58 protein-coding genes and 1 pseudogene (1 of these 59 running past the window's edge) are annotated in these 57,671 nt (G+C 38.2%); 50 read left to right on the forward strand and 9 right to left on the reverse strand.

Translation table 11 applies throughout. The annotated features are described in order from the left end of the window. Window positions 1-229: 229 nt before the first annotated feature. The 12 genes and pseudogenes from AC3WJG_RS22095 to AC3WJG_RS22150 all read left to right on the forward strand — a co-directional run bounded on the left by AC3WJG_RS22095 (window position 230) and on the right by AC3WJG_RS22150 (window position 13,052). Window positions 230-1,573, forward strand: coding sequence for a hypothetical protein (locus AC3WJG_RS22095; protein ID WP_033579419.1), 1,344 nt, complete (start codon window positions 230-232; stop codon window positions 1,571-1,573). 106 nt (window positions 1,574-1,679) lie between these two features. Next, window positions 1,680-2,642, forward strand: a complete 963-nt coding sequence (locus tag AC3WJG_RS22100; protein WP_028409082.1) for a class F sortase — start codon at window positions 1,680-1,682, stop codon at window positions 2,640-2,642. Between the two features lie 113 nt (window positions 2,643-2,755). Next, window positions 2,756-3,127: pseudogene (locus tag AC3WJG_RS22105) on the forward strand (AbgT family transporter); the annotation flags it as partial. Window positions 3,128-3,392: 265 nt separating this feature from the next. Further along, entirely contained in the window at window positions 3,393-4,619 is a 1,227-nt protein-coding gene (locus AC3WJG_RS22110; protein ID WP_492588591.1) for an ammonium transporter, read from the forward strand. 14 nt (window positions 4,620-4,633) lie between these two features. After that, window positions 4,634-4,996, forward strand: a complete 363-nt coding sequence (locus AC3WJG_RS22115; protein ID WP_028409080.1) for a P-II family nitrogen regulator — start codon at window positions 4,634-4,636, stop codon at window positions 4,994-4,996. Between the two features lie 476 nt (window positions 4,997-5,472). Continuing rightward, the gene (locus AC3WJG_RS22120) at window positions 5,473-6,648 is read left to right on the forward strand and encodes a branched-chain amino acid ABC transporter substrate-binding protein (protein WP_028409079.1); all 1,176 of its coding nucleotides are present in this window, start codon (window positions 5,473-5,475) and stop codon (window positions 6,646-6,648) included. Window positions 6,649-6,729: 81 nt separating this feature from the next. Further along, window positions 6,730-7,716, forward strand: coding sequence for a branched-chain amino acid ABC transporter permease (locus AC3WJG_RS22125; RefSeq protein ID WP_026106630.1), 987 nt, complete (start codon window positions 6,730-6,732; stop codon window positions 7,714-7,716). Window positions 7,717-7,725: 9 nt separating this feature from the next. Further along, window positions 7,726-9,015 (forward strand): branched-chain amino acid ABC transporter permease, encoded by a 1,290-nt coding sequence (locus tag AC3WJG_RS22130; protein ID WP_337134540.1) that lies wholly within the window; start codon window positions 7,726-7,728, stop codon window positions 9,013-9,015. Window positions 9,016-9,027: 12 nt separating this feature from the next. Then, window positions 9,028-9,825, forward strand: a complete 798-nt coding sequence (locus AC3WJG_RS22135; RefSeq protein ID WP_060746891.1) for an ABC transporter ATP-binding protein — start codon at window positions 9,028-9,030, stop codon at window positions 9,823-9,825. Then, a complete protein-coding gene (locus AC3WJG_RS22140; RefSeq protein WP_098248181.1) occupies window positions 9,822-10,529 on the forward strand; it encodes an ABC transporter ATP-binding protein in 708 nt (235 codons plus the stop codon). The genes AC3WJG_RS22135 and AC3WJG_RS22140 overlap by 4 nt, the downstream gene beginning before the upstream one ends. Window positions 10,530-10,828: 299 nt before the next feature. Continuing rightward, complete coding sequence (locus AC3WJG_RS22145; RefSeq protein ID WP_028409075.1) at window positions 10,829-11,737, forward strand: hypothetical protein; 909 nt, start codon at window positions 10,829-10,831, stop codon at window positions 11,735-11,737. 217 nt (window positions 11,738-11,954) lie between these two features. After that, window positions 11,955-13,052 carry an acyltransferase gene (locus AC3WJG_RS22150; RefSeq protein ID WP_221841307.1) on the forward strand — a complete coding sequence of 366 codons (1,098 nt, stop codon included), beginning with the start codon at window positions 11,955-11,957 and terminating at the stop codon, window positions 13,050-13,052. Between the two features lie 29 nt (window positions 13,053-13,081). Here AC3WJG_RS22150 and AC3WJG_RS22155 read toward each other — a convergent pair whose 3' ends face one another. Then, window positions 13,082-13,369, reverse strand: coding sequence for a hypothetical protein (locus AC3WJG_RS22155; RefSeq protein WP_028409073.1), 288 nt, complete (start codon window positions 13,367-13,369; stop codon window positions 13,082-13,084). Between the two features lie 221 nt (window positions 13,370-13,590). Here AC3WJG_RS22155 and AC3WJG_RS22160 point away from each other — a divergent pair, with 221 nt between their 5' ends. The 3 genes from AC3WJG_RS22160 (at window position 13,591) to AC3WJG_RS22170 (ending at window position 15,246) form a co-directional block, all read left to right on the forward strand. Beyond that, entirely contained in the window at window positions 13,591-14,079 is a 489-nt protein-coding gene (locus AC3WJG_RS22160) for a GyrI-like domain-containing protein (RefSeq protein ID WP_013057602.1), read from the forward strand. A 93-nt stretch (window positions 14,080-14,172) separates the two neighbouring features. Beyond that, window positions 14,173-14,463, forward strand: coding sequence for a hypothetical protein (locus tag AC3WJG_RS22165; protein ID WP_013057601.1), 291 nt, complete (start codon window positions 14,173-14,175; stop codon window positions 14,461-14,463). A gap of 324 nt (window positions 14,464-14,787) precedes the next feature. Continuing rightward, the gene (locus AC3WJG_RS22170; protein WP_492588594.1) at window positions 14,788-15,246 is read left to right on the forward strand and encodes a hypothetical protein; all 459 of its coding nucleotides are present in this window, start codon (window positions 14,788-14,790) and stop codon (window positions 15,244-15,246) included. 41 nt (window positions 15,247-15,287) lie between these two features. Here AC3WJG_RS22170 and AC3WJG_RS22175 read toward each other — a convergent pair whose 3' ends face one another. Further along, on the reverse strand, window positions 15,288-16,508 hold the full coding sequence (locus AC3WJG_RS22175; protein WP_337134537.1) for a DUF418 domain-containing protein: 1,221 nt from the start codon (window positions 16,506-16,508) through the stop codon (window positions 15,288-15,290). Window positions 16,509-16,673: 165 nt separating this feature from the next. Here AC3WJG_RS22175 and AC3WJG_RS22180 point away from each other — a divergent pair, with 165 nt between their 5' ends. From AC3WJG_RS22180 to odhB, 6 genes are all read left to right on the forward strand, one after another. Beyond that, a complete protein-coding gene (locus AC3WJG_RS22180) occupies window positions 16,674-17,570 on the forward strand; it encodes an NAD-dependent epimerase/dehydratase family protein (protein WP_028409069.1) in 897 nt (298 codons plus the stop codon). 122 nt (window positions 17,571-17,692) lie between these two features. Further along, the gene (locus tag AC3WJG_RS22185; RefSeq protein ID WP_337134536.1) at window positions 17,693-18,139 is read left to right on the forward strand and encodes an OsmC family protein; all 447 of its coding nucleotides are present in this window, start codon (window positions 17,693-17,695) and stop codon (window positions 18,137-18,139) included. Window positions 18,140-18,277: 138 nt separating this feature from the next. Next, entirely contained in the window at window positions 18,278-19,822 is a 1,545-nt protein-coding gene (locus AC3WJG_RS22190) for an MDR family MFS transporter (RefSeq protein WP_043981557.1), read from the forward strand. A gap of 66 nt (window positions 19,823-19,888) precedes the next feature. Then, window positions 19,889-20,476, forward strand: a complete 588-nt coding sequence (locus tag AC3WJG_RS22195; protein WP_060746885.1) for a PadR family transcriptional regulator — start codon at window positions 19,889-19,891, stop codon at window positions 20,474-20,476. Window positions 20,477-20,839: 363 nt separating this feature from the next. Further along, window positions 20,840-23,701, forward strand: coding sequence for a 2-oxoglutarate dehydrogenase E1 component (sucA, locus tag AC3WJG_RS22200; RefSeq protein WP_060746884.1), 2,862 nt, complete (start codon window positions 20,840-20,842; stop codon window positions 23,699-23,701). Window positions 23,702-23,717: 16 nt separating this feature from the next. After that, window positions 23,718-25,013 carry a 2-oxoglutarate dehydrogenase complex dihydrolipoyllysine-residue succinyltransferase gene (gene odhB, locus AC3WJG_RS22205; protein ID WP_060746883.1) on the forward strand — a complete coding sequence of 432 codons (1,296 nt, stop codon included), beginning with the start codon at window positions 23,718-23,720 and terminating at the stop codon, window positions 25,011-25,013. Between the two features lie 41 nt (window positions 25,014-25,054). On the opposite strand, the gene AC3WJG_RS22210 is transcribed toward odhB, so the two are convergent. Then, complete coding sequence (locus AC3WJG_RS22210; RefSeq protein ID WP_060746882.1) at window positions 25,055-25,663, reverse strand: TetR/AcrR family transcriptional regulator; 609 nt, start codon at window positions 25,661-25,663, stop codon at window positions 25,055-25,057. Between the two features lie 198 nt (window positions 25,664-25,861). Here AC3WJG_RS22210 and AC3WJG_RS22215 point away from each other — a divergent pair, with 198 nt between their 5' ends. The 7 genes from AC3WJG_RS22215 to AC3WJG_RS22245 all read left to right on the forward strand — a co-directional run bounded on the left by AC3WJG_RS22215 (window position 25,862) and on the right by AC3WJG_RS22245 (window position 33,678). Beyond that, window positions 25,862-27,037: a YhgE/Pip domain-containing protein gene (locus AC3WJG_RS22215; RefSeq protein ID WP_337134535.1), complete on the forward strand. Its 1,176-nt coding sequence runs from the start codon at window positions 25,862-25,864 to the stop codon at window positions 27,035-27,037. A 35-nt stretch (window positions 27,038-27,072) separates the two neighbouring features. Further along, the gene (locus tag AC3WJG_RS22220) at window positions 27,073-28,587 is read left to right on the forward strand and encodes an FAD-dependent monooxygenase (protein WP_337134534.1); all 1,515 of its coding nucleotides are present in this window, start codon (window positions 27,073-27,075) and stop codon (window positions 28,585-28,587) included. A gap of 130 nt (window positions 28,588-28,717) precedes the next feature. Continuing rightward, the gene (locus AC3WJG_RS22225) at window positions 28,718-29,410 is read left to right on the forward strand and encodes a response regulator transcription factor (RefSeq protein WP_028409061.1); all 693 of its coding nucleotides are present in this window, start codon (window positions 28,718-28,720) and stop codon (window positions 29,408-29,410) included. Then, window positions 29,407-30,876, forward strand: coding sequence for a sensor histidine kinase (locus AC3WJG_RS22230; RefSeq protein ID WP_098334443.1), 1,470 nt, complete (start codon window positions 29,407-29,409; stop codon window positions 30,874-30,876). Before AC3WJG_RS22225 ends, AC3WJG_RS22230 begins: the two co-directional genes overlap by 4 nt. A gap of 25 nt (window positions 30,877-30,901) precedes the next feature. Next, complete coding sequence (locus AC3WJG_RS22235) at window positions 30,902-31,969, forward strand: TolB family protein (RefSeq protein WP_060746878.1); 1,068 nt, start codon at window positions 30,902-30,904, stop codon at window positions 31,967-31,969. A gap of 160 nt (window positions 31,970-32,129) precedes the next feature. Next, the gene (locus AC3WJG_RS22240; RefSeq protein WP_337134532.1) at window positions 32,130-32,891 is read left to right on the forward strand and encodes a M15 family metallopeptidase; all 762 of its coding nucleotides are present in this window, start codon (window positions 32,130-32,132) and stop codon (window positions 32,889-32,891) included. A gap of 115 nt (window positions 32,892-33,006) precedes the next feature. Further along, window positions 33,007-33,678: a DUF421 domain-containing protein gene (locus tag AC3WJG_RS22245; RefSeq protein ID WP_013057585.1), complete on the forward strand. Its 672-nt coding sequence runs from the start codon at window positions 33,007-33,009 to the stop codon at window positions 33,676-33,678. A gap of 28 nt (window positions 33,679-33,706) precedes the next feature. Here the strand turns inward: AC3WJG_RS22245 and AC3WJG_RS22250 are convergent, their stop codons facing one another. The 3 genes from AC3WJG_RS22250 to corA all read right to left on the reverse strand — a co-directional run bounded on the left by AC3WJG_RS22250 (window position 33,707) and on the right by corA (window position 37,209). Further along, window positions 33,707-34,441: a polysaccharide deacetylase family protein gene (locus AC3WJG_RS22250; RefSeq protein ID WP_051421103.1), complete on the reverse strand. Its 735-nt coding sequence runs from the start codon at window positions 34,439-34,441 to the stop codon at window positions 33,707-33,709. 83 nt (window positions 34,442-34,524) lie between these two features. After that, window positions 34,525-35,802, reverse strand: a complete 1,278-nt coding sequence (locus AC3WJG_RS22255) for a polyamine aminopropyltransferase (protein WP_098334446.1) — start codon at window positions 35,800-35,802, stop codon at window positions 34,525-34,527. Window positions 35,803-36,246: 444 nt separating this feature from the next. Then, window positions 36,247-37,209, reverse strand: a complete 963-nt coding sequence (corA, locus tag AC3WJG_RS22260) for a magnesium/cobalt transporter CorA (RefSeq protein WP_098248195.1) — start codon at window positions 37,207-37,209, stop codon at window positions 36,247-36,249. Window positions 37,210-37,339: 130 nt separating this feature from the next. On the opposite strand from corA, the gene AC3WJG_RS22265 reads away from it, so the two are divergent. From AC3WJG_RS22265 to AC3WJG_RS22335, 15 genes are all read left to right on the forward strand, one after another. Then, on the forward strand, window positions 37,340-38,215 hold the full coding sequence (locus AC3WJG_RS22265; RefSeq protein ID WP_060746874.1) for an STAS domain-containing protein: 876 nt from the start codon (window positions 37,340-37,342) through the stop codon (window positions 38,213-38,215). 220 nt (window positions 38,216-38,435) lie between these two features. Further along, window positions 38,436-39,506 (forward strand): FMNH2-dependent alkanesulfonate monooxygenase, encoded by a 1,071-nt coding sequence (gene ssuD, locus AC3WJG_RS22270; protein ID WP_025751278.1) that lies wholly within the window; start codon window positions 38,436-38,438, stop codon window positions 39,504-39,506. Window positions 39,507-39,627: 121 nt separating this feature from the next. After that, window positions 39,628-40,401 carry an alpha/beta hydrolase gene (locus tag AC3WJG_RS22275; RefSeq protein WP_028409054.1) on the forward strand — a complete coding sequence of 258 codons (774 nt, stop codon included), beginning with the start codon at window positions 39,628-39,630 and terminating at the stop codon, window positions 40,399-40,401. 79 nt (window positions 40,402-40,480) lie between these two features. Then, a complete protein-coding gene (locus tag AC3WJG_RS22280; RefSeq protein WP_013057578.1) occupies window positions 40,481-40,681 on the forward strand; it encodes a DUF6501 family protein in 201 nt (66 codons plus the stop codon). A gap of 278 nt (window positions 40,682-40,959) precedes the next feature. Continuing rightward, window positions 40,960-41,199 carry a YiaA/YiaB family inner membrane protein gene (locus AC3WJG_RS22285; RefSeq protein ID WP_013057577.1) on the forward strand — a complete coding sequence of 80 codons (240 nt, stop codon included), beginning with the start codon at window positions 40,960-40,962 and terminating at the stop codon, window positions 41,197-41,199. Window positions 41,200-41,324: 125 nt separating this feature from the next. Continuing rightward, window positions 41,325-41,846, forward strand: a complete 522-nt coding sequence (locus AC3WJG_RS22290; protein WP_060746873.1) for a hypothetical protein — start codon at window positions 41,325-41,327, stop codon at window positions 41,844-41,846. A 109-nt stretch (window positions 41,847-41,955) separates the two neighbouring features. Then, on the forward strand, window positions 41,956-42,174 hold the full coding sequence (locus tag AC3WJG_RS22295) for a spore germination protein (RefSeq protein WP_013083687.1): 219 nt from the start codon (window positions 41,956-41,958) through the stop codon (window positions 42,172-42,174). Between the two features lie 8 nt (window positions 42,175-42,182). After that, entirely contained in the window at window positions 42,183-42,416 is a 234-nt protein-coding gene (locus tag AC3WJG_RS22300) for a hypothetical protein (RefSeq protein ID WP_050690561.1), read from the forward strand. A gap of 155 nt (window positions 42,417-42,571) precedes the next feature. Beyond that, window positions 42,572-42,913 (forward strand): DUF1033 family protein, encoded by a 342-nt coding sequence (locus AC3WJG_RS22305; protein ID WP_013057574.1) that lies wholly within the window; start codon window positions 42,572-42,574, stop codon window positions 42,911-42,913. A gap of 70 nt (window positions 42,914-42,983) precedes the next feature. Further along, window positions 42,984-43,541, forward strand: coding sequence for an RNA polymerase sigma factor SigY (gene sigY, locus AC3WJG_RS22310; RefSeq protein ID WP_223260193.1), 558 nt, complete (start codon window positions 42,984-42,986; stop codon window positions 43,539-43,541). Continuing rightward, entirely contained in the window at window positions 43,538-43,858 is a 321-nt protein-coding gene (locus AC3WJG_RS22315; protein WP_221841299.1) for a YxlC family protein, read from the forward strand. Before sigY ends, AC3WJG_RS22315 begins: the two co-directional genes overlap by 4 nt. Beyond that, window positions 43,858-44,058, forward strand: coding sequence for a hypothetical protein (locus AC3WJG_RS22320; protein ID WP_013057570.1), 201 nt, complete (start codon window positions 43,858-43,860; stop codon window positions 44,056-44,058). Before AC3WJG_RS22315 ends, AC3WJG_RS22320 begins: the two co-directional genes overlap by 1 nt. Next, entirely contained in the window at window positions 44,059-44,250 is a 192-nt protein-coding gene (locus AC3WJG_RS22325) for a PLD nuclease N-terminal domain-containing protein (RefSeq protein WP_028409036.1), read from the forward strand. A 12-nt stretch (window positions 44,251-44,262) separates the two neighbouring features. Next, window positions 44,263-45,150 carry an ABC transporter ATP-binding protein gene (locus AC3WJG_RS22330; protein WP_028409035.1) on the forward strand — a complete coding sequence of 296 codons (888 nt, stop codon included), beginning with the start codon at window positions 44,263-44,265 and terminating at the stop codon, window positions 45,148-45,150. Further along, window positions 45,147-45,923, forward strand: a complete 777-nt coding sequence (locus AC3WJG_RS22335) for an ABC transporter permease (protein WP_098332876.1) — start codon at window positions 45,147-45,149, stop codon at window positions 45,921-45,923. Before AC3WJG_RS22330 ends, AC3WJG_RS22335 begins: the two co-directional genes overlap by 4 nt. A gap of 27 nt (window positions 45,924-45,950) precedes the next feature. On the opposite strand, the gene AC3WJG_RS22340 is transcribed toward AC3WJG_RS22335, so the two are convergent. Both AC3WJG_RS22340 and AC3WJG_RS22345 read right to left on the reverse strand, forming a co-directional pair. Continuing rightward, window positions 45,951-46,754 (reverse strand): lipid II flippase Amj family protein, encoded by an 804-nt coding sequence (locus AC3WJG_RS22340; RefSeq protein ID WP_060746869.1) that lies wholly within the window; start codon window positions 46,752-46,754, stop codon window positions 45,951-45,953. Window positions 46,755-46,862: 108 nt separating this feature from the next. Next, a complete protein-coding gene (locus AC3WJG_RS22345) occupies window positions 46,863-47,009 on the reverse strand; it encodes a YuzK family famiily protein (RefSeq protein WP_014459567.1) in 147 nt (48 codons plus the stop codon). Between the two features lie 252 nt (window positions 47,010-47,261). Between AC3WJG_RS22345 and AC3WJG_RS22350 the strand changes: the two genes are divergently transcribed. Both AC3WJG_RS22350 and AC3WJG_RS22355 read left to right on the forward strand, forming a co-directional pair. Then, window positions 47,262-47,909, forward strand: a complete 648-nt coding sequence (locus tag AC3WJG_RS22350; RefSeq protein WP_337134531.1) for a VC0807 family protein — start codon at window positions 47,262-47,264, stop codon at window positions 47,907-47,909. Between the two features lie 133 nt (window positions 47,910-48,042). Next, window positions 48,043-48,315 carry a hypothetical protein gene (locus tag AC3WJG_RS22355; RefSeq protein WP_252123408.1) on the forward strand — a complete coding sequence of 91 codons (273 nt, stop codon included), beginning with the start codon at window positions 48,043-48,045 and terminating at the stop codon, window positions 48,313-48,315. 59 nt (window positions 48,316-48,374) lie between these two features. Here AC3WJG_RS22355 and AC3WJG_RS22360 read toward each other — a convergent pair whose 3' ends face one another. Further along, window positions 48,375-50,075 carry an L-lactate permease gene (locus AC3WJG_RS22360; RefSeq protein WP_492588598.1) on the reverse strand — a complete coding sequence of 567 codons (1,701 nt, stop codon included), beginning with the start codon at window positions 50,073-50,075 and terminating at the stop codon, window positions 48,375-48,377. A 381-nt stretch (window positions 50,076-50,456) separates the two neighbouring features. Here AC3WJG_RS22360 and AC3WJG_RS22365 point away from each other — a divergent pair, with 381 nt between their 5' ends. From AC3WJG_RS22365 to AC3WJG_RS22385, 5 genes are all read left to right on the forward strand, one after another. Beyond that, on the forward strand, window positions 50,457-51,782 hold the full coding sequence (locus AC3WJG_RS22365) for an FAD-binding oxidoreductase (RefSeq protein ID WP_337134530.1): 1,326 nt from the start codon (window positions 50,457-50,459) through the stop codon (window positions 51,780-51,782). Beyond that, window positions 51,783-53,144 (forward strand): (Fe-S)-binding protein, encoded by a 1,362-nt coding sequence (locus AC3WJG_RS22370; RefSeq protein WP_028409029.1) that lies wholly within the window; start codon window positions 51,783-51,785, stop codon window positions 53,142-53,144. After that, window positions 53,128-54,579: an FAD-linked oxidase C-terminal domain-containing protein gene (locus AC3WJG_RS22375; protein WP_337134529.1), complete on the forward strand. Its 1,452-nt coding sequence runs from the start codon at window positions 53,128-53,130 to the stop codon at window positions 54,577-54,579. Before AC3WJG_RS22370 ends, AC3WJG_RS22375 begins: the two co-directional genes overlap by 17 nt. Window positions 54,580-54,750: 171 nt before the next feature. After that, a complete protein-coding gene (locus tag AC3WJG_RS22380) occupies window positions 54,751-56,928 on the forward strand; it encodes a malate synthase G (protein WP_098579437.1) in 2,178 nt (725 codons plus the stop codon). A 107-nt stretch (window positions 56,929-57,035) separates the two neighbouring features. After that, window positions 57,036-57,671, forward strand: the 5' portion of a protein-coding gene (locus AC3WJG_RS22385) for a fumarylacetoacetate hydrolase family protein (RefSeq protein ID WP_337134528.1). Its footprint extends 141 nt past the window's final position; 636 of the gene's 777 nt are visible here — the first part of the coding sequence; the start codon lies at window positions 57,036-57,038; its stop codon lies off the right edge, out of view.

Consider the following 57,671-nt stretch of genomic DNA (forward strand, 5'->3'; position numbering starts at 1 on the left):
CTTCACGAAGATGACATTTAAAAAAATTTTAAAAAAGAGTGATCCAACATCACTCAGCAATCGTTTAGTAAATAGAAAGAGAATACTTCCTAAAAAGGATCATTAAATGTGAGGGAACATGAAAGGTTAATCTATAGAATATTCAAAATGTTCAATCTATTTAATGGTTTAAGATGTAGTAAGAATGAAAAAAGTGGCGTACATCAACTAAAAATGAGGAGAGTGGAAAATGATGAAATTAAGTAAAAAATTAATGATCCCTGTACTAGGAGCTTCACTATTGATGCCGACTATTGCAAACGCAGAGGAAGCACAACCAACGGCAGTAACAAAAGCTGCAGATTTACGAGCGAACTTAGACTACTTATTATCTGAACACTTTACGCTTGCCGTTGCAGCTATGACAACAGCCTATGACGGTTCTAAAGACGCTGACGCTGCGTTTAAAGCATTGGATCAAAATGCCGTTGACATGGAGCCTGCTATTGCGTCTGTCTATGGTGATAAAGGAGCAGCTGAATTTGAACGAATTTTCAGAGAACACAACAATTACACAGATGATTTTGTAAAAGCAACAAAAGAAAATGATAAAGAAGCCATGGCTGAAGTAGATAAAGAAGTAAATCAATTCGTAAATGAATTTGCTAAGTTCTTAAGCACTGCTACGGAAGGCAAACTACCCGAAGATGCAGCAAAAGAAGCGCTTCGCGTACATGAAGACCAAGTAAAAGAAACATTTGAAGATTATGTAGCAGGTGACTATGAAGCGGCCGCTAAAACATACCGCGAAGGCTATCAGCAAATGTTTGCCATTAGTAAAGCGTTATCAAATGCAATCGTAACGCAAATGCCCGATAAATTCGACAATACCAAAGTAGATACACCAGCAGCAGATTTACGTTCTTCATTAAACAGCTTAGCAGCAGAACATTTTGCTTTAGCAACAATGGGAATGGAAAAAGGGTTTAACGGTTCAAAAGATTACGACTATGTTAGCTGGTTAGAAAATGCTAACACAGCAGATTTTAAAGCTGCAATCGGTTCAGTATATGGCGATGAAGGGGCTGCGCAATTTGAAAAAATTTGGCAAGGAGATCACATCAATGCCCAAGCTGAACTAGTAAGTGCACAAGTAAAAGGCGATGAAGCAGGAGAAAAAGCTGCTAAAGACAAGCTCCATAAATTCGCGCAAGAATTTGGTACATTCTTAGGAACAGCAACAGATGGAAACCTTCCAACTGCAGACGCACAGGCAGCTATAAAAGCACATGAAGATACGGTTATTAAAACATTTGAGCAATATGCATCCGGCGACTACGCTGGAAGTTATGATACGTACCGTGAAGGGTATAAATTAATGTTTGGTGTCGGTCAAGCTTTAGGTGAAGCGATTGTAAAACAAAATCCCGATAAATTTGCTGAGACAGCTATGCCAACAGATATGCCGAAAACAGGTATGGGCGGGGCGTCTGAATCAACGATGAACCCACTAACAGCGATCTATATTGCACTAGGTTCGTTAGCTGTATTAACAGCTGGAGTTATTTTACGCAAGAAACCAGTAAGCAAATAATATTTTTTCTCCTTTTCCTTATGAATTACAAGTCAAGAGTCCTAAAAAAAGAAGAGAGGTTGTTCTCTCTTCTTTTTTATAAACAGCTGTGAAACGAGGTGACGATGTGAAAAAAGCGATTGTTCTCGCCTACTGTATATTAAGTTTAGTCCTGCTTGTTAGCGGCGGACTATACTTTAAAGAACAAATGGTAGAAGCAAAAGAAATGAAGCAACAGAATGCAGCTAAGCAAAAAGAAAAAGAAACACAATCAAAGGATTTAAAAAGCCGGGTAACGCTTGAAGAAGAATTTGCTGTATTAAAAAAGCATAAAACAGAAGCCAAACAGTTAAACAAAGAATTCAAAGGAATCCTTCCTGCAAAAGTGTCCATTCCAGCTATTCATGTGGAGACTTCAATTGAACAAGTAGGGTTATTAGACAGCGGTGAAATGGCAGCGCCATCTACAGAAAATGGAGTTGCTTGGTTTGAACCAGGAGCAAAACCTGGCGTAAAAGGAAATGCTGTATTAGCAGGACACGTAGACAGTAAAACTGGTCCTGCCGTCTTTTACAATCTCAAAAACTTAAAAAAAGACGATGAAATTACCATAAGAGATGCACAGGGGACCACGCTTACCTTTGTTGTTAAACGTACAAAAAGCTATCCGCGAGATAAAGCACCTTTAAACGAAATTTTTGGGTACAGCAACAAACGTAATTTAAATTTAATTACGTGTACAGGCACGTTTGACCGTGCGGAAGGAACCCATCAAGAGAGGTTAGTTGTCTATACAGAACTAAAAGCTGACCAAGCAAAAGAATTGGAGCGTGAAGCAACTGCACCAAAACCTCCTACACATGTAAAGATGAGCGGTAATTTACTTACGTGGTACGCGGTACGAGAAGGCAATATTATCGGTTACCGAATTTACAAAAAGAATCCAGGCGGAACATTTGTCCATATTGGCAGCGTTTCGGAATTTGAGCGAAAAAGCTTTGCCGACTCCGACGCATCTCAGTCTCGTTATTATGTAACAGCTGTTAACGAGTCAGGAAAAGAGTCTGCTCCATCTAGTATAGCGAAATAACAAAAAGCTCTCTTCACACGGAGAGCTTTTTGTTATTTTTGATGGTCGATTAAAAAGATATCTTCTGGCTTTCTATTTATCTAAATGCTATTAGTTTTAATAGATAAATAAAAATTCCTTTTGTGGTTGGTTTTGTATTTTTAACTGTTGTTCTAAGCCTTCTTATTTTTAGCGGCTCCGCTCAATGGGCACTAGAAGCACCTATTTTTATTCCATTGTTCATGCTGTTAGGATACAATCCTGGATTTATTCAAGCAGCTTACCGAATAGCAGATTCGTCTACGAATGTAATCACTCCTTTAAATCCATATATGATTGTCATTTTAGCCTTTATGAAAGAATACGAGCCGAAAGCAGGACTTGGAACCATCATTTCACTTATGCTTCCTTATACTTTAGCCTTCTTAGGAATTTGGATTATAATGTTAATTGTTTTTGCTGTATTCGGTATTCCTCTAGGACCAGGTGTATATATGTATTTGTAAAGAAAAATCCTCTTCTACTCCAAGAAGAGGATTTTTTATGTTAGAAATTCTAACAATCATAAATGATATTGCAGCTTATGTGTACATAGAAGAATAAATAACAAAAAGAAAAGAGTCTAAAAAACAAAAGTTTTCTGAATAAATTTGCAAAAAGTAGTTGCTAAATACATATAAATCAAATATGATAGTAAACATAACAAGATATGTTATATAATCTAACATTAAATTTAGGGGTTATTTATTCGTACTTAAGGGGGAAATCATCATGCAAATGGGCGATTCAGTATTTATGTTTTTTTCGGCATTATTGGTTTGGATTATGACACCAGCTATTGCATTGTTTTACGGGGGCATGGTTCGAAGTAAAAACATGTTAAGTACCGCGATGTATAGCGTAGGTTCCTTAGCTGTTATATCCGTTCTTTGGATAGTAGCAGGCTATTCGTTAGCTTTTTCGACCGGTGGCAATGCTTTTATTGGTAACTTGGACTGGGTAGGATTAAAAGGAGTCGGATTCACTCCAAACGGGGACTACAGTGCTACGATCCCGCATAATATGTTTATGATGTTTCAACTGACATTTGCTGTACTAACAGTAGCTATTATCTCTGGGGCTTTTGCAGAGCGCATGAAGTTTTCAGCATTTATCTTATTTGCTATCCTATGGTCATTATTTGTATATGCACCAGTTGCACACTGGGTTTGGGGAGTTGGCGGATGGCTTCGTGAACTAGGAGCTATTGACTTTGCCGGAGGAAACGTCGTTCACATTTCGTCAGGTGTAGCAGGATTAATTCTAGCTCTTGTTGTTGGAAAACGAAAAAATGCCGATGCCGCAGCACCTCACAATTTACCGTTAACTCTTTTAGGCGGAATGCTGATTTGGTTCGGGTGGTTTGGTTTTAACGTTGGAAGTTCTTTAACTATTAACAGCGTTGCAATGACGGCTTTTATTAACACGAATACAGCGGCAGCAACAGGAATTATCGGCTGGCTTGTAGTAGAGTGGATTATCAATAAAAAACCTACGCTGCTTGGAGCCGTTTCGGGAGCGATTGCTGGACTTGTAGCTATTACACCAGCTTGTGGATTCGTTACACCGTTTGCCTCTATTGTAATAGGTTTTATCGGCGGTGCAGTTTGTTTCTGGGGTATCTTCTCACTTAAAAAGAAAATCGGTTACGACGATGCGTTAGATGCATTTGGTCTTCACGGTATTGGGGGAACGTGGGGAGGTATTGCAACAGGTTTATTTGCCACAACTTCTGTAAATGACGCTGGTGCGAATGGTTTATTCTACGGAGATCCAAGTCTACTTTGGAAACAGCTGGTTGCTATCGTAGCAACATACCTATTTGTCGGTATTGCTACCTTCATTATCATTAAAGTGGTTGGATTAATCGTATCTCTGCGTGCGACACAAGAAGAAGAAACGCTTGGGCTTGATATTACGCTGCACGGTGAAAGAGCGTATCACGAATCGAATATGTAAAAGGGGTGGACACAGTGAGTGATGTTTTAACAAAAATTGAAATTATTACACGCCCTTCAAAGTTTGAAGAGCTTAAGCAAGAACTGGCGAAAATCGGCGTTAGCGGTATTACAGTTACGGATGCACTGGGGTGCGGGTTGCAAAAAGGCATTACGGAGCTTTATAGAGGCGTTAAAAAACAAGACAATATGCACGCACGAATTAAAGTAGAAATTGTAGTGTGCGAAGTTCCGGTAGCTGACGTTGTTGATAAAGCAAGAAAAGTACTAAATACAGGTCAGCCTGGAGATGGGAAAATATTTATCTATGAATTAAAAAATGCGATTAAGATCCGAACGGGGGAAGAGGGATCACAGGCATTACGAAATAATAGTTAAACTTAGGGAGAAAGAGAAAACAAAGGGTATATAAAAGGTGCATACTATGCACCTTTTTTTAGATTGAATAGTTACACGGCATGTTTCCTTACGGTGACATGCTTTTTTGTTATATATATAGCCAAAAAGTATATCCCAAAAAATAAGTGAATATAATTAAAATTATTTTTATAAAATTAAGAAAATTATAAAAATATGTGTCATTATTACTGACAAGTTTGGTGAAATACTGCTGTTTATCCTTTTATAATAGTAAAAAATAACTATATTTTTACTATTTTTAGTTTCTCTTTATATATGAGAGCGAATCTATTATGAAAGGATGTGAAAAAAGATGTACATAAACAGCAAGCTGTTTCACCGTTTTCAGAAATGACATTTGTTGCAAAGATAAAAAGCGTTCTAGACGCGAACAAAGGGAGGGAAAATCGTTATAAAAGACTAGCCGCTATTAAGCGTTTTATAACGATTACTACATGCTAAGTAAAAAAATGTTATCTATTTTAGCAACAACGGTCTTATCGGTAGGGTTTGTAGCTGGCTGTGGGAGCAACAGTACATCGGGAGAAGATAAAGGCAGCAATGTTATTAAAATTGCTACGCAAAGCCCTTTGTCAGGAGGTAGTGCGACATTAGGTGAAGCAATCAAACTGGGAGCTCAGTTAGCTCTTGATGAAGAAAAAGACACGTTTAAAAAATTAGGATATAAACTTCAGCTTGTACCTTATGACGACCAAGGCGACCCGAAAAAAGGCGTAGCGAACGCTCAGTTAATCGGATCCGATAAAGCCGTCTATGGAGTGATAGGACATTTAAACTCAGGGGTTACCATTCCTTCATCTGAAACGTATGAGAAATATTCAATTCCAATGATTTCTCCTGCAAGTACAGCAACGGACGTAACAGACCGAAAGTTAAAAACGGTTAACCGCATTGTAGCGCGCGATGACTTCCAAGGGCCTGCAGGAGCTGAATATGCTGTTAAAGAGTTGAAAGCAAAAAATATTTTTGTCATTCAAGATAAAACAGCTTACGGACAGGGGCTTGCAGGCGCTTTTAAAACAGCAGCTGAAAAAGAAGGAGCAAAAATTGTTGGATTTGAAGGAATTACGGTTGGAGAAAAAGATTTTAACGGTGTGTTAAATCAAGTCTCTAAAGAAAAGCCGGATCTCGTTTATTTTGGTGGTCTTTATGCAGAAGGCGGACTTTTAATTAAACAAGCTCGTGACAAAGGAATTACCGCTAAGTTTATGGGAGGGGATGGCTTAGACTCATCAACTTTAGTTGATATTGCCGGAGATGCTGTAAAAGATACGTATCTTACGTCAGTAGCAGGCGATGCTTCCAAGACGCAATTCGCTAAAGATTATGAGAAGAAATTCAATAAAAAAGTAGAATCATATTCTGTATACGGGTATGATTCCATGAAAGTTATGCTTCAAGGTATTCAAAAAGCAATTGAAGACAATGATAAAAAGCTTCCTTCTCATGAAGCAGTACGTGACGCCGTACGCGGTATTACAGAATATAAAGGAGAACTTACGCAGGTAGGATTTGATGAGAAAGGAGACAATAAATACGCTAAAATCTTTATCTATAAGTTTGACGCTCCTTCATACCCAGCTAAATTAGAAGGAGAAATCTCACAGTAAACCTTAGAAAAGAAAGGTATGGATGTTCCGTACCTTTCTTTTCTTAAAATCGATTTTATAGGACGAAAGGGACGAGGTTATATGTTTGCTCATATTATACAAACGCTGCCGCAAGTGTTAATTGACGGACTAACATTAGGAGCTGTATATGCAATTATTGCCCTAGGTTATACGATGGTATATGGCATTTTAGAACTCATCAATTTTGCACACGGCGAAATTTTTATGTCAGGTGCCTTTATCGGAACCGCTATCTTAATAGGGTTAACAGGCGTAGGTTGGATTGCAGCTTTTCCGGCTGTTGTGACGTTAATTTTAGTTCTTCTTATTACGAGTGTTGCAACTGGGTTTCTTGGTATGGGAATTGAAAGAGTGGCTTACCGTCCTCTGCGCAAGTCTTCTAAACTGATCACACTTATTACAGCTATCGGAATGTCATTTCTATTACAGGACTTTGTGCGCTTCATTACGGAACTTAAGAATGGTAACTATATTGTTAATACCCCAGCTTTATTTTCAGGCAAAGTATCGGTTAGCGCCTCTTCTCTTTCATCATCATTTGATGATGCTACATTTAAAGTAACGTTTATCGTAGTGTTAATTGTTGCTCTTTGCTTAATGATCGGACTTGAAATTTTTGTCAATCGGACCAAATGGGGAATGGCAATGAGGGCTGTAGCCCAAGATCCCGATACAGCTTCACTCATGTCCATTAATGTAAACAAAGTTATTTCTCTTACTTTCTTTATTGGTTCGGCTCTAGGAGGCGCAACCGGTGTGTTATTTGCGCTTCATTACGGAACAATCGATCCTTACATTGGGTTCATATTAGGATTAAAGGCTTTTACAGCAGCTGTTTTAGGGGGAATAGGCAATATACGAGGCGCAATGTTTGGAGGGCTAATGCTTGGCATCCTTGAAATGTTTGCAGCTGCGAATTTATCAACAATCACCGGCAATATTTTAGGAGCAGAGTATAAAGATGTATTTGCATTTGCCATTTTGATTTTGGTGTTAATTTTTAAACCAGAAGGCTTATTTGGAAAAGCCGTTACAGAAAAAGTGTAGGTGATGAAGATGAAAAAATTAATGAGTAGGCTTGAAGGAAACAACAAGGCGCAAATTATTCTATTTTTTATATATGTAATTGCAACAAGCGGTAGTTTAATGCTTGCCCAGAAGTCCGTTGTCGCATTTTTACTTCTTTTATTTTCATTATTACTTCTGTATTTTATGTCTCTTTCTACTAAATTAAAATGGCTAATAGCAGGGGGCATTTTAATTGTGCTGCTTCCTTTTTCAGCTAGCCAAGGCCCTGCTTATGAATCCTATATGGAAGTATCTACGCTAGTAGGCATCTATATTGCTATGGCACTTGGGTTGAACATCGTAGTGGGATTAGCCGGATTATTGGATTTGGGATTTGTTGCTTTCTTTGCAGTTGGGGCTTACACGTATGGAATTTTCGCGACCAATCAAGCTGCTAATTTTATGCCTTTTGGTACGTATCCATTATCAGGAGAAAGCTTTTGGTTTTTTATTATTGCGGGATGCCTAATAGCCGCTTTATTTGGAGTTCTGCTTGGTATACCTGTGCTGCGCGTAAAAGGAGACTACCTTGCTATCGTTACGCTTGGATTTGGGGAAATTATTCGAATTGTATTTAACAATTTGGATAAACCAATCAATATTACAAACGGGGCAATGGGGCTGTCCTCCGTGACGCCGCCTTCTATTTTTGGGATTAACTTAGTATATCCAAGTCAGTTCTATTATGTAGTATTAGTCATCTTAGCTGCAGTTATTTTTATTGTACGGCGATTTGAATATTCTAAAGTAGGACGATCGTGGAAAGCGGTTCGTGAAAATGAAATTGCAGCTCAGGCGATGGGAATTCACCTTGTCAGAACAAAGCTGCTTGCGTTTGCTATCGGTGCCTCTTTTTCAGGCATGATGGGAGTGGTCTTTGCCGCTAAGCAAACCTTTGTTGATCCAACCAGCTTTACGCTGTTAGAATCTATCACGATTTTAGTTATGGTTATTTTAGGAGGAATGGGGAGCGTTCCAGGTGTCATACTTGGAGCGGCGGTTGTAACCATTCTTAATCTTCAAGTATTAACGGAGCTCACCGATTGGTTTAATCAACTGAGTTTAAACGGGGTTATCTCTATACCGGATGCACTTTCGCCAGCTAAAATGCAGCGATTTATTTTTGGCGGACTTCTTATTCTATTTGCTCTATACAGGTCTCAGGGGTTGCTTCCTGCTAAACAGCCTACGTTCGATTTGAAAGAGCTGAAAGAAGAAGCTGAAAAAGAAGAAATACAGTCCGTGATTTCAACGGCTGAGAAAAACGTCAATCTATAGAGGTGAAAGAAATTGTCTATTTTAGAAGTGAAAAATGTAACCAAGACCTTTGGCGGTTTAGTTGCCAATCAAGACGTAACAATGGATATTCAAAAAAATTCAATAACGGCTGTAATAGGACCAAACGGCGCTGGGAAGACTACATTTTTTAATATGGTGACAGGTGTTTATCAGCCAACCTCAGGTGATATTATGTTAAATGGTCAATCTATAACAGGGCTAAAACCTCACAGCGTATCAAAACAAGGGATTTCTCGGACATTTCAAAACATCAGGTTATTTAGTAATATAACGGTGTTAGAAAATGTGTTAGTTGGGATGCACAACCATTTGAAAGCAACCACTTTTGAAACGCTGTTGAATTTACCTCGAGCAAAAAGAGCGGAAAAAGCAGCTAAAAAAGAAGCGTATAAGCTGTTAGAATACGTTGGGCTAGAAGCTTTATATAACGAAGTAGCCACTAACTTATCATACGGAGCGCAGCGCCGACTCGAAATTGCCAGAGCGTTAGCTACTAGACCCTCACTGTTATTATTAGACGAACCGGCTGCTGGTATGAATCCGCGTGAAACAAAAGAGCTGACGGATCTTATTCACACGATACGAAAAGACCGGGAAATAACCATTTTATTAATTGAGCATGACATGAAGCTCGTCATGGAAATTTCTGATCATATTATTGTATTAGATCATGGAATAAAAATTGCAGAAGGAAACGCTGAACATATTCGTACACACCCGAAAGTGATCGAAGCCTATTTAGGAAAAGGAGCGGCAGAGGAGATAGAAAGAAAGGAGAAAAGCACATGACTCTATTAAAGTTAACTGAAATTGATACCTTTTATGGAGGAATTCAAGCACTTAAAGGAATAACGATTGATGTAGAAGAAGGAGAAATTGTGACTCTTATCGGAAGCAATGGAGCCGGAAAATCTACCACATTAAAGTCCATTAGCGGTCAAGCTCCTGTCAAAGCAGGTAGTATCATGTATAAAGGCACCCACATCACGAAATTCCCTCCTCACCAAACGGCCCGTTTAGGAATAGCTCATGTACCAGAGGGAAGAAAGATCTTTCCTAAGATGACGGTAAAAGAAAATTTAACTATCGGAGCATTTTCACTTTCTAATAAAAAAGTAATAGAAGAAAACATGACTAGAGTACTCACCTATTTTCCAAGATTAAAAGAAAGATTGACTCAAAAAGGAGGAACGATGAGTGGCGGTGAACAGCAAATGCTAGCTATCGGGCGGGCACTTATGATGAACCCTTCTATGCTTATGCTAGATGAACCTTCTATGGGGCTTGCTCCTATCATTGTAGAACAAATATTTGAAATCATTATGGAATTAAATAAAAGCGGAATGACCATTTTACTCGTTGAACAAAACGCTTATCAAGCGCTGCAAATAGCGCACCGAGGCTATGTGATTCAAACGGGCGAAATTATTCTGCAAGGGAAAGGGACGGAATTAATTCATAATGAAAAAATAAAAGAAGCTTATTTAGCTTAAAAAACAAACCGCATCGCGTTTTAACGCTGCGGTTTGTTTTTGTTCACAACGGATGATTTGGATAAAGCAAGTAAGCATTGCTATTATCTGGTTTAGTTTCTTAATTAAGTAGGGAACGTTTAAAATAAGATTATTGAATAAGTGAGTAATTAGGCAACTCCCTAGATGAAAGAAATGATTCAATTTAAAGCTTTTTTATAAAAAACAAAAAAAGTTGAAACTTTTTTCATTAAAAAACGTTTATAAAGTAATAGAAAAAAATGGGTACGGTTATTTACACTCAAAAAGGAAGTGAGAGCGTGGCGACGCTGAAAACTAATTATTTGACTGACTTATGCTTAATCTATAGAGAAAGTCAATTTTATGTACTGCAAATACCTAGTTTCTACAAAAAAATGGCTAGCAAATACTTTCAGTTTCAGCCTCAAGAAAAAATTATCGCGTATTTACACAGCTCTTTTATAGCAGGCCTAGATAAAAGGGGAATTTGCTTTACAAATAAGGGGATTTACTGGAAAAGCAGAGGGATGAAAAAAGGAAAAATATTATGGGAAGAGTTCGCTAACATTCAATCCATTACCATTCGAAAAGAAGAAATGATTTGTTTTAATGACGTGGAGAAATTTCAAGTCAATCAAAACGATTACTCAGCTAGAAAGCTAGTATCTCTATTAAAAAAAATCAAGAAATTTATTCGCACCCATTCCCATGAATATATGTGTCAAGACTATATATATCCGTGTGTATCCTCAAAAGAATTAACTTCTATTTGTTCATCTTTTCAAATTCATCAAACCCCTGATCCAAAAGATGTGTTGTCGGTAGAAGGACAGCTATGTGAAGAAGTTGAAAAAGAGATGCGAAACAGGCTCTATTTACCTGCTAAAGAAAAAATTGTAGCTCATTTAAATACATATCCTCTTCAAAAAACCGAGGGGATTACCGTTTGTTCTAAAGGAATTTATTTCTCAAAATCTTTTAAAACAGTTTACTACCCTTGGCACTTATTTCGCCACGTGAGTATTTCAGTGGAAACCGAGGAATTAAAAATTGCTAAAAAACATTCGTTATCTCTCAACTCAGCTGCCGTATCAAGCGGGGAAGTAATGCTGTTTCTCAAACAAATTAAACAGCATGTGCAGGCTTTGCATGAAAAAGAAGTCGATATTAAACAAGATAATAAGTTTGCATGGAAAATGTTAATTTAAAAAACAGGTTACGCGTAATCTGTTTTTTTATTTTGTAGTTCTTTAGAATTATTTATTTGGAATATTGAAAGACATCATACAAGTAAACAAGACTAGAATATTGGAAGTTAAGAAATTTTTTCCATGACTATAAGGTTAATTTTACCAAAATCTCTTTTCTATTTGGATAATTATGCTAAAATAGAGCTCGAGTTTATTTTAAGGAGCTGACAACAAGATGGAACGTAATTATTCAATTGATTTTATTAAGTTTTTTGCTACAGTGTTTGTGGTTTGTATTCATGTTAATCCATCACATGACGATTTCTTTTTAGGGAACCAGGAAAATGTGCTAGATGTCATTGTTGACACATTTGCACGATTCGCGGTTCCTTTTTTCTTTATTGTATCAGGTTATTTGTTTATGAATAAAATTCAAAAGCATCCAAAGCCTTCTGCATACTTAAAAAAATACACGTGGAATATTTCCAAGCTTTATGCATGTTGGTTCATCTTTTATTTATTGTTTGGTGTAGTTCTGCGCTTATTTCAAAACCACGGAACATTAGCAGAACGAAAAGGTGCAGTAGCTGATTATTTAACATCATCCATCACATTCAAAGATATTTTTTATTATGGAAGTGACACAAGCGGATTTCAGCTTTGGTACTTGATTGCATTAATTTGGGCTGTTGTCATCGTTTTCTTATTTCAACGATGGAAAAAGATTGGCTTATTAATGTTTATCAGCACCGTATTATATGTAACTGGGTTATTTGGGCAGTCTTATTCTTTATTTTTTCCACTTTCTTTTCAAACGAGAGATGCCCTGTTCTTTGGTTTGTTCTATACAGTATTAGGAGCTATGTTTGCCCTTTATGGCAAGAAAATTCTGTCAGTATTAAACGTAAGGCCAATGATTTATTTAGCCAGCTTTTTTGTGTTTTCAGCGTTAGAGATCGTCGAGCGCTACTGGTTGGTTAATATCCAGCACAGCAAGCCCGGAGACTATTTTATTTCCACAATTTTTTTATCGGCATCATTGTTTTTATTCGTATTGAGCAGTCCAAGTCTTGGCAAAAACTCATTCTTTTCAAAGGTTGGGAAAAATTCAGTTGGCATTTATGTAGTGCATATATGTATATTAAATGAGACCTATCGATTGCTTCGTTCTATAGATTCTTCTTTCTTTACAAATAGTGTCGTTGCCTACGTACTTATCGTTCCAGTAGTTTTTTGGTGCTCGTACTATTTATATAGAGGGATTCAATGGACAAAGGGAAAATTACATGTGAAGCCGCACAAACATTCATTTACAAAGCTACAGCATAAATAAAAAGAGCTGGCTAACTAAGCCGGCTCTTTTTATGATGCAATAGCGTACAAAAGCTGCTTTTGCAGTTGAGGGGATAAAGAAATATTTTGATACAATTCGTAAATATGATGTTCGTTCCGGTGGTAACAAATCCAATCCTTGTATGTTCCTTTTAAGAAGATGCGAAAAAACACGATTCGCTTATTCGTGCCGCCTGTTTTTAATTCAATTTTCAAATCATCTGTTTCTAATGTATACTGTACTGTAGAAGAGGAAAGAGCAAGTTTAGTTGTTTTTTTACTTGTTTTAATGAATTCGGCAAGTTCAATGATCTTCATTTTTTTACCTCACTCTATTGTAAATTAGGGGTATCTTATACGTATGATGTGTACAAGGAAAATAGAATCGTTTTTTTATAGCTTAGAAGAATGATCTTCAGCCCCTTCGTTAAGGGATTTGCATAAAAGGTTGACGTTTTCTTTGAATACAAATAAAATGCATATTAAGAAGTATTTCCCTCATTGTAACTACAGAAAAAGAAGAATTAAGGGGGCTCAATATGTTGACTGACTTAGTTGTAAGTCAAAAAGTAGTCAAGGTAAATGAATTTACTGTTGTAGGAGTGCCTATTCGAACAGATGAACCTGTGGAAGAAACGGGCACAGGTCTTATTCCTGAGCACTGGCAGACTTTTTATAAACAACAGTTAGCTAATAAAATCGCCAATAAAGTAAATGGCAATACATTTGCTCTTTATACAGAATTTGAATACAATCAAAAAATGGATTTTACATTTGCTCTCGGATATGAAGTTTTACCCGGCGGCGAACTGAAAGATGATATGAGAGAGTTCATCATCCCAGAAGGTGAATACATGGTGTTTACAACAGCTGTTGGGCCAGCTAGACAGGTAGTCGTAGAGGCTTGGGCTTATATTCGCGAGTGGGCTAAAAAAAATCATCGTGCCTATAAAATAGATTTTGAATTATATGATGAACGCTGTATTGATCCTGAATACAGTCAAGTCGATATTTATGTTTCAATTTAATAGCTAGTTTTGCTAAGTAGTTAAGATGCAGAGAAGCGTTTTTTGCTGCGTTCTTACTTTTGACGATAGGAATACAAAAGGGGTTTAGCGAGAGTGATCAGCAACGATTTATTACAAGCTTTAAAAGACGGATATAAACAGAGAATTAAATGGGTACTTATAAGTCAAATGGCACTGTTCATCACCGTAGCAGTCATACTTGTATCAAATTTTGTCACTAAATTTTCGTTTAACCAATTAAGCTTTATTTTTGTTTTGGTTAGTATAAGTTCGCTGTTATCAGGGGTAGAGCACGTATTGTTAAAACGTGAGAAGTGGCAATGGATTTTTGATTTTATTTTAGCTGCTTTTTTTATTGGTTTATCTATTTTTTTACACCGTTAAAGCGCCTGATTCAGCGCTTTTTTATTTTGGGCAGCTCCGCACGCAATGTTCGGACCTTTCTAGTATAAACAAAACAAAAATACGTATTTATGACGAAAATAGTCAGAAAATTTAGTAAAAAAGTCTTGTATCTTGTCTTTATTTCGATTATGATAAGTTTACACCCTTCGTATTCACTTCTTTGGATGTCAGTACCTCTATTTTTACACTACAGAAAAGAGGTGAAGCCATTTCTTCAGTTTTCCTGCTAGCCTGCATACTAACCCTTTTAGCTATTTTATTTAGTAGCAACTACCCTCAAAATTAAAGGAGAGATCCGCGCTTATGTCAAAAGCTCCTATAAAAAACGATATTGAACTTCAACTATCTGAAACGCATTTTTTCCAACTGCTTGATTTAATTTATTTAGGTAACTGGATGGTCACAGCATGTTCTGGAGTGGAAGATGAGCATGCACAAGAATATACGGATGTAGAAAAACAAATGTTTTCTCATGCAGAGCCTTTCCTTGAAAAAGGACCTTTTCACATGCTAAATAATGAGGTTATGTTTACAGAAGAACATGAAGATTCTCTTCAAGATATTATTGGAGAATACGATAACGAAGTGTTTTGGGAAGCGCTAGCCTATCGCATGGCTAAACGAGATGTGATAGAACAAATAGGGCCCATTAAAGAAATAAAAAATGAAGTTTTTATGCAAATTTTTCATCGAGAAATGGAGTATATACGAGAGTTTGAGACAAATGGAATTAAACGAATAACCATACCGCCTTTGCAGTAAAGGAGACAAATCGGCTTTCAAACTTGAAGGCCGATTTGCTGTTAAGCTGAAGCTTTTCTATTCCGTCTGAGAGGCGGGAAAGATCGGTATGTAAAGCTCCGCCATAACCATTCACACGGACCGTAATAGAAATAATAAAGCCACCACTTGTTACAAAAAAGCTGGAGTGTATATATAATGAGACAAATAATCGTGCTTTCTGTTAAGGTAAGAGTTCCGTATAAACCAAAGGATCGAACCATCCACAGGCAAATTAAAGTTTGGCTAAGGTAAGTTGTTAATGCCATTGTTCCACTATACTTAAAAAGACCCAGCATCGAAGCGTAAGGAGAAAATTGCAGGAATAACAGTAAGGTGGTAAGATAAAAAAAACATAGAAAAATGCCGCTCAAACTTGTAAAAAGGTGAATGGCCGCCTGCTGATAGAGTCCATATTTTAAAATTTCTAGTTTTAAGATAGCAAGAATCATAGTTAAAGTAAAACCCGTTGCGCCTGTTATTGACTGAATTTTCTTAACAAAAGAACGGTTTTGTTCGATATTATGTACTAATCCTTTTTTAGCGGTATATAAGCCAAATAAAAACATAGAAAATACGGGAAAGATAGAAAACGGTAGATTTAATAGCATAGGTACCACTTCAACCTTCAAACGATAAAACATCCAAGATAAATAGTCTGCTTGCCTGTAGGTGGATAAATATTGGACTAAGGCATGTTCATGTAAAACTTTATACTCCCGCTGAGCCTCCTGCAAGACGTGGGCTGGAGTGAAAAACTGGATGCAAGCCAAAAGATAAAAAAAGCATAGCAAGCCTATTGCCCACAGCAAAATTGTTTTGGTTTTTCGATTATAAAAAAACAACATTAAAAAACCGCCAATAGCATACACATGCAAAATGTCTCCATACCAGAAACAGACAAGATGAAAAAGCCCGATTAATAACAAAGAAGCCATTCTTCTGGACCATAAAGCAGCGGCAAAGTAATGCTTTTCTTCAGCTCTATGCAAAAAGATTCCGCATCCAAGTCCAAATAAAAAAGAAAAAATCGTAAAAAACTTTCCTTGAACAAACAGCAGCAGGAATAAATCAATATAAGCATCGATTCCTTTATATTCATAAGGAATATCGTACAGCTGAAAAATAAATATCGGCGAAGCAAAAGCAGGGATATTTACTAAGAAAATGCCTAGCAAAGCAATGCCCCGAATAATATCAAGAACAACAAGGCGTTCGTTAAGGGGAAGTGGAAAAGGCTTCATCACTGGCGCTCCTTTTTGTTAGATATGTACATCTTAACACGACAGTGGCGAAAAAATAGGTGGGAATATAAAAAAATAAGCGGAAAGATTCATAGCTTTATGAACAAAAAAGTTGGATAATAATGGTATGGTTATCCATATCAAATACGAAAGGTGGAGAAAAGGATGAAAACAGCACTTGTGTTAGGTGGAACTCGTTTTTTTGGGAAAAATTTAGTCCAGACATTGCTCTCTAAAGGAGTTAAGGTTACGTTAGCAACGCGAGGTAAAACACCAGATGATTTCGGCAACCGAGTTGAACGGATTCTTCTTGATCGTGTAGAAAAAGATTCTGTAATCGAAACAACACGAGGAAGAAAATGGGATGTTATCTTCGATCAAATATGCTATTCTTCACACGGCGCAGCTGTGGCTGTTGAAGCTTTTCGTCATAGTACGAGTCACTATGTACTCACCTCGACTCTTTCAGTATACGGTTCTTTAGAAAAAACGTGTTATGAAGAAGATTTTGATCCATACAAGTATCCTATTTCATATACACGTCGTGAAAATATTTCCTACCAAGAAGGAAAACGCCAAGCTGAAGCGGTATTTTTTCAAAAAGCACCGTTTTCGGTAACGGCTGTCCGTTTTCCAATTGTAATGGGAAAAGATGATTATACGGATCGCTTACGTTTTCACGTAGAAAAAATTATGCATGAAGAAGAAATTGGTGTACCGGCTATTGAAGCAGAAATGAACTTCATTTCACAGGAAGAAGCCGGTGAATTTTTAGTCTGGTGTGCAGAACAGAAGCTAAAAGGACCGATTAACGCTTGTTCAAATGGTACTATTTCACTCAAAAATTTATTTTCATATATTGAACAAGCAGCGAATAAAACCGCAAAAACAACCTCTCGTTTAACAGATGAAAATAGTTCTCCTTACGGAGTAGATCATTCTTGGACGATGAGCAATGAAAAGGCTAGCTTTTGGGGATATTCATTTACAAACCTGCAGGACTGGCTGCCATCATTAATCAAAGCTTTCGTTGAAAGCGAAAAGAAAGTACCTTTAAGTTAAGAAAAAACAAAGACTGCGCCGTTTAGCAGTCTTTTTGCTGTGACAAGCAGAACATTTTTATTTTATACATAAAAAGGGTACGCTAGGTACACATCATTATATAGAAGAAAGAAGGATAAACTATGGCAAAACATCACTTTCATTTGCAAGCAAATTGGCCAGGAGGCCGAAATGAAGTAGGTACAATTGAATCAGGACAATTAAAAACAAACATTTCTATTCCACCAGAAATGGACGGGCCAGGGGTGGGAACAAATCCAGATGAAATGCTGCTAGGAGCAGCAGCCACTTGCTACATCATCACGCTTGCAGCGATGTTCGAAAGAAGTGGAATTCGTCAGGAGGGTTTAACGATGGAATCAGAAGCTATTGTGGACGTGACGAATGGTGTATTCACATACGAAAAAATTATTCATAAACCTCATGTTATCATCACATCTGAATTTGCGGCTCAAGAAGAAAAAATCAATCGACTTATAAAAAAAGCAGAAACATCCTGTATGATTTCAAGAGCCATTCAAGGAAATGTTGAGATCGACTTAGAACCTCAGCTCACAGTAAAAGCGTAATGGACCCATTACGCTTTTCTTATGTTTATTTCTACAAAAAGCACATTTAAGATTGTAAAATACTCAAATTTGAATATAATAATTTAAGTAGCTATCATTTTTGTTCATCAAAAAGATGACGCGAAAGGAGGAACTGAAATGGTTTCATCAGAAAAAAATATTCGTTTTATCGTAGCAGGATTGCTGCTCGGTATTTTTATGTCAGCCATGGATAATACCATCGTAGCGACTGCTATGGGGAAAATCATTTCTGATCTAGGCGGGTTAGATAAGTTTGTTTGGGTGACGTCTGCCTATATGGTTGCCGTGATGGCGGGTATGCCGATATTTGGTAAACTATCCGATATGTACGGCCGTAAACGGTTTTTTATTTTTGGATTGACGGTATTTTTACTTGGCTCTGCATTGTGTGGCCTAGCGCAAAGCATTGTGCAGCTAAGTATTTACCGGGCGATTCAAGGAATTGGAGGAGGAGCGCTTCTTCCGATTGCTTTTACCATTGTATTTGATATTTTCCCTCCCGAGAAACGCGGGAAAATGACAGGATTATTAGGTGCCGTTTTTGGCTCAGCAAGCGTTTTTGGTCCGCTTCTTGGTGCATACATTACGGAATACATCAGCTGGCACTGGGTATTTTATGTGAACGTGCCGATTGGACTTTTATCGTTATTTTTTATTGTGCGCTTTTATAAAGAATCAAAAAGTCATAAAAAACAAAAAATTGACTGGGCTGGTGCAGCCACTCTTGTAATTTCAGTAGTTAGTTTAATGTTTGCTCTTGAACTTGGAGGGAAAGAGTACGATTGGTCTTCTCCGCAAATTTTATCTCTTTTTGCTATCTTTGCTGTGGCGCTATCACTCTTCTTTTTTGTGGAAAAACGCGCGCAAGAGCCGATTATTTCATTTTGGATGTTCAAGCGCCGTTTATTTGCAACATCACAAATTCTCGCTTTCTTATACGGAGCAACATTTATTATTTTAACGGTATTTATTCCTATTTTCGTTCAAGCTGTCTATGGAGGTTCTGCTACAAATGCAGGTTTAATTTTAACTCCGATGATGTTAGGCTCGGTAGCAGGAAGTGCTATCGGCGGGATTTTTCTAACAAAAACAAGCTTTCGAAACTTAATGATTATGTCCGTTTTTTCATTTGCAGTGGGAATGTTTTTATTAGGAACAATGGAACCTGATACACCTCGTTGGATGCTGACGGTATTCATGATTTTGACTGGGTTTGGCGTAGGATTTAGCTTTTCTCTTTTACCAACTTCGTCAACGCATAAGCTGGATCCACAGTTTAGAGGTTCTGCCAACTCAACGAACTCATTTGCGCGTTCTTTAGGAATGACGCTGGGAGTTACGATTTTTGGAACGATTCAAAGCAATACATTTACAAATGAGCTGCAGCGCAATTTTCAAGGTATGGGGAATGGATCACAAGGAGCATTTTCTCAAATAGGAGATCCGAGTGCAGTTTTTCAATCAAGTGCCCGAAACAGCATTCCGCCTCAAATATTAGATAAGATTGTTGATGCTATGTCTACATCGATCACGTATGCATTTATGCTTGCTCTTATTCCAATTGCAGTAGCTATCATTACTGTCTTTTTAATGGGAAATGAACGAGTGGAAGTTCCCCCTAAAAAGCGGGTAGAAGCAAAGGAACCTGCAGCTCAAAAATAGAAAAAGCGCGAAGATGTTCGTGCTTTTTTTACTAAATAAGATGCATGTCAAGAGGTGAAAGATGTTATGAGTGTTAAATTAGTCATACTGGGCTTATTAATGGAAGGAAATAAGCACCCTTATGAAATTCAGCAAACCATTAATGAAAGACAAATGAAGCACTATATTAAACTTGCAAGCGGTTCTTTATATTACGCTTTTGATACGCTCGAAAAAGATAAGTTGGTGAAAGTAGTCGATGTGATTCGAGAGACGAACAGACCTGAAAAGACCGTTTATTCTATCACGGATGCAGGAAAAGAAGAATTCGAGCGCCTTTATTTTGAACAGCTGTTAAAAAAAGAGCATATGCATAGACCAGTTTATGCTGCGCTTTCATTTACTTCTTACGTCGATCAAGAAAAAGTGGCTTCTGCTCTAGAAAAAAAGATTGAGGAAACGGCAGCTTATTTAGAAAAAATGCAAAATTTGTACCAAGTTAAAAAGGTGGATCATTCCATTGCAAATCTGTCGATCATTATGCGCACGATTATGCATTTGAAAGTAGAACTAACTTGGTTCACTCATTTACTCGAAGCGGCGAAAAGCAGCAAGCTTACAGAAGTAGATGATGGTTATTTTGAAGACGTTGAAAAAATCGTAGATGAGTTTTAAAAAAGAAGCAAAACGCTGCTTCTTTTTTTTAATAGTCATAAAATATATTTCAAGCAATTTAATTTTGCCAAAAGCTAGGTCAATAACAATTAATTAACACTTGATTCGACCTTTAATCAGCTTTACTTATAAAACGCTTTCAAAAAGTAGTAAGACTATTAAAAAAGTAAAAAAAATTAAAGAAATATAGCGATTTCATTTTGATTGACGAGTAAAAGAGTGGTAAAATATAAGCAGATATCAGATACACACGCAGTGAGATTTATCACTCGTTGTAAAGATGTCAGACGATAAGGTAATCGACATTCAAAATGGAAAGATTGTTGAGTACGACAATTATTATAACTCGTTGGGGGTTTTATCATGGGTAACGAAACGTCGAATAGAGGGGAGCCTTGGCAAGGATTTTTGGGTCCGAACTATGGCTATGTATTAGAACAGTATGAGTTATATGAAGAGCAGTCAGATCTAGTAGATCCAGAGTTAAAAGAATTATTTGATTATTGGGGTGCTCCTCCATTAAACGAAAGTGAGCAGGTTCAGCAAGCTGAATACGCACAGGCTGCACCTTCAGCTAACACATCTAAAATTGCATCGGCTATTAAGCTAGCGGAAAACATCCGTGCTTATGGTCATCTATACGCATCAATTAAGCCTCTTGAAAGCGAGAAGAAAGATCCTGTCTTGCTTCACTTGGAAGATTACAATTTAACGCAAGAAGATTTAAAATCAATTCCGGTTGATATTTTATGTACGAATGCGCCATCACACGTCAAAAATGGTTTAGATGCAATTAACTATTTAACAGATGTCTACACAAAAACCATTGCGTTTGAATTCCATCACGTACATAACATGGAAGAGAATAAGTGGCTGACTGATATGGTCGAGTCAGGTGCTATTTTCCAACCTCTTTCAAATGAGAAAAGAACTTCTGTATTAAAGCGTTTAACAGAAGTAGAAGGCTTTGAACAATTTTTACACCGTACATTTGTCGGACAAAAACGCTTTTCTATTGAAGGCGTAGATATGTTAATTCCACTTGTAGATGAACTGATTGCACGCTCAGTGGAAACAAGCCCAAAAACGGTTAATATCGGTATGGCTCACCGTGGACGCTTAAATGTATTAGCACACGTATTAGGCAAGCCTTATGAAATGATTTTTGCAGAATTCCAGCATGCACCTAACAAGGAATTAGTTCCTTCAGAAGGTTCAATCGGTATCAACTACGGCTGGACGGGAGACGTAAAATATCACCTGGGTGCCGACAAACAAATTAAAGCAGAGAACACAGTTCGAGCTCGTTTGACATTGGCTAGCAACCCTAGTCACTTGGAGTTTGTTAATCCGGTTGTGGAAGGGTTTACAAGAGCAGCTCAAGATGAGCGTGATGTGAATGGATACCCAACACAAGATGTAAAAAAATCGTTCGCGATTTTAATTCACGGAGATGCTGCGTTCCCTGGTGAAGGTATAGTACAAGAAACGCTGAACTTAAATCAATTGACTGGTTATCAAACAGGTGGAACAATCCACATTATTGCTAACAACATGATTGGATTTACAACAGAAAGCGTCGATTCTCGTTCAACGAAATATGCAAGTGATTTAGCAAAAGGATTTGAAATTCCAATTGTTCACGTAAATGCGGATGATCCGGAAGCCTGTCTAGCTGCTGCTTACTTTGCTTATGAGTATCGCAGACGTTTTAACAAAGATTTCTTGATTGATTTAATTGGATACCGTCGATTTGGCCACAATGAAATGGATGAACCGTCTGTAACGCAGCCGAAGATGTATGAAATTGTGACAAAACGTCCAACGGTTCGTGCTATGTATGCAAAGCAGCTTGAAGAACAAAACGTGATTCAAAGCGGCCAAGCAGATCAAATTAATGAAGAGTTACAAGCGAAGTTAAAAGCAGCTTATGAGAAAGTACCGCCAAAAGCTGAAAAGCAACATAGAATTATGGAAATGCCACAAGCAGTCTTCAAAGGAATTTCAGATATTGATACATCTGTTACAAAAGAAGAGCTGTTTGAAGTGAATCAAGAGCTAGTGAAATACCCTGAAGGATTTAACGTATTTCCAAAACTTGATCGCATCTTATCTAAACGTGCCAAAGCGTTTGAAGAAAATGAAAGCGTAGATTGGTCATTGGGTGAGGCATTTGCATTCGCTACGATTTTAAGAGACGGCACGCCAATTCGTATTACAGGCCAGGATTCTGAACGTGGTACGTTTGCACATAGACATCTTGTTCTTCATGATCATAAGACAGGGGATGTTTACTCACCACTACACGCAATGAAGAACGTAAGCGCTTCCTTTGATATTCGTAACAGTCCATTATCAGAAGGATCCGTTCTTGGATTTGAATACGGCTATAATGTATTTGCTCCTGAAACGCTTGTTCTTTGGGAAGCACAGTTCGGTGATTTTGCCAATGCAGGTCAAGTTATCATTGACCAGTTTATTGCCGCAGGCCGTGCTAAGTGGGGACAAAAATCTGGAATGGTCTTATTGCTGCCACACGGCCATGAAGGTCAAGGACCAGAACACTCAAGCGCTCGTCTAGAACGTTATTTACAGCTAGCTGGTGAAAACAACTGGACAATCGCAAACGTAACAAGCGCTGCACAATACTTCCACTTACTTCGACGACAAGCTGCCATTTTACAGCGGGAAGAAGTAAGACCGCTAGTAGTTATGACACCAAAAAGTTTGCTTCGTAATGCTTTTAGTGTGTCAAACCTTGAAGAGTTTACAAAAGGCTCTTTCCGCTTAGTAGTAGAACAGCCTGGATTAGGTAAAAAAGAAGATGCAGTTGAACGAATCGTTCTGTGCAGCGGAAAAATCAGCAGTGAATTAACGGAACGCTTAAACAAAGCAGAAGATGATAAAGATTGGCTACACGTCCTTCGTCTAGAACAAATTTATCCGTTCCCAAGACGCGTAATTGCTGAAATCTTTGCTCGCTATAAAAATTTAAAAGAGATTGTCTGGTTACAAGAAGAGCCGGAAAACATGGGCGCATGGAACTATGTAGAAGATCGACTGCGTGAAGTAGCACCAGAAGGAGCTACGGTTGACTACATCGGCCGCACAAGACGCTCAAGTCCAGCTGAAGGAGATCCAACAGTTCACAGACAAGAACAAGAACGTATTTTACAAGATGCATTAACTAAAAATGAAATTGCTAACGACGTTGTTACACGATAAGGAAGGGGAATGAACCATGGGAGAGATTAAAGTACCGGAATTAGCAGAATCAATTTCTGAAGGAACAGTTGCACAGTGGCTAAAACAAGTAGGAGATTTCGTTGAAAAAGGCGATTATATCGTTGAACTTGAAACAGATAAAGTTAACGTTGAAATTACAGCTGAAGACTCTGGTATACTAACGGAACTTCTTGCTGGCGAAGGTGATACAGTGCAAGTTGGTGAAACAATTGCACGTCTTGAAGCGAAAGAAGGAGCTTCAGCACCAGCAGCACCAAAAGCTGAAGAAAAACCAGCAGAGGAAGCACCAAAGCAAGAAGCGGCTCCAGCTCAGCAAAAAACTGTTGAAGAAGTAGCGCCAGCAGCTGAAGCGCCTCAGCAAGGAAATCAAAAACAATGGCTAATTGCTTCTCCTGCAGCTCGAAAAGCAGCAAGAGAACGCGGAATTAAGCTAGATCAAGTGCCAACTACTGATCCTCTTGGCCGTGTGCGCAAACATGATATTGATTCGTATGCAGACCAAAAATCAAATGAGCAAAAGCAGCAGGCGCAAGCAAGTAAGCCAGCTAACCCGGTATCTCCGTCTCCAGCGGCAAGTGAAAATAGCGATAAACCTGTTGAACGCGAACGTATGTCACGTCGTCGTCAAACAATTGCCAAACGTCTTGTTGAAGTTCAGCAAACAGCGGCTATGCTAACAACGTTTAACGAAGTAGACATGACTGCTGTTATGGCTCTTCGCAAACGACGCAAAGACAAATTCTTTGAACAGCACGACGTAAGACTTGGCTTTATGTCGTTCTTTACAAAAGCAGTAGTAGCAGCACTTAAAAAGTATCCATTATTAAATGCTGAAATTCAAGGAAACGAGTTATTAATTAAAAAATTCTATGATATCGGTATTGCTGTGTCAGCTCCAGACGGTCTTGTTGTTCCAGTTGTACGTGATGCTGACCGCAAAACATTCGCTGGTATTGAAGGATCTATCGTTGATTTAGCGAAAAAAGCGCGCGACAACAAATTAGCATTAAAAGATTTACAAGGTGGAACGTTCACAATTACAAACGGCGGCGTATTCGGTTCATTAATGTCTACACCAATTTTAAATGGGCCTCAAGTTGGTATTTTAGGAATGCACAAAGTTCAGCTTCGTCCGGTAGCAATTGATGAAGAGCGTATCGAAAATCGTCCGATGATGTACATTGCACTTTCTTACGATCACCGTATCGTTGACGGCAAAGAAGCTGTAAGCTTCCTAGCTACTGTTAAAGAACTATTAGAAGATCCAGAATCTTTATTACTAGAAGGTTGATAAAAAGAACCTGCTATTCTCTCGGAGAATAGCAGGTTCTTTTATGTTCGCTTAATGCCTGCGACATAAGCAGGACCCAAAAACGTCATGCTAGAGAGTGTCAGGGCCATTTCTCGCGGTGATTGCTTCATACCTTGTTCTAACCAGTGCTGAATAACTCCAAGATGCGCTGACGTTACGTAAGACATTAAATGTTCAAGTGGAACAAGCGGAGGCGTTTTATTATCAATGAGCTCTAATTTTTCCAGCATATTGGTTTTCATAACTTCTTTAATTTTAAGATGAAAGCCAGGGTTGCCTTTTGGACCAAGCATAACCTGCATAAAACGTGCATTTTCTTGAATATATTCAAAAAGTGTAATAATAAACGGCAAAGGCTGTTCTTTTAAATTAGCAGACACAATCTCATTGGGATTTGCCTTTTTGATAAATTCTTTTATCTCTTGAATGACTTCATTTTCGCTTTTTTCAAGCAAGTCGTATTTATCTTGGTAGTGTAAATAAAAAGTTCCGCGATTAATATCCGCTTTTTTCGTCAAATCCCTGACCGTTACGCCTTCAAACCCTTTCTCTTCCATTAATTCTGTCAAAGCATCTCGGATAAATCTTTTCGTTCGAATAATTCTGCGATCTGTTTTTGAATTCCCCACAGCTTTTAAAACACCTACTTTTTTCTTTAATAATGAACAGTTATATGCTTTGTGTTAAGTAATCGACATTCCCGCTATTATTGCATATTGAGAATACAGGTAAATTCATTATAATTTACATAATGATCACTAATCAACATCATGTACATTATCTTTTCGTTAACGTGTATATCCTTTAAACAAAAAGGAGAGATCTATATGAAATTAGGGAATCAAAAGCTTATATATTTTTCACCAATTGTAGTAGTAGCTGTTATTTTTATCTTTATTCTAACCTTAATTCCTTCGGCAAGCTCAGCACCTAAGAATTTGCCAATCGCATTCGTAAATGCTGACGAAGGAATGACAGTTCCAGCAAAGGGTAATGTAAATATAGGGAATCAAATCGAACAAAATACGAAAGGGGCAAGTACCGAACAGTCTTCGGTTAAATGGATCTTTGTCTCAAATACTAAAGAAGTTGAAAAAGGGTTAAATAATCAACAATACTACGGGGCGCTTATCATTCCAAAAGATTTCACAAAAAAACAGGCGACTCTTCAGACGGCTAAGCCTGATGCACCTGCTATTAGATTATTAGTGAATCAAGGAATGAATACAGCTGCTTCAACACTAGCAAGTCAGGTGCTAAACGGGACAGTCGATAAGATGAATGAAGATATGCGCTTGCAGCTAGTGAAAAGATTTGAACAAAACGGAACGCAACTAAGTGCAAGCCAAGCATTAGCACTCGCTGCACCAATTCAAAAGACAGTGATAAACGTAAACGAAACAGGGACTCATAGTGTCAACGGAAATGCCCCCGTTTCATTATTTCAGCCGCTGTGGATGGCGAGTATAGCCGGTGCCGCAATGGTCTTCCTCAGCATCCAAAAAATCACGTTTTCTTCTCGTAAAGAGAAACTCGTTAACCAAGTAGGGTTCATAGTCATCGGGGCTATACTTGCTTTAGCTGCTGGTTTCGGGCTAGTGTGGCTTGCTGAAGTAGTTGGAATAAGCGTTCCTTCATTTTTGGATACGGCACTATTCTTAGCTATTGCTTACTTCAGCTTTTTCACCTTGATATCAGCCGTACTTTCATGGCTAGGACTAAAGGGACTTCCAATTTTCGTTATTATTCTATTTTTTGGCACACCTTTACTTTCAATGGCCCCAGAAATTATGCCTGATTTTTATAGAGAGTGGATTTATCCATGGCTGCCAATGAGATTTATGGTAGATGGCGTAAGAGAATTATTTTTCTTTGGAGAACATCTGACATGGAATCGTTCTGTATCCGCTCTAGCTCTTATCTCTTTAATAAGTTTGTGTGCTCTGTTTGCTTCTGCTTTACCTGCATCTTCTGTGAAAAAAGAGAAGTCTCGCTCCATATAAAAGATACTGTAACTGAATGAAAAGGAGAGATGATGATGAATCCACAAATCCTAATCGTTGGTGCCGGCCCTACTGGCCTCGTTATGGCCTACAATTTAGCCAGACATAACATTCCTTTTCGAATTATTGATAAAAGCGACGGGCCTGGGCAAGCCTCCCGGGCAATGGCTATTTTACCGCGAACGCTTGAATTTTATCAGCAGTTCGGTTTTGCAGATGAAGTCATAGACCGCGGGATTAAGATGGAAGATGTATACGTCCGAGTAAAGAATAAAATAAAAGCAAAAGTTCATCTAGGGTCTTTAGGAGAAGGATTAAGTCCTTTTCCTTTTGTTCTTACATTTCCACAGGACGACCACGAGCGCTTTCTGCTTGAAAAATTAAAAAATCTTGGAATTGAAGTAGAATGGAAGACGGAGTTACTATCTCTAGCTGAACACGGAGAAGGGGTAAAAACTTTATTAAAAACCCAGCAAGAGGAAACCGCTTATTTTAAGTATATTTGTGGATGTGACGGAGCGCACAGTACAGTTCGCAAGCAAATGAATATAGAGTTTAAAGGAGAAAAATATAAACAGTATTTTTATGTGATGGATGTTTACGGCTCTGGTGAAGTGATGAAGGATCAAAAAATCAGTATTTCATTTAGCAATGAAGAATTTTTGATTTGTATGCCTGTTAGAAGTAAAGGAACGTATCGAATGATCGGCATTATTCCTTCAGCTTTTGGGGGTCAAAACGATGTAAAAGCTGAAAACATTCACGCTTTTATTCAACGAACATTTGGTACTCAGGTTGAGGGTATAAATTGGTTCTCGACATATCATATCCATCACAGAGTAGCAAGTCGTTTCCGACAGGGGCGTATTTTTCTAAGTGGAGATGCAGCCCATATTCATAGTCCTGCAGGCGGACAAGGAATGAACACAGGAATTGGAGATGCAATCAACCTTTCATGGAAATTAGCAGCTGTCCTTCAACGAAAAGCGGCACTTTCCATATTAGATACATACGAAGAAGAAAGGTTGCCTTTTGCAGAGCTGCTTGTAAATACAACTGATCGCGCTTTTAAGCGAATGGTGGCAAGAGATAAAACGAGTCAATTTTTTAGAAAGCATATCTTTCCACCTGTACTATCCTTTTTATTTCGTTTCCCTTATCCCCGTCACAAAGCATTTACGATTTTATCTCAAATCCGCATTAAGTATCGAAATAGTGACCTAAGCAGCGGGCAAGGGACGAATGTGCAAAGTGGTGATCGATTACCTTATGTAGAACGGAATTTTGAATCTTTACAGTCTTTAAACTGGCAAATACATGTCTATGGCACAGCAGAAGAGAAGCTAAAAAAGAGCATGCAAGAAAAGGATTTCTCCTTGCACGAGTTTTCTTGGAACCCTTACTTGAAGAAAGCAGGGCTTCAAAAAGATGCTCTATACGTTATTAGACCGGATGGATACATTGGTTTTATTAGCAGCGAGCAGCGTATAGATCTGCTTCATCAATATTTGAATACGCATAAAATCCTTCCTTTTACAAATGAATATTAGATCTAAAAAACGCCATCTTATATGGTGTTTTTATTTTTGTTTACAATTTCGAAACAACTTGGAGATGTTTTTGGGAAAGCTGTTTGATAAGATAGACGAATAGAAATATCAAATGAAAGTACGTGATACATTGAATAAAAAGATTTTAGTAGTTGATGATGAAAAAAGTATTGCTACAGCGGTATCCTATGCTTTCAAGCGCGAAGGATATATTGTAGACACAGCATCTGACGGTGAAGAAGCACTTGAAAAAGTAAAAAGCTTTCGACCTGACGTGATGATATTAGATGTGATGATGCCAAAATTAACCGGCTATGAAGTATGCCGAAAACTTGAGAATCGAAGAGGAATGGGTATTATCTTGTTAACGGTTAAAAACGATATTGTCGATAAAGTTCTAGGCTTAGAGTTAGGCGCAGATGATTATATGACCAAGCCGTTTGACGTAAGAGAACTTGTAGCTAGAGCTAAAGCACTTGTTCGGCGAATAGAAAAAAATGAAGTTCCTGAAGCTGTGGGGGAAATCGCGGTGGGAAAAGTGAAGGTGAACTTAATTCAGCGCACGTTACATGTTGCCAATGAGTTAGTTAAGCTTACACCAAAGGAGTTTGATCTTATTGCTTTATTACTTGCCAATTTAGAGAGAGTGTACACACGAGAAGATTTACTAGATCTTGTCTGGGGAATGGATTATGCAGGCGGTACACGTACGGTAGACATTCACATGCAGCGCCTTCGAAAAAAAGTAGGAGAAGCAGAACCTTATTTGCTTCAAACGGTATACGGGGTTGGATATAAAGCGACAGCAGGGATCAATGAATGAAAATCAGCCTAAAAGCTAAGATGGGGCTCGTTCTGGCTTTTTTAATTATTTTAACAGTAACCGTACTGAGCGTACTTGTGTTAAAAGGAATTGAGACAAATCAGCGTGATCAGCTAGAAAGTGAACTTATTCAAAAAAGCAAAGCAGCCGAGCAGACGATTCATCAAAGTTATGTAACCGGTGACCCGTCTCTGAATACAGATTCTTTTCTTCAGCAAAAAGGACAGCGCCTTGCATCTTCCATTGCATCACAAAGCGGAATGCAAACAGTCCTATATAATCAAAAAGGACAGGAAGCAGGAAGCTCTATTCCCATCGGCCAAAAAGATGTGGATGTTTCTGATACGCTTAGCTATGCTTTGAAAGGAAAAATAGCCTATCAAATTTCAGGTTCTTCCCTTATTTACTTCGCACCTGTGTCAATCGATAATCAATTTATTGGAGCCATTCGTTTTGACCATTCCCTAAAAAACAATCAGCAGTTTATAGCTGACATTAGGCACTTATTTCGTATGGGAGGAACGATTGCAGCAGCAGCAGCTTTTTTAATTGGCTACGCTTATTTTTACCGCATTGCTTCGCTCATCGCTACGCTTCAAAAAACTTCACAGCAGATTCGAAAAGGCCATTATTTAACTGATGTGCCGTTCAAACGACGCGATGAACTTGGAGAGCTTAGTCAAGGCTTGTTTTTTATGAGTACGTCGATTGAAAAAAATATCGATCAAATGAATGAAGAAAAAAGAAAGCTTGAGTTTGCTATTTCGAAACTGCAGTCTCTTGAACAGCAGCAAAAGCAGTTTATCGGTAACATCAGCCACGAATTTAAGACGCCTTTAACATCGATCAAAGCTTATGTTGACTTACTTGATATGTATCGAGATGATCCTCAGCTTATGGAAGACGGCGTGCAGAATATTCGTAAAGAAACGAATCGCCTTCATGAAATGGTAGATAAAATCTTAAAGCTGTCAGCACTTGAGAAATATGATTTCGAGCAGCGGCCAGAGCAAGTTGAATTGAAGCGGCTTCTAGAAGACATATGCGGTCGTATGAAAGGAAAAGCAGCTAAATTTGATTTGACTCTTCATACAAATATCAAAGAAGCAGTTGTTTGGGCTGATCGTGAAAGCTTAATACACATTTTTATCAATTTAATTGACAATGCTATTAAATATAATGAACCAGGCGGAAGAGTGGAAGTAGCGTCTTACACTTTAGAAAATTCTATTATTGTGGATGTAGCTAACACCGGAATAGGAATTCCACCCGAAGCAGAAGAGAAATTATTTCAACCATTTTTCACCGTAAATAAAGATCGGTCGCGTTTATCCGGAGGTACAGGTCTTGGCTTAGCATTAGCCAAAGATTTAACTGAAAAACAAAAAGGTGTTATCAAGCTGCATCATTCTGACTCTAAATGGACGATTTTCAAAGTTTCGTTTCCTTTGAAAAAAGAGAAATGAGTTAGCTAAAAGGAGTGAACCGTTATTGAAACGGTATAGATTAATGATATGTATAGCAAGCACTTTTCTTATTTTAACATCATGCGGACAAGAAGAAAGCCATAGAGAAACCGTTGAAAAACCCGACAAGAAAATTACTGTATTGGACCAAGTAGATAAAGATGGAAAAGTAGAAGTGAAAGACGTTCAGGATATTAACGGCGTAAGGGCGTTTCAATTTTTAAATGAAAACACAATGATTGTTAGTAAAGAAAATAAACAATTTCGTTCGCACGATTTCGGTCCCAAAGAGGTATATGCACAAAATTTAGCTACTTATAATCTAAAAAACAAGTCTACTTTTGTGTTGCATCCAAGCAATGAAATTCAACATGCGGCGAAGCTTTCTCCGAATGGTGAATATCTTTTTTATAAAGTAGCAAAAGGCGAAGATACATTTGGTTATATAATGAACCTTCAAACAAAAAAAACGGTTAAAATAAAGAATGTTCTTCTCTATCCATCAAGCGGAGAGTGGCTTAATAACTCAGAAGTAATGTTTATTACAATGGAAGGAAAGCTTTCTAAAGCAAATGTAAAAGGAGAAGCAAAACCTCTGTTGCACAGAGACGATCGAATCTTAGATGCAGTTAAAGGAATAGGTGGCATTTATTATATTGGTGTAAACAACCAGCTTTTTTTTCTTCATAACGAACAGACGGATCCTGAAAAAATCCGAGATAATGTGGTTTCTATTATCCCGTCTCCAAACGGAAAACAATTAGCGCTCGTGCAGCAAAAAGATGCCCAAACGAGAACACTGTCTATCACAGATTTAAAAGGATCAGAGGCCTTTCAGCTTGCTTTGTCCACTCAAATTTTTGGCGTAAGCTGGTCTCCCGACGGTTCGAAATTAGCCTATAACTTTATTTCTGAAAAAGAGGGAGATAAAGGGATATTCATAGCAGATGGATTAACAGGAGATGTTACACACTTAAACGTAAATTTGGACTATGCCGCTGATCAGCTTGCTTGGAGTCAATCAGGACATAAACTAGTTGCATCGAGCTTTACGCAAAATCAAGTTCATACGTATATTATCTTTTTGAAATAGACTGCTTAGGCAGTCTATTTCTATTTTTTTACATCTTCATTTTTTTTAGAGTGTTTACAAGTTTGAAACAACTGAATAACAGACAGAAACATTTATATTTTATCCTTTCTTTATAGGCTTTTGTAGTACATCAAAAGCCGTTTGAAAGGAGTAAGACATCATGAAATACTTTTTATTTATTTGTTCTTTAGCTTTTACGCTGATGATAGCAGGGTGCGGCACAAGCAATTCTTCATCAAAGCCTGCCAGAGAATTCACGAAAAATGGACAGCCTCAAAAACTAGAAAGCTCATCAGCTTCTTCATCTTTAACGAAATCTAATGTAGACGAAACAGTGGTAATAGCCAATCCAGAATCGGTTACGGCTTTAGTTAATAAAATACATCAGCTTCCTGAATCCTATCAGCCTTCTGATTTAGTCTATGCCGACGTTCCGTTTATCTTTAACGAAAAAATAGAAAAACGAATGCTTAGAAAACCTGCGGCACAAGCGCTTGAAGAACTTTTCCGAGATGCTGAAAAAGAGGGAATCAGCTTACTTGGTGTATCCGGTTATCGATCTCACGAGCGTCAAAAAGAGCTTTTTGCATTTTATGCAAAGCGAGACGGTGAAGAACAAGCACGCACATATAGCGCCTACCCTGGAACAAGTGAACACGAAACGGGACTAGCAATCGATGTCACGGGAGGAAGTGGAATGTGTGCTGCAGCAGACTGCTTCGCTGATACACCAGAGGCTCATTGGCTTTCAAAAAATGCCTATCAATACGGATTCATTATTCGATACCCTGAAGGTGAAGAGCAGGTTACCGGCTATAAATACGAACCATGGCACCTTAGATATGTAGGGAAAAAAGAAGCCGCATCCATCTTTAATCAATATGCAACGTTAGAAACCTATGCAAGTAAGAAAAAAGCTTAATCAAAAGTTCTATAACTGGAGAACAAAGGAAAGAAAAATGAAAAGTCAGGTTTATCACTCTCACATATGATACAAACTGATACTATAACATGCTTGCTATAGAGGAAGGGTATCAATGTATAAAGATATTGCGATTGAACTGATATGTGGATTTTTAGCGCTATTTATTATGCTGAAGCTTTTAGGTAAGACGCAGTTTGCTCAAATCACTCCGTTTGACTTTATTACCACGCTTGTCCTGGGAAATATTGTGGGGGATGCGGCTCTTGAAAAAGGAGTAGAGTTAACTGAAATTCTTTACAGCGTTTTGATTTGGGGGCTTCTGATCTATGCAGTGACGAAGCTATCTCAAACCTTTACAGGGTTTAGAGGAATTCTTGAAGGAAAGCCTTCAATGATTATTTATAAAGGGAAAATCCTTTATAAAGAGCTTAAGAAAAACAACTTGGACTTAAATCAGCTTCAGCATCTAATGAGACAGCAAGGGTATTTTTCACTGTATGAAGCAGAATATGTCATTTTAGAAACAAATGGAGAGGTGAGCGTCGCTCCTAAACACGAATTCGGCCCTCCGACGAAAAATGATTTAAACATCCCTTATTCTCAAACCAATTTACCTATTGCGTTAATCATGGATGGAAAAGTAGTGCCTGGTAATTTGAAAGAAGCAAACGTAGATGAAAAATGGTTAAAAAAACAGCTTGCAATCAAGAAAATTAAAAAATACAGCGAAGTTTTTTATGCTGAATGGCAGCAAGAGCGAGGACTAGAAATAACAAAATTCTAAAAACCCTTTCCTTTTAAGGAAAGGGTTTTTAGCTTTCTTTTAATAGCTTAGCAAAATCTTCAATCGTTGTAGAATAGGTGACGTACAGACGGGGAATAAGATAGTTTTCATCCTTTTGTCCGCTCTCAGTGAAAAATTTTGGAATTGTTGAAAGACCAAATGTATAATTCTTTTTTGTTTCTTCCACTACGCGGCTATTAACCTTGCCATAGGGGTAAGCAAGAGCAATAACGGGCTGGCTCGTAATGGCTTCAATTTTTCGTTTTGAATCAGCTAACTCATAGGATAAATTTTTCGTCTTAGTTAAATCCGGATGAGTAGCGGTATGAGACTGAATAGAAAAAAATCCTGAATCAACAAATTTTTTTAAATCCGCTGGCGACAAACGGTTGGGACGGCCGATAAAATCTGAAATCACAAAAATTGTAGCCGCTGGATGAAATTGAGGGCTGGCTGCTCTTTGAAAAATAGGCAAGATAGTAAGATTATTTTTATAACCATCGTCAAATGTAATAAATATAGGTTTTTTCACACGCTTTACTTCCTGCCACTTTTCAAATGTTAGCGGCGTATATCCTTGCTTTTTAAGATAAAGAAGTTGTTTCTCAAAATTTTCAGGCGTCACATACAGTTCTTTTTCCCCGTGGCCTGTGTAGGCATCAATAGAATGGTAAATCAAGACAGGCACTTTCACTTGGCTAAAAGCGGGGGAAGGGAAAATAACAGTTAGCACTAAGATAACAAAAACCGAAATTTTTCTCATAACAATCCTTTCTGTTGCACAGTGGTAACGAGACTGTTTTAGTATGTCAAAACAAAAGGAATGTATAAGCAAAGCTTTCTTTTTTACAAATATAAGCCTTCTTTTTTAAATATTTTATGCAGAACCAAATGCTCAGCAGTGTTCACAACTGCAAACTGTTTCTTAGAAAGAGAATGGGGAGAAAAACGCATTAGCTTAGTAAAGTCTGATGGAAGCGTAGTAGATGAAACATCAGTAGAGAGTATAGGGGCAGACAAAGGTGTTTTCGAACCGATGTGAAAACCCCAATCTCCAAAAGAAGGAATAATGGTGTGGTAGCTCAACGTATAAAACTGAGAAGCTTTCATCGTCTTATTAATGCTCCAAAAAACGATAGGTGTGTCTCTGGGAGAATTTGACTGACACACGACCAAGCCGCTGTGCGATAGTGAACGTTGGAGAAGTGCGTAAAATTCTTTTGTATAAAGAGCACTTATTTTTTTGTTAGTAGGATCAGGAAAATCGATAATGATAATATCATAACACGCTGAATTCAAAGAGAGGTAGTCAACAGCATCTTGAATATGAACGGTGACACGAGAATCTTCAAATGAGCGTTGATTTAACTTCTTTAATTCTTCTACATTCATGGCAGCATTTACAACGTCAGCATCTATTTCTACAAGTTCTATTTCTTTAACTTCTTTATATTTAAGAACTTCTCGTAAAGCTAAACCATCTCCTCCTCCCAGAATAAGAATACGGCGAGGATTTAAGGAAGCTGCAAAGATAGGGTGTACAAGAGCTTCATGGTACGCATGTTCATCCAATGAACTAAATTGCAGCTGTTCATCCAAATACATTCGAATATCAGATGCTTTGATCAGCTGAATATCTTGAATACGATTTTTTTGATGAAACAAAATGTCATGCTGGCCTGATAAAATCTGCTGTAGACTAACGTGATCTGAGTCATCTCCACGATTGAGAAGACGAGTGCTTTCAGCATGCTGACAATTTTTTGTTGAAGTTTCGGCGTGTTGAATTCCGCGAGAAAGCGAATACACAACAGCTTTTTTTGAAGCTAATTGCTTCAGCAACGCATAACCAATTTCAATTATTTCTTTGTCTCCGCACGTATAAAAATCTAATGAAGCGTAATTTTCCTCCGGCCACGTATGAATAGACAAGTGAGAGGTAGCTAATACGAGAATGCCTGTAATGCCTTGGGGCGTAAACTGGTGAAAATAACAGTGCAAAACTTCCATCTCTGCATCTAGTGCAGCTTTAACAAGAATTCTCCTTAAGAGTGAGGGGTCGTTTAATATCACTTCATCGCATTCGAACGCATCCATTAGCAAGTGTTTGCCTTTAATATCCACTACTTCAGCCTCCTTTTTGAGCATTATTTTCACTATCTTATGAAACTTTTTCAAAAAAGGAAACGTAAGCACGTTATTTTGTGGATATTTTCGGGAAATAACTAGTTATCTTCCTATAGAAAAGAAGCTGGGACAGACGTATTTTCGCTGAAGGAAGATCCGAACAGTCAATCGAGATTCTTAATAGAGAATTCAACTCGTTCGGATTTTTTCATTGTGATGGCGAACGTAGATTTACCGTATGTAATAACTGTTAATTAGAGGCAAGGCGAAGACTCCTGCGGGAAAAGCGGAACTGGTGAGACCCCGCAGGAGCGTAAGCGAAGAGGAGGCTGACCAGCACCCCACGGAAAGCGAAGTCTTGCGCGGAAATTGACTGCACTAGCTCACTTATCCAATTTGTTCGTCTTTACATTTGATTGATTTCGTTATGTCTCAATCTTTCTACTCTTTATCAGTATTAAACCAGCCTTTTCGCTTGAACCATAGAATTAATCCAAGTGTTATCAGTCCCATGAAGCCAAGCACAAAGAAATAGCCATAGTGCCACTTTAGCTCAGGCATATTTTTAAAATTCATTCCGTATACGCCAACGATAAAGGTAAGGGGAATAAAGATAGATGAAATAACAGTCAGTGTCATCATGATTGAATTCATCCGGTTTGAATTAAGAGAAAGATAATTATCGCGCATATCAGACGTCATTTCCCGATTTGATTCAATCATATCGGCTAATTTTAATAAGTGGTCATAGACATCTTTAAAATACCTTTTTTGTTCAGGATGAACATCTAGGCGTTCAGAATTTATAACACGGTACAATAAATCGCGCATAGGCAAAATGGTTCTTCTGATTTTTAGCAAATCACTTCGAAGTTTGAATACATCTTCCATTAAAACAGAGATGGATTTTTTTGCATCTATGTTTTCTATATCATTCAGCTCATCTTCAATCTGATATACAGTGGGGAAATATTCATCTACCACTTTATCCATCACAGAATACGCAAGATAGCTTATCCCTTTTTCTTGAATCGAAGGTGTATGAAGCAACTTTTCCCATACTTTATCAATTGCAGCTGACGGGTGAAAATGAAAAGTAACGATGTAATTTTCGCCGATAAAAAGGTCAACTTCTTCAGCTTCTAACGTTTGACGATTTAACGAATGAAGGACAAAAAAACTGTATCCTTCATAATAATCGAGTTTTGGACGCTGCAGAAAATGAAAGCAATCTTCAATCGCTAACGGATGAAAGTGAAAAGATGATTGAAGCAGCAGCGCTTCTTCTTCAGAAGGGCAGTTAAAGTCAATCCAATAGTACTGAATAGAGGGATCGTGAATCTGATCTAATTGTATATGTTTCACAAGTTTGTCATCGTTCGTAAGAGCTAACGTTCGTATCATTTGAAAACTCCTTTTTGTTTTTATAGCTATTTTCAATGTAGCATAAAATCATAAATTGCACGTATTTAAAAAAATAATTTTCTTTTTTCTCTTTTTATAAAACTAGTAAGGGTGAAAAAGTTGAATTATAATGATAGTAATAGCTGGTATGGAAAGGGGAATCGTTTTGAATAAAAATGAAGCACTTCGAATGTTTTTTTTAAAACATGCAGATCAACTGACGGAAGAATGGTATGAAAGCATTGAAGACAATGACCCAGAATCGGTTTATGCATCTACTCATCCAGAAGTCATTTCAGTATTAAAAGGTCAAAATAATGAATTTCATTTATACATAGCCGATGTATTTATAAAAAGTGAAAAAGAATTTTTTGATTCATTTGAAACGTGGATTTTAAAGATTGCGGAAGACGGAGAACATGTAAGAACGCCTATTCATTATATTATTCGAGAATTTTTCCGAGTTAGAAAACAGTATTTAACGTATTTAAATCAATTTGTAGAAGAGTACGAGCAAGATATTACGCAAGAAGAACTAGACGACTGGAACGAATTGATTGTACGCGTGTTTGATATTACCGTTTATAAATTTGTAGAAGAGCACCATCAGCATTCAAAGCGGTTGCTTGAAGCACACAAAGAGCTGATCAATGAGCTGAGCTCGCCAGTTATTCCATTAAGCGATTATATTGCAATTCTTCCGCTTGTTGGGGATATCGACACAGCAAGAGCGCGCCGAATTTTAGAAAATACGTTAACTCGCTGCGCTGAACAGCAAGTGAATCACCTTTATATTGATATTTCAGGAGTGGTTATTGTTGATACGATGGTTGCTCATCAGATTTTCCAGCTGATTGATGCATTAAAATTAATAGGTGTAGAATCAACTATCTCTGGGGTACGTCCTGAAATCGCGATTACCGCTTCTCATTTAGGTTTATCTTTTGAAAATATATCAACAAAATCAACCCTTGCTAACGCGATGGCTTCACGTATGAGGAAATAAAGCAAACAAGGATTACTTTTAATTCTTGTTTTTTTTATCTCAATTCACACTTGACATATAGGTTAAAGAGGTATTATGATTTTACTAATTTAATAAATAAAAAGAGTCGTATTACATACGCTAATATAAAAATGCATCTCTGTAATTAGCCGACAAGAATTGAACAAATAATATGAAAACGCTTTATATAGAATACGAGAATATTTAGGAGGAAATAGAAATGAACATCTTATGGTTTTTCCCTACAGCAGGCGACGGACATTATCTAGGCACAACCGAAGGAAGCAGAACAAGCGACATTCACTACTTAAAGCAAATCGCACATGGACTGGATTATCTAGGATATGACGGCGCTTTGTTGCCTACTGGTTCAAATTGTGAAGATTCATGGGTGATTGCGTCGGCACTTGCTTCCGTTACGAATCGACTGAAGTTTTTAATTGCACTTCGCCCGGGTGTAATGTCTCCAACACTTTCAGCACGGATGGCTTCTACATTCGATCAAATGTCAAACGGCCGACTTATGTTAAATATTGTGACGGGAGGAGATCCCGTAGAGCAAGCAACGTACGGTAACTATTTAAGCCACGATAAACGCTATGAGTTAACAGATGAATTTTTAACGATTTGGCGAGATGTAATGGAAGGAAAAAAAGTGGACTATAAAGGAGAACATGTTGATGTAACAGGCGCGTACATTCCATCGCCTCCTGTCCAAAAACCGTATCCTCCGCTGTACTTTGGTGGATCTTCTCCAGCAGGAAAAGAAGTAGGAGCAAAGCATGCAGATGTATATTTGTTATGGGGAGAGCCGCCCGCAGTGATTAAAACAAAAATTGATGAGATGAAAGAAAAAGCTGCAAGCGAAGGCAGGGACATTCGCTTTGGTATTCGCCTGCACGTTATTGTAAGAGAATCAGAAGACGAGGCGTGGGAATCTGCAGATAAATTAATTAAACATGTTAATGATGATACGATCAAAGCGTTTCAAGATAAGTTTGCGTCATTTGACTCCACTGCCCAAAAAACACAGTCAAATTTGCACAGCGGCACAAAAGATCGAGGTGCACTAGAAATCGCTCCGAATCTATGGGCGGGAATTGGCTTAGCACGAGAAGGAGCCGGAACTGCTCTTGTGGGAAGTCCTGAAATTGTAGCGGATCGGTTAAAAGAGTACAAAGAGCTAGGAATTGATACGTTTATTTTATCAGGCTACCCGCATCTAGAAGAAGCATATACGTTTGCTGAGCTAGTATTTCCACATATTCAAAAAGAAAGAAGCAAGAGATAATTCTTGCTTCTTTCTTTTTGAATCGTAAAAAAATAAATAACCCAGTTGACTTATAGGAATTATAGGTGTATTATAAAGATAGTTCATTTAGTCAGAAAATTTGTGGTAAAGGGTGAAGAAAATGGAACGTTATGACGTAATTCAAGGCGCAGAATCTTTTTATTATAAAGGCAACGACATTGGTATACTTGTTTCTCATGGATTTATGGGGACTCCTCAAAGTATGGAATATATCGGAAAAGAATTAGCTGAAAAAGGTTTTACTGTGTACGGTTTGCGACTAACGGGACATGGTACTCACTACTATGATATTGAACAAACAACGTACCAGGAATGGAAGCAAGACTTTTTAAATGGGTATCAGCGTTTGAAGCAAGAATGCCGTCATGTATTTATCTTAGGTCAGTCCATGGGAGGCACTCTTACCTTTCATACAGCAAGCCAAGGACTAGATCTTGACGGAGTTATTGCCATCAATCCGGCTATGACTTCCATTCCTTCAATGGAGCCTTATCGCTCTCGTCATACGCCTCGTTATTTAAAAGAAGATCATCCTGATATTAAAGATCCAAACGTACATGAAATTACGTACGATAAAGTACCAGTGCGCTCTATGCGTGAACTGCTTTCTTTAATGGACGAAACAAAAGAACGCTTATCTTATGTAACGTGCCCGGCTTTAGTACTAACATCAACAGTTGATAACGTAGTACCGCCTGAGAATTCAGCTTATATCTTAAACCATATTCAATCAGCAGAAAAAAGACAGCACATGCTTCGAAACTCTTACCATGTTGCGTCGATGGATTTTGATAAAGACACAATTGTTGCACAAACGGCACAGTTTGTACAAGCAACAGTTGCCAAAAAAAAAGTGCATGAGCGAATTTTTTAATTTTTAAATTCGCTCCGTTTCTTTTTTACTTCAAGTAAGATAAAATGAATCTTGAATGAAAACAAAGGAGTGTACATACATGATTCATTTAGAATGGAACGATCGTCCAACAATTAAACAAGTAAAATGCATACATACAGATGCAAAAAAATTCGTGGTTGAAAATGTTTTAACAGCAGGAAAAACATATGATGTAAAAAACGAAACAGAAGAGTTTTATTTTGTTGTTGATAACACTGGCCAAGTCGGCGGCTTTTATAAAGAATACTTTGAAGGCTAAACAAAAAATCATCGTCTCGGCGATGATTTTTTTATTGCAGTAATTAACTGAAGCTTTTCTTAATGAAAACGAATGACCATACTTTTAAAGAGAAGTTCCATATATCTCATCATTTCGAAAAAAAGCTTCATGATAAAAATAGGATGTAAGACCTAAATTCTTCCGTTTCTTGTTCTGATTAAAAGGGTAACTGACTATAAATACCCATGACAACAATTATTTTACAATGTAAAATGAAAGCGACGCTTAACAGAAAAAGGAAAAGAGGAGGTCATACGATGAAAAAGCGTAATACAGCAGCTTTTACATTTTTAGCATGGACAGCTTTTATTACAGCACTATTAGCTATGTTTATAGGAATTTATACCTTAGATGCATCACTACCGGTAAAAGGTTATTATGCCGTTGGAACTTTATACTTAACGATGTCTGCTTTTGTGCTTCAAAAAACCATTCGTGATAACGAAGAAGATACGGCGCACGAACGCAAATATGACAAAGCAGAAGAAGAATTGTAGAGCTGAAAAAGAGCATTTTTCTAGCTCTTTGAAAAACATCTCCATTTTTGGGAGATGTTTTTTTATATAAAAAAACAGGGAACTTGTCACTCCGTGTCGTATTAATAAAGAAGGAGGCGATTGAATTGACACAACTAATGATTAATAACGTAAATTTTCACGTTGATATGTTTGAAGAAAAAATGATTACTGATGCGAATACAGGTGAAGAGTTGAAAAGGCTAAACTTTTCTTTTTCGGTTGTAGGCAAAGCAGCTTATGATAAATATGATGCATTTTTTGAGGATCCGTACTTTGAAGTAACAAATATGGAGACAAAAGAAACGCTAACACTAAAAAACATTTCGCACAGCACATTTTATCAGTCACCTGAAATTACCGATCATACAAATATTGTTTTCAGGGTGAAGCTGCAGCAAGAACCTGTTAAAACAAAAGAACCAGTGAAAAATGAACAGCCAACAGAGAGCACGGTAAACGAAATGCTTTTATCTAGAATAAAGTTTAAGGCTCTTGTCGAAATACTGGAAGAAAAAGGACTTCTAACAGAGAATGAATTGTATACTAAAATTGAAGAAGTAGCAGAACGAGATTTTGATATTCTGCGAGATGAATTAAGTCATTCTAAAAAAGAGGTAAAAGCGTAAAAATACCCCATTCTGCAGGGGGATTTTTTATTTATATCCATTAATGTATAACCCTTTTGATAAATCGTTCATATATTACATCACGATGAAAATAAAAAGGGTGAGGATAATGCCGATTGTTATTAATCATGTAGTGATTCCAAACGTTACAGGAGGAGTCGTTACGTTTGGCGATACGTACTATGTTTCTCCAAAAAGTAACAGTAAAACTGCACAAGGTTCAGGGTCTTCAAATACAGGAATTTGTGTAAATACAAATTCAGGACTTTCTAATACAAATACGCTCGATCCCGATGGTTCTGATCAAAACGGCTTCGGAAACGGATAAGGAAAGAGATGTTTTACTCTTCTTTCTATACGCCTTTTCAGTATTCGTTCTATCCGTATTTTATGCCTTCGTTTGCACGTCCAATTGGATTTGTCGTTTCACCTGATGGAGCGATGGACAACTGGTGGGGCAAAAAACCATCTTGGTGGGGGAAAATCACGCCTTCAGCAGGCGTTTTCCCTCCCATTACCCAGTATTATACGGGCAGTTTAGTTCCTTATAGTTTAAGGAGCTATTATTAATATAAAAAAGAAGTTCAGATTAAGCCACCTTGTTAGCGTCTATTTCCTGAAAATAGGCGTTTTTTTCCGTTTTACTTGATTCAAAGTTATTTTTGCTGAATAATAAGGAAAAGAGAAATTTTAGAAGTAAGCTGTAAGTAAGGAGATGTTCTATCATGACAGATAAATGGAGAGTTCATAAAATAAAAAGTGATTGTGAACCTTGGCTGTTTTTAGAAGGCTGGGAAAAAGATATTATTGAGACCATTGAATTTGAAAAAAAAGAAGAAGCGCTTCGCTACTACGCGATGATGATTTATGAATTTCATCAAAAATACGCAAGCGTGCGAAGTGATGAACTAGCGCTCTTTAGCTTTTGGAACGAAGGCGAAAAGGAATTTTGTGAAGCCTGTGATGATGATCTTCAAATCTTCCATGGTGTTTTATTCGCTAAAAACGATGAAGTCTATTCATTAGAAGAAGATGAAGAAGGATTAAAAATGCTTCGTACTAAATAAAAACGTCCTGCGGGGCGTTTTTTTTATATAAAAAATGAACGATTTCAATCGCTCAAGCGTCATATAGGTGATGAAACAAAAAGGAGGGGTGACCGCTTTGGAACAAGATGATTTCATCCTTGTCCAAAAAGCATTACAAGGTGATGATGATGCCTTTTCATTATTATTTCAGCGCTATCATTCATTTTTATATAAATACCTTTTAAAGCTGACATTAGATGAGGACTTATGCAGTGAATTGTGTCAGGAAGCAATGATGAAATGTTACGTGAATCTTTCTTCATACAAAAATGAAGCAAAGTTTTCGACTTGGATGATATCCATTGCTTCAAGACTGTACATGGATTATTTGCGTAAGCAAAAACGTGAAAAAAGCAGTCTCCAGCGAATAAAGCAGTCTTTATCGCACCAGCTTCAGTGGAAGGCTAAATACAAAGGAGTGGAATGGAGCGAGATGTTTTCCGATTTTAATGAACTCGATTCGCGCTTTCGAATTCCTGTCTTGCTTCGACATTATTACGGATATACATACGATGAGATTGCCCATATGCTGAATATGCGAGCAGGAACGGTCAAATCAAGAGTAAATAAAGGAGTAAACATACTGAGAAAGGAGTGGAAAGAATGAGAGAAGAAAATGACAATCAGTCCTTACATTCTTTAAAAAAAGATTGGGAACAGCTAGAGAGTTTAGCAAGTCATGAACGTATTTCTCTTCATGCAATTCAAGAACAGCTTCTCATTCAAAAACAAAAGCAGAAAAAAGCTTTCCGGAAAGAGTTATGCTTATTTACATTAACAGCACTTGTTATTTTAACGATAATGGCAACTGCTATTTTACAAATACCTGCCTTATTTATCGCCATTGAAGTAATTGGGATCATTGTTGCTCCTATTTATTTTATCGTTTTTCACTATAAACGAAAAAAGGAGATGTTTTTATAATGAATGAAAAATGGATTCTTGTGCTGTTTATTTCACCATTTCTCCTTCTCCAAAGCTTTCTACTTTTTATCAATGCAAAAAAACGCGGCGCTCATCCATGGTTTTGGGGAATATGGGGACTGATTCAAATTCCAATGCCAACGCTGTTTTATTGGTTTTTTATTATTTGGCTTCCAGCACGAAGAAAAAGGGGGATGTAAATGAAGGACATTAACTGGTTGTTAATTACTCCAATTCTATTCTTACAATTGCTTTTAATGATCCCAGCGTTAATAAGCTGCATAAAGCAAGAAGAGACAAACGGACCAAAATGGTTGTGGGGACTCATCATTTTATGTGTAAGTACAGTTGGCCCCGTTTTATATTTTGTTTTAGGACGTAAAAAACAGTGAGGTGGAACGAAGATGTTTATGCAAGTAGAAAGACTGACAAAAGCATATCGTAATATAACCGTTGTGAATAACCTTTCATTTAATCTCGACAAAGGAAAATGTGCAGCGTTGTTAGGCCCTAATGGTGCAGGTAAGACGACTACTTTGCATATGATTGCAGGTCTTACTGCACCTAATAAAGGGAAAATTTCTTTTGAAGATAAACAACACCAAGACGTACGATCATTTATTGGCTTTCTGCCACAGCATCCGACGTTTTTTAATTGGATGACGCCTCAGCAGTATTTAACTTTTTTAGGCCTTTTATCTAACATTTCAAAGAATGTGCTTTCTCAACGAATAGATGAAGTACTTGAAACTGTAGGTTTAAAAGGAAAGGAAAAGCAGAAAATTGCTGGCTTTTCTGGAGGAATGAAACAACGTTTGGGATTGGCGCAAGCCTTGTTACATAAACCTGAACTGCTCATTCTAGATGAACCGGTTTCGGCTTTGGATCCTGAAGGCAGAAAAGATGTCCTAATGATTATCGAAACATTAAAAAAAGATACGACTATCCTTTTTTCAACTCACATTTTGCATGATGCAGAACAAATATGCGATAACATAATCATGATTAAAAACGGACGTATGAAATGGAATGGAACAAAGAGTTCGCTGCGCCAAGAGTTTACGTCTCCTGCTTTTACGATTGAAACAGAAGAAAGGCTCCCTGCATCACTTAGCAGTCTGCCAAGTGAACAGGTGCTGTTTCATTCTCCTTATAAAGCCACTGTAAGTGTAAAAGATACATCTCAGCAGCAGCTGCTTCAACTGCTTGTTGATCAGCAAGCAAACCTTGTTTTATTTGAACGAAAACAGCATTCTCTCGAAGATGTGTATCTAGAGGTGATGAACAAATGAACACATTTGGAGTCTTATTTAAAAAGGAACTGCATGAATTATTTGCGAATGGCAAAGGAATTTGGCTGCCACTCTCTCTAATTTTACTAGGCATCACACAGCCTTTAACGAATTATTACATGCCACAAATCATTAATATGGCAGGGAATTTACCAAAAGGAGCAATTATTCAACTTCCTACGCCCACCGGTCAAGAAGTAATGCAAGGTGTCCTTTCACAATATAGCACAATAGGAACCTTACTGATTGTACTAGCAAGCATGAATATGATTTCGAATGAACGACAAAATCATGCGGCTGTACTTGTTATGATGAGACCGGTAAGCGTCATTCAATACATTATGAGTAAATGGGCTGCGCAAATCGTACTGGTCATTGGCTCAACGTTTATAAGCTATATAGCAGCGTGGTATTATACAAATCTTTTATTTTCACATGTGGATTGGACTCATATGATAGTTAGCTTTCTTTTATACAGCCTGTGGCTGATTTTTATTCTGTCCGTTTTAGTGGCAGCTGGAACCTTTCTTTTACAAAGCGGAGGAATTGCTGGAGTAAGCATTTTGATCATTGCGTTACTTTCATTTTTGAGTACTTTGTTTACGAATCAATTAAAGTGGAGTCCTGCAGCGCTGTCACAATACGCCGCTCGCCTGCTTGAACAATTGCACTGGCAACAAAGTGTCACCTATACCGTAGTTGTTACGTTAATGAGCAGCTTTTTTCTTTTAATCGCTGCTGTTCATAGATACAAAAAAGTGGAATATGTATAAAAAGACTTCTTTAACGAAGTCTTTTTTTTAAGGGATTAATTTGCACACCCATGCAATATAAAGAGCAGCGGGGACTAAGAGAATCTGGGCACAGACGGTCCCGCACAAACGAGAGATGACGAGTGTACCAACCATTTTGTTCATAGATTGCTTAGTGGATTCACCTTTCATTACCTTTTCAGTTAAAATGGCTACTTGCGGATCTACAAACACAGCAAGGGTAATCATGGCTAGTCCGTTAATAAGACCAGAAGACATCAGAATTGATTTAGAAAGAGTAGGCTCGAGCGTAGAAGCATAAAGAGTGGAAAGAACACCTACTGTATAAATGGTCGTAGCCATTAAATTTAAAAGAAGCAACCGCTTGGGCACTCCGCCTATTCGCAGCTGAGACAGCATAATCCACCTAGGACGCTTCACGTGTTTTTTTGCTTTTTCCAGCGTATGTATGGAAGTAATGTTTTTCATCATTTTGGGTACAGATCCCGCTACTTCTAAGTGTGAAATCATTCGAGAGAAGATTGATACAAAGCTAGGAATTAACAGAGCACCTGCGATTGTACCAATAGAAGCCGCGAGCAAGATAGTTTGAAGCTGATGAAGCAGAACGGGCAAATCTTCTTTAGACTGAACCGCATCTCCTAATTTGCCGGTCAGCGGAGCTTGCACCATATTAGCTGTTCTTGACACAATGACAATAATATTAAAAAGAGATAAAGCCACGACTAGCTTCCGAGTTTTTAAGCCCGCAAGTCTCACAGAGTAGGCTAGTGTTTCAATCATATGAATAATTCCTACAAACACACAAATAATAAGTAATTTTTCCATCATAATAAGCAAGTTCCTTTCTTTGATACACACACTTCCTTATTATGTATAAATTTGGTTCATTTGTAAATAAAAAGCCGCTTGCTACCAAGAGTAGCAAGCGGCTTTTTATTATCGATGCTGGTTAATATCACGCAGTATATCTTTGCTAGCCTGATAATCTTTTTCTCGTTCTTTTTCCACCTGTAGACGTTTGTCTAGTTTACGGCTATATTCAGCATACCCCACGCCGTGAGAAAGCTGCATGGCCTTTTCCATTTCTGACGTGTACGTTAGGTGAAGTGCGATAATGAATCAATCCTTTCAGCATTTTTCACTTGTGGCACATGTATCGCTGCTCAAGTGTTTGGATGTTTATGATTCTTGAAGTCTTTCTAGAAATCGTTTTCCCTGTCGCTCTGGATCTAAACATCAAATGATTAAAATTTCATAACATTCCAGGTAAAAGCCTTTTTTTCTTGCGTAGTATCCCATATAATAGCAGGAACAACGTTTTTAAAGGAGTTATATATGAACAATACAAAACGAGTATGGTTTGATTTACTTTTTTATATCGCTATTCCTTACCTAATATGGAACCAAGGAAAAGACATTATTGGTGATTACTATGCCATTTTGCTTTCAACAGCACCAGCGTTTGTGTATACCATTTATACATTTATTAAAGATCGCCAGTTTAACGTAACAGGATTGTTTATTGTCATTACGCTGCTGGCACGTACCATTATTGATTTAATTTCAGGAAACGCAGCAACGATGTTAAACAATCAAGTATACTTTATGATTGGACTGGCTGTAGTTGTTCTGTTTACCATTGTGATAAAAAAGCCAATTGGTTTATACTTCTTTGTAGATACGGCTTACTTAATGGGCTATAAGCGAGGAGACTCTCTAAAACTCTTCCACCAGCCTGATTTATTCAAAATGATGAACTGGCTTACAGTACTGTTCGCAGGTCGCTATGTATTTTTAGCAATTGTAAAATACGTATTGATTCAAAAGTACGGAGTAGAAGGGTACGGGAACATGATTGTATTCCGTCAGGCCGTTACGTGGGCATTCTCCATTTTAATTGCCGTCTACACGTATTTTATCTATAAAAAAATTCAAGATAAAACAGGGATGGATAATCCAATGAATCCAAATGTAAATGAATAAAAAAGAAGCGTGCGTTTAACTAACGTACGCTTTTTTGTTACAAAACAGTGAACAGTGCTCGAAACACTAACATCTCATTTAAAATTAATAGTAAAATAACGCTATTAAAAACGGGATGAAAGTAGGTCAAGAAATGAAACTATTATTAGCATGTCAAAAGCAGCCTTATCGGATTTTAGAAATGATTATGGTGTTTTTCACTTTAATTTTTGCTGTACTGTCGTTCTTCGATTACCGTCAGCTGTTTTTTCTTGTGTTTACCCTTGGAATTGTATTTGCTATTAGGGCGTTTGAAATGCAAGAAGGTGAGAAAAAGACTCAAGGAAACATCTGGCTGCTTGTCGGTATTGTAATGATTTTGCTAGACATAGTTTTATTTGTTGTATATGCCATTAATCAATCTTAACTAAAAGAAAAAAAGCTTCCGTTCAGAGGGGTACCTCTAGATACGGAAGCTTTTTTTGATTAAGGAATCATCCACGATAATACATTAGATTGTAAAAATGTTAATACGCAGACAATCAGCAGTAAAAATAAGCTGTGCTTCACCGTGAAACGAAGCAAATCGGACTCTTTTCCAGCCAACCCAACCGCAGCACAGGCAACGGCGATGGACTGCGGTGAAATCATTTTACCGGTTACTCCACCAGAAGAGTTTGCTGCAAGCGCAAGAAGCGGATCCATTCCAATAGACGTAGCCGTGATTTTTTGCAAGTTACCAAACAATAAGTTGGCTGAAGTATCTGATCCTGTAATAAAAACACCGAGCCAGCCGAGTACAGGAGAGAAAAAGGGAAATAACGCGCCTGTTTTAGCTAACAGCAGTCCTAAGGTTGTACTCATTCCAGACGCATTTGTCACGTAAGCAAATGCCACAACGGACATAATGGTAAGCAGCGGCAACGCTAATTCTTTGCACGTCTCGTTAAACGTAATGAACCAGTCTTTCCAAGAGATGTTAACGATAAATTTTGTGACAACAGCAGACAACAGGATAGCTGTGCCGGCAGCGCCTAGTAATTCTAACTTATACACTGCCGCAATCGGTTCTCCATTTCCATTTAAAATTAAATTATTTAACCAAGGTACTTCTGGCATAAACGTTAAATAATGTCCGATGGAATTGATAGCGCCCAAAAAAGCGTTAGCTCCTTCATAATGTCCTGTCAAAGCGGTTTTAATTTGGGGAATTCCCCATATAGAAATAAAGATCGTTAAAATTAAAAAAGGTGACCACGCCTTTGCAATTTGAGCCCCCGTGAATGCCGGTTGATCTTGAGTTTCTCTTGGCTCAGCGGAAGCGGAAGCTACTTCATGTGCTGCTTTTTCAGATTGAAAGCGAAACGTTGTTTTCGGTTTCCAGAATTTTAAGAAAATAGCGAGCGCAAAAAGTGAAACGAGTGCCGATAAAATATCGGGAAGTTCCGGTCCTAAAAAGTTAGAGCTGACAAACTGGGTAAGGGCAAAAGAGATGCCGGATACTAAAATAGCAGGGAGTACTTCTACTGTTTTCTTAAATCCTGCCATTACAAAAACCAAATACAGGGGAATAAATACAGAAATAAAAGGAAGCTGGCGGCCTACCATTTTAGAGATTTCCATTGCCGCTACTCCAGTAGGACCTTCCATAGCCGTGATAGGAATACCGATTGCACCAAAAGCAACGGGTGCTGTGTTTGCTAATAAACATAAGCCAGCGCCATACAGCGGATTAAATCCTAAACCTACCAGCAGAGCTGCTGAAATAGCAACAGGTGCTCCGAAACCAGCGGCCCCTTCAAGAAAAGCCCCAAAAGAAAAAGCAACCAACAAAGCTTGAAGTCTGCGATCTTCTGTAATAGATACGACAGAGGTACGAATAATATCAAACTGACCGGTTTTTACAGTTAGTTTGTAAAGAAAAACGGACGTAATGATAATCCATCCAATCGGCAGTATACCGTATACGGCTCCTTGGCTGGCTGACATAAAAGCCATGCTAGCCGGCATTTTATAAGCAAATATTGCAACTGCAAGTGCGACCAGTAAAGTTGTAACTCCAGCCATATAACCTTTCATTCGTTTAATAGCCAGAGCCCAAAAGAAGTAAAGAATAGGAATCAAAGCGATTAATGAAGACCAAATGACGCTGTTTCCTACAGGAGTGAACTGCTGTGTCCATGTCATAACTAACACCTCATTTTCAAATTAGTGAACTATAAATTTAGTAAAACGAAACCATTAAAACTACGATGATAAGGTCATCTGATGACTTATGTAAAAATGAATTCGCTTACATTATATTCTAATCCTTTTAGGATAGGCAAGTACTAAAAGAAACTTTTTTTCAAAAGAACGGACATTTTTTGGTGATAAGAAGAAAATACTGGTTGAAAATCCCAAGAATAGGTGATTTAATGATTGTAAGCGCTTAAAATATATCTTTTCATCTATTCTACTAATTATCCTTCTTATTAATCTACTACTTTTAGTCGTATTATATATGGCACTTCTTTATGTTATTAGTGAAACGTTGTTTGCTATTACAAAACGAGAGGAGTCAATTTATTGAGTACGTTGAAGCTTCCAGGTCATTTAAAATCCATCTTATCTCATCCTTCCACACTTGAAGAACAGCATATGAATCACTTCCTTGGAAATAACGGGTCCCTGCATATTAAGCCAACTTCAGAACAAGAAATAGCAGCCGTTTTAAAGTATGCGACGGAACACGGAAAAAAAGTCGTCATTGAAGGGAACGGTACAAAAAAAGGGTTTGGGGGACTTATAGATACAGCAGACCTTTTGCTTTCGCTGACTGAATACAGCGGAATTGTTGAACATACAGTAGGTGATATGACGGTTACTGTAAAAGCTGGTACACCGTTTGGAGAGCTGCAAACGTATTTAAAAACGTACAATCAGCAAGTTTCACTTGATCCAGCTCTAGGAGACTATGCTACAATCGGCGGAGTTATTGCAGCGAATGGAAGTGGCCCAAAGCGCTTATCTTATGGATCGGCTCGAGATGCAGTAATCGGTATGAGAGTCGTATATTCAGATGGAACCATTGTTCGTTCAGGGGGAAAAGTCGTCAAGAACGTGGCTGGCTATGATATGAATAAGCTGTTTATTGGTTCAATGGGAACGCTCGGCGTTATATCCGAAATAACGTTAAAGCTGCGTCCGCTGCCCAAGTATCAAAGCATTGTTTTTATTTCTTTTTCAACAGGCAATATCGAAGAAATTCATGCGTTTGTTAGCAAAGTCTTAGATTCCATGATAGAGCCTGTTGCTTTGGAGTTATTAAATCCTTCTCTAGCTGAAGATGTAATAGGGCAGCATCTGTTTACACTTGTAATCAGCTTTGAAGATGTGGAAAGTTCCGTTCATTATCAAGAGAATTACATCAAAAGTATTCAGCCGTCTGATACGATTTTAAAAGTGCTGCATGAAAAAGAAGCCGAGGTATTTTGGGGATTTTTTAGCAACATGAGTCCAAATGGTGCATGCTGTTCTTCCGAAGAGGAAACGGAAGCCGCGCTAAAAATTGGCGTACCAAATATGAATGTACTCGATGTAATAAACAAAAGTACTGCATTAAAAACGTCCCGTCCAATGCTGATAAAAGCACATGGAGGAGTTGGCCATGGTCTTTGTTCAGTCTACATAAAAGGCTCAGAAGATGCCATTCTTTCCGTTATTACTTCATTTACTGAAACTGCTAAAACGTACGGAGGATATGTGGTCGTTAACCATTTGCCTTTTATACTGCGCCAAAAAGTAAATGTATGGGGAGAAGAACCTTCTCATTTTCCGTTACTGGCAGGAATTAAAGCAAAGATGGACGCTAAAAACGTGCTTAACTATAAACGATTTATAGGAGGAATCTAAGTGAATTCAGCGAAAGCGGATATCAAAGATGCTCCATGTCAAAGCGTTAGCAATTATTTGTGGAAAGACGCGCCAGACGAAAAAAAATGGGCGGATTGTGTACACTGCGGAATGTGCTTGGAGTCTTGTCCTACTTATGAAATAACGGGGCAAGAACAGCATTCACCAAGAGGACGCGTGCACCTTATTAAATCGGTAGCAGAAGGAAAAATAAGCGTGAATGAGCAGTTTACAGACCCTGTGTTTGCCTGTTTGGATTGCAGGGCCTGTACAACTGCTTGCCCTGCAAATGTAGACGTTGGCGGACTCATTGAAGAAGCTCGCGGCCAAATTCGTCAGGCAATGCCCTTGACGGGGTGGAAAGGCATGATCAGCAAGTTTTTTCTAAAAGAACTTTTTCCTCACTCTCATCGCTTAGAAGCCGCAGGAAGCTTATTGAAGCTGTATCAAAAAAGCGGAATGCAAAAAATGATGCGCACAACAGGCATGTTAAATATGATGCCGACACATCTAGCGGAAATGGAACATGTAATGCCTAAAATTACCCGTTCTGTTCGAAAAAAATATAAAAAGAAACGCGTTCTAAAAGCAAAAGCCGAAAGAAAAGCAGAAGTTGCTTTTTTAACCGGCTGCATCATGGACGTCATGTTCAGTGATATTAATGAAGCGACTCTTAATGTATTACGAAGAAATGGAAACGACGTCGTTATTCCTCCCTCTCAAACATGCTGTGGTGCTTTGCACGTTCATGCAGGAGACCGAGATATGGGAAGACAGCTTGCCAAAAAAAATATAGAGGCGTTTCAACATGCGGACACTGTTATTGTAAACGCTGCGGGATGCGGCTGCATGTTAAAAGAGTATCCCGAACTATTTAGAGAAGAAGAGCAAGAGTGGCTTGAAAAAGCCGAAGTCTTTGCTGAAAAAGTCCAGGATATTTCAAAATACCTTCACGATACGGGATATCGCCCTCCGCAGACAACGCTGCATAAGCGCATTACGTATCACGACGCTTGTCATTTAGCTCATGGTCAAGGAGTTAGAGAAGAACCAAGAGATATTTTGCTTTCTATTCCGGGAGTGGAAATGGTTCATATGGCTAATGCGGACCGATGCTGTGGAAGTGCAGGAATTTATAATTTAACAAATCCTGATATGGCGGGGGCTGTGCTTCAAAGTAAAATGGAACATGTGCCTCATGACGTAGAAATGATTTCAATGGGAAACCCGGGATGTATGCTGCAGATGGCAGTAGGAGTGAAAAAATATGGACGAAGTCAGCAAATTGTTCACACGGTACAGCTTTTGGAGTGGGCCTATCAAAAAGAAGAGGAGGAAGCACATCGTGTTGAAGAAAAATAGAATAAAAGATCTTCACGTAAAAAATCTTTCTCAACTAGTAGATGCTCATTCTATTTTGCATCATAAAGAAGATTTGCTTGCGTACGACTGCGATGGCTTTACCATTCATAGACATTTGCCTAAAGCGGTGTTATTTCCTCAAAATACGAAAGAAGTTTCTAGCATTGTTAAATACTGCAATGAACATGATTTGCCTTTTCTTGCAAGAGGAGCAGGCACAGGACTGAGCGGGGGAGCGATTCCTCTTAATAACGAAGTGATTATTAGTTTAGTGAAAATGAAGCGCCTTCTTAGCGTCGACTATGAAAACAGGCGTGCCGTTGTAGAGCCGGGATTTATTAATCTTAAATTAACCAATTCAATCTCTGAAAAAGGATATTATTATGCACCGGATCCTTCGAGTCAATATTGCTGCACCATTGGTGGCAATGTAGCGGAAAACGCAGGAGGTGCACACTGTCTTAAATATGGAGTAACCACCAACCATATTTTAGGGCTAGAGGTGGTGCTTCCAAATGGAGATGTGATTGAGCTTGGCAAGCAAGGTATTCCAGATGAACCGGGATATGATTTATTAGGGCTTTTAACAGGATCAGAAGGGACGTTAGGAATCGTTACAAAAATTACGGTACGCATTTTGAAAAACCCCGAAGCAAAACAAACGGTTCTTGCGTATTTCGACCGCGTAGAAGACGGCAGCCAAGCGGTATCAGACATTATATCAGCCGGCATTGTGCCTGCTGCGCTTGAAATGATGGATAAAACCGCCATTGAAGGAGTGGAAGCTGCTGCGTTTCCAGTCGGACACCCTAGAGATATTGAAGCTCTTTTATTAATTGAAGTAGACGGCATTTCAGCCGGTATCGAAGAGCAAATCCTTCGTATTTTAGACGTATGTAAAAAACAAAACGTACGGGAAGTGAAAGCAGCTGAAAGTGAAGAAGAGCGCGCGAGGTGGTGGGCAAATCGTAAAACAGGATTTGGAGCGATGGGAGCCATATCCCCTGACTATCTCGTGCAAGACGGCGTTATTCCAAGAAGTAAACTGCCTCAAGTGCTGAAGCGAATTAACAAAATTAGCGAAGAATCTGGCCTTCGCATTGCCAATATTTTTCACGCCGGAGACGGAAACTTGCATCCGCTTGTATTATTTGATGCTAGAAAGCCCGGGGAAACGGAAAAAGCATTAGACGCCGGAAGCGCATGTTTGCAAGTATGTGCAGAAGTAGGAGGAACGATTACCGGCGAACATGGCGTGGGCATTGAAAAAAAAGAAGAAATGCGATTTGTTTTCAATGAAGATGAAATTCAAGCACAAACGAATATACGTGAAGTATTTAATCCTAAAAATCTATTAAATGCAGGAAAGCTGTTTCCAAGTCCGAGCCGCTGCGCTGAAGTCAAAAAAGAAATGAAAAAAACAGAATATTTTTAGAAAATTCTTGAAAATATATTCGCTCGATGATATGATTTTTTTAACAAAAACAAAACGCTGTTTCGTAATAAGAAACAGTACCGCATATGTGCGTCTTAACCATTTTGGCAAAAAGAAATGAAAGCGCGTCCAAATTTAAAAATGTAAAAGAGTAAGAGGAGGAAACAGACGGTGACAAACTACAAACAAGTTGGAAATCTGAAAGTAGCTCCAGTTCTCTACCAATTTATCAATGAGGAAGCTCTTCCGGGCAGCGGCCTAAGTACAGAAAATTTTTGGTCTGATTTTGAAGCGTTAGTAACCGAGTTAACACCCGTAAATAAACGTTTGTTAGAAAAGCGTGATCAGCTGCAAGCTCAAATTAATGCGTGGCATCAAGAAAATCCTGACGGTGACTTTAGCGAATACAAATCGTTTTTAACGAGAATTGGCTATTTAGAAGACAAGACAGAAGATTTCCTTATTGGTACAGAAGGAGTAGACAGCGAAATTGCCTATCAGGCAGGACCGCAGCTTGTTGTACCAGTAAATAATGCCCGATATGCTATTAACGCTGCTAACGCACGTTGGGGAAGTCTCTATGATGCTCTTTACGGCACTGATGCAATCAGTGAAGAAAATGGAGCTTCGCGCACGAGTTCTTATAATCCAATTCGAGGAGAAAAAGTTATTGCGTTTGCGAAGAATTTTCTTGATGAAGTTGTTCCGCTCGTTCAGTCTTCTCATGCGGAAGTGGTTCAGTACAGCCTTGAAAATGAAAAGCTTGTCGCTCAATTAAACGATGGCAGTTTAACCGAATTACAGGAAGAAGAGAAATTTGTAGGGTATCAAGGAGAAGAAGAAAGCCCTGATGCTCTTTTATTCAAAAACAACGGCCTGCATTTTGAAGTTCAAATTGATCGTACGGATTCGATTGGTAAAACAGACGATGCGGGTGTAAAAGATATTTTAATGGAAGCGGCTCTTACGACGATTATGGACTGTGAAGATTCAGTAGCGGCAGTAGACGCAGAAGATAAAGTAGATGTTTACCGCAACTGGCTGGGATTAATGAAAGGTGATTTGACGTCTACTTTTAAAAAAGGAAGTCAAAACATGACAAGGCGTTTAAATCCAGACCGTACCTATATTTCTCCGGACAAGAAAAAGATTTCACTGTCTGGCCGTTCGCTTATGTTTGTTCGAAACGTTGGGCATTTAATGACAAACAGCGCTGTTTTAGATCGAAACGGCAACGAAATCTATGAAGGTATTTTAGACAGCGTGATTACTAGTTTAATTGCCAAACACACCTTGCTTAAAAACGGTACGTATCAAAATTCTAAAAAGAGCTCTATCTATATCGTTAAACCGAAAATGCACGGCTCCAAAGAAGTGGCTTTTGCCAATACGTTATTTAATTCAATTGAAGATATGCTAGGGCTTGAGCGTCATACGATTAAAATTGGCGTAATGGACGAAGAGCGCCGCACGACGCTTAATTTAAAAGCGTGTATCAAAGAAGTAAAAGACCGAGTGGCTTTTATTAATACTGGATTCTTGGATCGAACAGGTGACGAAATTCATACCTCAATGGAAGCGGGCGCTGTTATCCGTAAAAACGATATGAAAGCGTCTAAATGGCTTCAAGGCTACGAGCAGTCTAATGTAAATGTAGGATTAGCAAGCGGATTCCAAGGCCGCGCTCAAATCGGAAAAGGAATGTGGGCAATGCCGGATATGATGGCGGAAATGCTTAAACAAAAAGTGGGGCATTTAAAAGCAGGAGCGAATACGGCATGGGTGCCTTCACCAACCGCAGCAACGCTTCATGCTCTTCACTATCATCAAATTGATGTAAGAGATGTTCAAAACGAATTGCTTACTCAGTCTACTGATTTACAAGATGACATTTTGCAAATTCCTGTGGCAGAAAAACCAAATTGGAGCAAAGACGAAATCCAGCAGGAGCTAGACAACAACGCTCAAGGAATACTCGGCTATGTAGTAAGATGGGTCGACCAAGGAGTAGGGTGCTCAAAAGTACCGGATATTAATAATGTAGGGCTAATGGAAGACCGGGCAACGCTTCGTATTTCCAGTCAGCACGTAGCCAACTGGCTTCATCATGGGATTTGTACAAAAGAACAAGTAACGGAAACGCTAAAGCGAATGGCAAAAGTAGTGGATCAACAAAATGAAAATGATCCTCTGTATCAGCCAATGTCATCGAACTACAGCGCATCCATTGCTTTTCAGGCAGCCTGCGATTTAGTATTTCAAGGCTATGATCAGCCAAACGGCTATACGGAGCCCATTTTACACCGCCGTCGTATCGAAGCAAAGGCAAAAGCAGCTATAAAACAGTAAAAAAAACGGCCTGTCAGCATAGAGATGGCAGGCTGTACTTACATCTTAAGAACCTGACTACCTACGATCCTTATTAAAACAAAGCAAATGGGAAAAGGAGCTATGTCATGAAATTTGTAAGGTTCGCTGTACAAGATAGCCGTCATACAGGTGTACTAAAAGAAGCTACGATCAGCGTTATTGAAGGAAATATATTTGAGAAATGGAACTATACAGGACAGACTTTTTCACCGAGTGAAGTAAGGCTTTTGGCTCCTTTAGAGCCGAATCAAATTATTGGAATAGGCGCAAATTATGCAGCTGCAAAGTCGGAGCTTCCAAAGGAAATGCCTTCTATTCCTGTCTTCTTTTTTAAGCCCACATCTTCTATGATTGGTCCAAACGAAGACATTGTTATTCCAACTGCTATTAAGCACGTTAAGTTTGAATCTGAGCTTGCGGTTGTTATTGGAAAAGAAGCAAAGAACATCGCAAAAGAAGACGTACTGGATTATATATTTGGGTATACAATTGGAAACGATGTAACGGCTCCGGATTATTTTCATGAAGACGGGCACTGGACCATTGGAAAATCCTTTGATTCATTTACGCCTCTTGGACCCGTAATCGAAACAGAGCTTGATTTTAAGTCAATTCACGTAAAAGCGTTTTTAAATGGCGTTGAAAAACAAAACAGCTCGACAGATTTAATGATTATTTCCGTTGAGCAAATGATCGCTTACCTATCTACTGTTATGACCCTT

The sequence above is a fragment of the Priestia sp. FW507-14D1A genome (assembly GCF_058781295.1).

Coding starts and splice junctions, on each gene's coding strand:
- AC3WJG_RS22125 (WP_026106630.1), top strand. CDS start 6,730: ATGTTTGCTCATATTATACAAACGCTGCCGCAAGTGTTAATTGACGGA.
- AC3WJG_RS22335 (WP_098332876.1), top strand. CDS start 45,147: ATGAACACATTTGGAGTCTTATTTAAAAAGGAACTGCATGAATTATTT.
- AC3WJG_RS22160 (WP_013057602.1), top strand. CDS start 13,591: ATGTTGACTGACTTAGTTGTAAGTCAAAAAGTAGTCAAGGTAAATGAA.
- AC3WJG_RS22330 (WP_028409035.1), top strand. CDS start 44,263: ATGTTTATGCAAGTAGAAAGACTGACAAAAGCATATCGTAATATAACC.
- AC3WJG_RS22350 (WP_337134531.1), top strand. CDS start 47,262: ATGAACAATACAAAACGAGTATGGTTTGATTTACTTTTTTATATCGCT.
- AC3WJG_RS22170 (WP_492588594.1), top strand. CDS start 14,788: ATGTCAAAAGCTCCTATAAAAAACGATATTGAACTTCAACTATCTGAA.
- AC3WJG_RS22215 (WP_337134535.1), top strand. CDS start 25,862: ATGAAATTAGGGAATCAAAAGCTTATATATTTTTCACCAATTGTAGTA.
- odhB (WP_060746883.1), top strand. CDS start 23,718: ATGGGAGAGATTAAAGTACCGGAATTAGCAGAATCAATTTCTGAAGGA.
- AC3WJG_RS22130 (WP_337134540.1), top strand. CDS start 7,726: ATGAAAAAATTAATGAGTAGGCTTGAAGGAAACAACAAGGCGCAAATT.
- AC3WJG_RS22180 (WP_028409069.1), top strand. CDS start 16,674: ATGAAAACAGCACTTGTGTTAGGTGGAACTCGTTTTTTTGGGAAAAAT.
- AC3WJG_RS22110 (WP_492588591.1), top strand. CDS start 3,393: ATGCAAATGGGCGATTCAGTATTTATGTTTTTTTCGGCATTATTGGTT.
- AC3WJG_RS22155 (WP_028409073.1), bottom strand. CDS start 13,369: ATGAAGATCATTGAACTTGCCGAATTCATTAAAACAAGTAAAAAAACA.
- AC3WJG_RS22150 (WP_221841307.1), top strand. CDS start 11,955: ATGGAACGTAATTATTCAATTGATTTTATTAAGTTTTTTGCTACAGTG.
- AC3WJG_RS22355 (WP_252123408.1), top strand. CDS start 48,043: ATGAAACTATTATTAGCATGTCAAAAGCAGCCTTATCGGATTTTAGAA.
- AC3WJG_RS22285 (WP_013057577.1), top strand. CDS start 40,960: ATGAAAAAGCGTAATACAGCAGCTTTTACATTTTTAGCATGGACAGCT.
- AC3WJG_RS22340 (WP_060746869.1), bottom strand. CDS start 46,754: ATGATGGAAAAATTACTTATTATTTGTGTGTTTGTAGGAATTATTCAT.
- AC3WJG_RS22300 (WP_050690561.1), top strand. CDS start 42,183: ATGTTTTACTCTTCTTTCTATACGCCTTTTCAGTATTCGTTCTATCCG.
- AC3WJG_RS22220 (WP_337134534.1), top strand. CDS start 27,073: ATGAATCCACAAATCCTAATCGTTGGTGCCGGCCCTACTGGCCTCGTT.
- AC3WJG_RS22320 (WP_013057570.1), top strand. CDS start 43,858: ATGAATGAAAAATGGATTCTTGTGCTGTTTATTTCACCATTTCTCCTT.
- AC3WJG_RS22190 (WP_043981557.1), top strand. CDS start 18,278: ATGGTTTCATCAGAAAAAAATATTCGTTTTATCGTAGCAGGATTGCTG.
- corA (WP_098248195.1), bottom strand. CDS start 37,209: ATGATACGAACGTTAGCTCTTACGAACGATGACAAACTTGTGAAACAT.
- AC3WJG_RS22195 (WP_060746885.1), top strand. CDS start 19,889: ATGAGTGTTAAATTAGTCATACTGGGCTTATTAATGGAAGGAAATAAG.
- sucA (WP_060746884.1), top strand. CDS start 20,840: ATGGGTAACGAAACGTCGAATAGAGGGGAGCCTTGGCAAGGATTTTTG.
- AC3WJG_RS22140 (WP_098248181.1), top strand. CDS start 9,822: ATGACTCTATTAAAGTTAACTGAAATTGATACCTTTTATGGAGGAATT.
- AC3WJG_RS22295 (WP_013083687.1), top strand. CDS start 41,956: ATGCCGATTGTTATTAATCATGTAGTGATTCCAAACGTTACAGGAGGA.
- AC3WJG_RS22265 (WP_060746874.1), top strand. CDS start 37,340: ATGATAGTAATAGCTGGTATGGAAAGGGGAATCGTTTTGAATAAAAAT.
- AC3WJG_RS22345 (WP_014459567.1), bottom strand. CDS start 47,009: ATGGAAAAGGCCATGCAGCTTTCTCACGGCGTGGGGTATGCTGAATAT.
- sigY (WP_223260193.1), top strand. CDS start 42,984: ATGAAACAAAAAGGAGGGGTGACCGCTTTGGAACAAGATGATTTCATC.
- AC3WJG_RS22280 (WP_013057578.1), top strand. CDS start 40,481: ATGATTCATTTAGAATGGAACGATCGTCCAACAATTAAACAAGTAAAA.
- ssuD (WP_025751278.1), top strand. CDS start 38,436: ATGAACATCTTATGGTTTTTCCCTACAGCAGGCGACGGACATTATCTA.
- AC3WJG_RS22240 (WP_337134532.1), top strand. CDS start 32,130: ATGAAATACTTTTTATTTATTTGTTCTTTAGCTTTTACGCTGATGATA.
- AC3WJG_RS22245 (WP_013057585.1), top strand. CDS start 33,007: ATGTATAAAGATATTGCGATTGAACTGATATGTGGATTTTTAGCGCTA.
- AC3WJG_RS22175 (WP_337134537.1), bottom strand. CDS start 16,508: ATGAAGCCTTTTCCACTTCCCCTTAACGAACGCCTTGTTGTTCTTGAT.
- AC3WJG_RS22120 (WP_028409079.1), top strand. CDS start 5,473: ATGCTAAGTAAAAAAATGTTATCTATTTTAGCAACAACGGTCTTATCG.
- AC3WJG_RS22230 (WP_098334443.1), top strand. CDS start 29,407: ATGAAAATCAGCCTAAAAGCTAAGATGGGGCTCGTTCTGGCTTTTTTA.
- AC3WJG_RS22360 (WP_492588598.1), bottom strand. CDS start 50,075: ATGACATGGACACAGCAGTTCACTCCTGTAGGAAACAGCGTCATTTGG.
- AC3WJG_RS22275 (WP_028409054.1), top strand. CDS start 39,628: ATGGAACGTTATGACGTAATTCAAGGCGCAGAATCTTTTTATTATAAA.
- AC3WJG_RS22315 (WP_221841299.1), top strand. CDS start 43,538: ATGAGAGAAGAAAATGACAATCAGTCCTTACATTCTTTAAAAAAAGAT.
- AC3WJG_RS22325 (WP_028409036.1), top strand. CDS start 44,059: ATGAAGGACATTAACTGGTTGTTAATTACTCCAATTCTATTCTTACAA.
- AC3WJG_RS22305 (WP_013057574.1), top strand. CDS start 42,572: ATGACAGATAAATGGAGAGTTCATAAAATAAAAAGTGATTGTGAACCT.
- AC3WJG_RS22185 (WP_337134536.1), top strand. CDS start 17,693: ATGGCAAAACATCACTTTCATTTGCAAGCAAATTGGCCAGGAGGCCGA.
- AC3WJG_RS22250 (WP_051421103.1), bottom strand. CDS start 34,441: ATGAGAAAAATTTCGGTTTTTGTTATCTTAGTGCTAACTGTTATTTTC.
- AC3WJG_RS22095 (WP_033579419.1), top strand. CDS start 230: ATGATGAAATTAAGTAAAAAATTAATGATCCCTGTACTAGGAGCTTCA.